General features: G+C 56.5%; 43 protein-coding genes (2 of these 43 running past the window's edge). 12 read left to right on the top strand and 31 right to left on the bottom strand.

Going from position 1 to position 57,671, the window contains the following annotated elements; all coding sequences use genetic code 11:
* Both tal and C3938_RS11785 read left to right on the top strand, forming a co-directional pair.
* Positions 1–243: the 3' end of a transaldolase gene (tal, locus tag C3938_RS11790; protein ID WP_105103497.1), read on the top strand. Its footprint begins 702 nt before the window's first position; 243 of the gene's 945 nt are visible here — the last part of the coding sequence; its start codon lies off the left edge, out of view; its stop codon occupies positions 241–243.
* A 51-nt stretch (positions 244–294) separates the two neighbouring features.
* A complete protein-coding gene (locus C3938_RS11785) occupies positions 295–756 on the top strand; it encodes a TerB family tellurite resistance protein (protein WP_105103496.1) in 462 nt (153 codons plus the stop codon).
* 18 nt (positions 757–774) lie between these two features.
* Here the strand turns inward: C3938_RS11785 and C3938_RS11780 are convergent, their stop codons facing one another.
* The 7 genes from C3938_RS11780 to hrpA all read right to left on the bottom strand — a co-directional run bounded on the left by C3938_RS11780 (position 775) and on the right by hrpA (position 10,295).
* Positions 775–1,281, bottom strand: coding sequence for an STAS domain-containing protein (locus C3938_RS11780; RefSeq protein ID WP_233998854.1), 507 nt, complete (start codon positions 1,279–1,281; stop codon positions 775–777).
* 384 nt (positions 1,282–1,665) lie between these two features.
* Positions 1,666–2,904 (bottom strand): PP2C family protein-serine/threonine phosphatase, encoded by a 1,239-nt coding sequence (locus tag C3938_RS11775; protein WP_233998853.1) that lies wholly within the window; start codon positions 2,902–2,904, stop codon positions 1,666–1,668.
* Complete coding sequence (locus C3938_RS11770) at positions 2,888–3,874, bottom strand: VacJ family lipoprotein (protein WP_233998852.1); 987 nt, start codon at positions 3,872–3,874, stop codon at positions 2,888–2,890. Before C3938_RS11770 ends, C3938_RS11775 begins: the two co-directional genes overlap by 17 nt.
* Before the next feature lie 186 nt (positions 3,875–4,060).
* Positions 4,061–4,864, bottom strand: coding sequence for a DNA-binding domain-containing protein (locus C3938_RS11765; RefSeq protein WP_233998851.1), 804 nt, complete (start codon positions 4,862–4,864; stop codon positions 4,061–4,063).
* A complete protein-coding gene (locus C3938_RS11760) occupies positions 4,854–5,726 on the bottom strand; it encodes a DUF692 domain-containing protein (RefSeq protein WP_105103492.1) in 873 nt (290 codons plus the stop codon). Before C3938_RS11760 ends, C3938_RS11765 begins: the two co-directional genes overlap by 11 nt.
* A 124-nt stretch (positions 5,727–5,850) precedes the next feature.
* The gene (locus C3938_RS11755; RefSeq protein WP_105103491.1) at positions 5,851–6,162 is read right to left on the bottom strand and encodes a hypothetical protein; all 312 of its coding nucleotides are present in this window, start codon (positions 6,160–6,162) and stop codon (positions 5,851–5,853) included.
* 218 nt (positions 6,163–6,380) lie between these two features.
* Positions 6,381–10,295 carry an ATP-dependent RNA helicase HrpA gene (gene hrpA / locus C3938_RS11750; protein ID WP_105103490.1) on the bottom strand — a complete coding sequence of 1,305 codons (3,915 nt, stop codon included), beginning with the start codon at positions 10,293–10,295 and terminating at the stop codon, positions 6,381–6,383.
* Between the two features lie 220 nt (positions 10,296–10,515).
* Here hrpA and C3938_RS11745 point away from each other — a divergent pair, with 220 nt between their 5' ends.
* On the top strand, positions 10,516–11,994 hold the full coding sequence (locus C3938_RS11745; protein ID WP_233998850.1) for a peptide MFS transporter: 1,479 nt from the start codon (positions 10,516–10,518) through the stop codon (positions 11,992–11,994).
* Between the two features lie 454 nt (positions 11,995–12,448).
* Here the strand turns inward: C3938_RS11745 and C3938_RS11740 are convergent, their stop codons facing one another.
* From C3938_RS11740 to dnaX, 15 genes are all read right to left on the bottom strand, one after another.
* A complete protein-coding gene (locus tag C3938_RS11740; protein WP_199775591.1) occupies positions 12,449–12,814 on the bottom strand; it encodes a hypothetical protein in 366 nt (121 codons plus the stop codon).
* 29 nt (positions 12,815–12,843) lie between these two features.
* Entirely contained in the window at positions 12,844–13,665 is an 822-nt protein-coding gene (locus C3938_RS18085) for a hypothetical protein (RefSeq protein ID WP_199775590.1), read from the bottom strand.
* A 270-nt stretch (positions 13,666–13,935) separates the two neighbouring features.
* Complete coding sequence (locus C3938_RS11730; RefSeq protein WP_105103488.1) at positions 13,936–14,466, bottom strand: hypothetical protein; 531 nt, start codon at positions 14,464–14,466, stop codon at positions 13,936–13,938.
* Positions 14,467–14,660: 194 nt separating this feature from the next.
* Positions 14,661–15,314, bottom strand: a complete 654-nt coding sequence (locus C3938_RS11725; RefSeq protein WP_105103487.1) for a hypothetical protein — start codon at positions 15,312–15,314, stop codon at positions 14,661–14,663.
* Complete coding sequence (locus C3938_RS11720) at positions 15,314–17,059, bottom strand: hypothetical protein (protein WP_105103486.1); 1,746 nt, start codon at positions 17,057–17,059, stop codon at positions 15,314–15,316. The genes C3938_RS11725 and C3938_RS11720 overlap by 1 nt, the downstream gene beginning before the upstream one ends.
* Before the next feature lie 559 nt (positions 17,060–17,618).
* Positions 17,619–18,800, bottom strand: coding sequence for a vWA domain-containing protein (locus C3938_RS11715; protein ID WP_105103485.1), 1,182 nt, complete (start codon positions 18,798–18,800; stop codon positions 17,619–17,621).
* Positions 18,801–18,899: 99 nt separating this feature from the next.
* A complete protein-coding gene (locus tag C3938_RS11710; protein ID WP_105103484.1) occupies positions 18,900–19,745 on the bottom strand; it encodes an AAA family ATPase in 846 nt (281 codons plus the stop codon).
* 196 nt (positions 19,746–19,941) lie between these two features.
* Positions 19,942–20,622: a YEATS-associated helix-containing protein gene (locus tag C3938_RS11705; protein WP_105103483.1), complete on the bottom strand. Its 681-nt coding sequence runs from the start codon at positions 20,620–20,622 to the stop codon at positions 19,942–19,944.
* A gap of 289 nt (positions 20,623–20,911) precedes the next feature.
* A complete protein-coding gene (locus C3938_RS11700; protein WP_105103482.1) occupies positions 20,912–21,277 on the bottom strand; it encodes a hypothetical protein in 366 nt (121 codons plus the stop codon).
* Positions 21,278–21,325: 48 nt separating this feature from the next.
* Complete coding sequence (locus C3938_RS11695) at positions 21,326–21,778, bottom strand: YcgN family cysteine cluster protein (protein WP_267893041.1); 453 nt, start codon at positions 21,776–21,778, stop codon at positions 21,326–21,328.
* Between the two features lie 16 nt (positions 21,779–21,794).
* Positions 21,795–22,085, bottom strand: a complete 291-nt coding sequence (locus C3938_RS11690) for a YcgL domain-containing protein (RefSeq protein WP_105103480.1) — start codon at positions 22,083–22,085, stop codon at positions 21,795–21,797.
* Complete coding sequence (rnd, locus tag C3938_RS11685) at positions 22,085–23,224, bottom strand: ribonuclease D (protein ID WP_105103479.1); 1,140 nt, start codon at positions 23,222–23,224, stop codon at positions 22,085–22,087. Before rnd ends, C3938_RS11690 begins: the two co-directional genes overlap by 1 nt.
* A gap of 12 nt (positions 23,225–23,236) precedes the next feature.
* Positions 23,237–23,839, bottom strand: coding sequence for a recombination mediator RecR (recR, locus tag C3938_RS11680; RefSeq protein ID WP_105103478.1), 603 nt, complete (start codon positions 23,837–23,839; stop codon positions 23,237–23,239).
* Positions 23,840–23,931: 92 nt separating this feature from the next.
* The gene (locus C3938_RS11675) at positions 23,932–24,279 is read right to left on the bottom strand and encodes a YbaB/EbfC family nucleoid-associated protein (RefSeq protein WP_199775649.1); all 348 of its coding nucleotides are present in this window, start codon (positions 24,277–24,279) and stop codon (positions 23,932–23,934) included.
* 47 nt (positions 24,280–24,326) lie between these two features.
* On the bottom strand, positions 24,327–26,387 hold the full coding sequence (gene dnaX, locus C3938_RS11670; RefSeq protein WP_105103476.1) for a DNA polymerase III subunit gamma/tau: 2,061 nt from the start codon (positions 26,385–26,387) through the stop codon (positions 24,327–24,329).
* Between the two features lie 312 nt (positions 26,388–26,699).
* On the opposite strand from dnaX, the gene C3938_RS11665 reads away from it, so the two are divergent.
* The 6 genes from C3938_RS11665 (at position 26,700) to C3938_RS11640 (ending at position 40,054) form a co-directional block, all read left to right on the top strand.
* The gene (locus C3938_RS11665; RefSeq protein WP_105103475.1) at positions 26,700–27,221 is read left to right on the top strand and encodes an RNA polymerase sigma factor; all 522 of its coding nucleotides are present in this window, start codon (positions 26,700–26,702) and stop codon (positions 27,219–27,221) included.
* A 434-nt stretch (positions 27,222–27,655) separates the two neighbouring features.
* Positions 27,656–28,729, top strand: coding sequence for a FecR family protein (locus C3938_RS11660; RefSeq protein WP_105103474.1), 1,074 nt, complete (start codon positions 27,656–27,658; stop codon positions 28,727–28,729).
* A gap of 133 nt (positions 28,730–28,862) precedes the next feature.
* Positions 28,863–31,757, top strand: coding sequence for a TonB-dependent receptor (locus C3938_RS11655; protein ID WP_233998849.1), 2,895 nt, complete (start codon positions 28,863–28,865; stop codon positions 31,755–31,757).
* Between the two features lie 391 nt (positions 31,758–32,148).
* Complete coding sequence (locus tag C3938_RS11650) at positions 32,149–34,929, top strand: TonB-dependent receptor plug domain-containing protein (protein ID WP_105103473.1); 2,781 nt, start codon at positions 32,149–32,151, stop codon at positions 34,927–34,929.
* Between the two features lie 273 nt (positions 34,930–35,202).
* Positions 35,203–38,109, top strand: a complete 2,907-nt coding sequence (locus C3938_RS11645; RefSeq protein ID WP_105103472.1) for a TonB-dependent receptor plug domain-containing protein — start codon at positions 35,203–35,205, stop codon at positions 38,107–38,109.
* A 136-nt stretch (positions 38,110–38,245) separates the two neighbouring features.
* Positions 38,246–40,054, top strand: coding sequence for a putative 2OG-Fe(II) oxygenase (locus tag C3938_RS11640; protein WP_158681662.1), 1,809 nt, complete (start codon positions 38,246–38,248; stop codon positions 40,052–40,054).
* Between the two features lie 162 nt (positions 40,055–40,216).
* Here C3938_RS11640 and C3938_RS11635 read toward each other — a convergent pair whose 3' ends face one another.
* On the bottom strand, positions 40,217–40,945 hold the full coding sequence (locus C3938_RS11635; RefSeq protein WP_105103470.1) for a 2OG-Fe(II) oxygenase: 729 nt from the start codon (positions 40,943–40,945) through the stop codon (positions 40,217–40,219).
* Positions 40,946–41,192: 247 nt separating this feature from the next.
* Here C3938_RS11635 and C3938_RS11630 point away from each other — a divergent pair, with 247 nt between their 5' ends.
* Positions 41,193–41,777, top strand: a complete 585-nt coding sequence (locus C3938_RS11630) for a MarC family protein (protein WP_105104488.1) — start codon at positions 41,193–41,195, stop codon at positions 41,775–41,777.
* 440 nt (positions 41,778–42,217) lie between these two features.
* Positions 42,218–44,908 (top strand): TonB-dependent receptor plug domain-containing protein, encoded by a 2,691-nt coding sequence (locus C3938_RS11625; protein WP_105103469.1) that lies wholly within the window; start codon positions 42,218–42,220, stop codon positions 44,906–44,908.
* Between the two features lie 51 nt (positions 44,909–44,959).
* Here the strand turns inward: C3938_RS11625 and C3938_RS11620 are convergent, their stop codons facing one another.
* Entirely contained in the window at positions 44,960–46,258 is a 1,299-nt protein-coding gene (locus C3938_RS11620; protein WP_233998848.1) for a transglutaminase-like domain-containing protein, read from the bottom strand.
* Between the two features lie 72 nt (positions 46,259–46,330).
* On the opposite strand from C3938_RS11620, the gene C3938_RS11615 reads away from it, so the two are divergent.
* Positions 46,331–48,115, top strand: coding sequence for a peptide MFS transporter (locus C3938_RS11615; protein WP_105103467.1), 1,785 nt, complete (start codon positions 46,331–46,333; stop codon positions 48,113–48,115).
* Positions 48,116–48,181: 66 nt separating this feature from the next.
* Here the strand turns inward: C3938_RS11615 and C3938_RS11610 are convergent, their stop codons facing one another.
* The 7 genes from C3938_RS11610 to nusA all read right to left on the bottom strand — a co-directional run.
* Positions 48,182–49,006 carry a sulfite exporter TauE/SafE family protein gene (locus C3938_RS11610; protein WP_105103466.1) on the bottom strand — a complete coding sequence of 275 codons (825 nt, stop codon included), beginning with the start codon at positions 49,004–49,006 and terminating at the stop codon, positions 48,182–48,184.
* Between the two features lie 103 nt (positions 49,007–49,109).
* Positions 49,110–51,218, bottom strand: coding sequence for a polyribonucleotide nucleotidyltransferase (pnp, locus tag C3938_RS11605; RefSeq protein WP_105103465.1), 2,109 nt, complete (start codon positions 51,216–51,218; stop codon positions 49,110–49,112).
* Between the two features lie 261 nt (positions 51,219–51,479).
* Positions 51,480–51,749 carry a 30S ribosomal protein S15 gene (gene rpsO / locus C3938_RS11600; protein WP_105103464.1) on the bottom strand — a complete coding sequence of 90 codons (270 nt, stop codon included), beginning with the start codon at positions 51,747–51,749 and terminating at the stop codon, positions 51,480–51,482.
* Between the two features lie 236 nt (positions 51,750–51,985).
* The gene (truB, locus tag C3938_RS11595; protein WP_105103463.1) at positions 51,986–52,921 is read right to left on the bottom strand and encodes a tRNA pseudouridine(55) synthase TruB; all 936 of its coding nucleotides are present in this window, start codon (positions 52,919–52,921) and stop codon (positions 51,986–51,988) included.
* Positions 52,921–53,370: a 30S ribosome-binding factor RbfA gene (gene rbfA, locus C3938_RS11590; protein ID WP_105103462.1), complete on the bottom strand. Its 450-nt coding sequence runs from the start codon at positions 53,368–53,370 to the stop codon at positions 52,921–52,923. The genes truB and rbfA overlap by 1 nt, the downstream gene beginning before the upstream one ends.
* A gap of 100 nt (positions 53,371–53,470) precedes the next feature.
* Positions 53,471–56,269, bottom strand: coding sequence for a translation initiation factor IF-2 (infB, locus tag C3938_RS11585; protein ID WP_105103461.1), 2,799 nt, complete (start codon positions 56,267–56,269; stop codon positions 53,471–53,473).
* A gap of 146 nt (positions 56,270–56,415) precedes the next feature.
* Positions 56,416–57,671, bottom strand: partial view of a transcription termination factor NusA gene (gene nusA / locus C3938_RS11580; RefSeq protein ID WP_105103460.1) — the 3' portion only. 241 nt of this gene lie beyond the right edge of the window; 1,256 of the gene's 1,497 nt are visible here — the last part of the coding sequence; the start codon falls outside the window, past its right edge; the stop codon is at positions 56,416–56,418.

Here is a 57,671-nt window from a genome sequence, read left to right as displayed (position 1 = left end):
TGTGACAAGCTCACCATCAGCCCGCAGCTGTTACAGGAGCTCCAGGACGACGAGAGCCCACTGGCCTCCGGACTCGACAGCAATATTGCCAGCCAGCCCCAGCCCGCAGCACCGCTCAGCGAGGCCGAATTCCGTTATCAGCTGAACGCGGACGCCATGGCGACGGAAAAGCTGGCGGAAGGCATCCGCAATTTCGTGGCGGACCAGCTGAGGCTGGAAAAATTATTGCGCGAAGCGCAATAAGACGCTCAAAACGACTCGCTTCGTCCATTCAGCCAAACAGGGGGCACAACCATGCTGCAGCAGATACGCAAGCTGTTCGAGCAGATCGGCCGCGGAGACAGCGTGGAAGTGCGCCCCGAAAAAGACGTGCGCATGATCAGTGCAGCGCTGATGGTGGAGATAGCCACCGCGGATCAGAAGGTGGATGCACGCGAAAGAAAAGCGCTGGTGCGCCTGCTAATGGAGCACTATCGACTGGACAGCGAAGCCGCCGAAAAACTGGTGGAGCGCGCGCTGGTGGAACGCAACGAAGCCACGTCTCTGTACGAATTTACCCAGACGGTTAACGACAATTTCAGTGAGCGGGACAAGTACCTGCTGGTAAAGCAGATGTGGCAGGTGGCTTTCGCGGATGGCGAGGTCGACGCCTTTGAGGAGCACCTGATACGGCGAGTGGCGGAGCTGATTTACCTGCCCCACGGACTGTTTACCCGCGCCCGCGCCGAGGCCAGAGACGGCGATGGCATCGGTTGAGTCGGCGTCAATATTTGTTCAGTGACTGACTACAGATTTGCGGTCGTGAGTGCCCTGCTCACTTTCCAGAACATTTACCAGATCGCGAAAGGTGTTTTCATTCTTTTCGTTGAGACTCATCAACACGCGATGGGCTTCCAGCACCATTTCCCGGGCACTGTGTTCATCAGGGGCATTGCACTTGAGGGGGGCGGGCTCGACCTGGTAGGCGTCATTCTCCGCATCGCTGGAAATGTCCATCAGATCGTCAAAACCCATGGAATCCAGCAGGTGCAGTAAACCGCGCTCTTCGCACAGAACCAGGGGTTTACCACCCTTGTGCTCGGCGCTGCGAATGGCGATTTTTGCCATCAGGCCCAGTGTGGTGCTGTCGACACCCTGGGTGTCGTGCATGTCGAACACCACGCCGCGAAAATCGTCGTGGGAAAACATCTTGCCGATATAGTTATCGAACGATGTACAAAGATTGAGGCGCACATCTCCCACCAGTTTGACGACATAAATGCCCTGGTGGTCACCAACCATTATCTGCCCGGACTGCATAGTAACCTCAAACGCGCCCCGCCCTGTTCCCGGGTCGGAGTACGAGATGGAGAATTTGCGGCTTCAACCGCGGCACAGTTCCTTGTGCAACTCAGGTCCGCGACGCGGATGAAAAACCGTACGCCGATTGACCATGAAGTGGGCGGAGCTTACTCCTGCCCACCAGCGCTGACAAGACCAGTGTGAACGGGTTAACAGGTTTGACTGGACAGTCCGGACTTTGTAGCCCCGATTCCTCCGGCGACACCCAAAAATCCCGCCTACCCTCCCAGTCTCAGACAGTTCCGATGAACCCACCGTGAACGACAGCTGGCAAACGCCGGGGAAAAAGACGCAAGAATCGGGCCGGGCAGCAGTCTGCCGGTCTCAGGGATTGTCCTGACGCAGGGTCAGGATCGTAATATCGTCGGGAAAGGATTCGGCGGTATCGACCTTGAGCGCCGCGCACAGGCTGTCGAGATCACCGCGACTGTGGTCGATCATCTGCAGCAGCTTCTCCTCTTTTCGCAACAGATCACCGGTAAGCAGTTCCAGTACCCCATCGGAACAGGCGACCAGGCGCCAGCTGGCGGGAAGGCTGCAGTGGCGCACTTCCCATTCACCGCACTGGAACAGCCCCAGCGGCCTTCCCTTACCCGTAAGCCATTGGGCGCCGTCGCTGGTGACCAGTGCGGGCATGGGTACCTGTCCCGCCACCGCGTAGTGCAACTGACGCGCCCGGCTGTCCACTACACCGACGAACATACTGGCGTGCTTGTCGAGCCCGGCGGAAATCAGCTCGCGGTTGATCATCTCCAGGACACTGGCGATGTCCTGATCGATGTTATTGAGCTGGCTGAACAGCGCGCGCTCCCGCAACAGGTGCATGATGCTGTGCTTGATCAGTGCCGTAACCAGTGCCGATGACACACCGTGACCGGAAACGTCCACCAGATAGAACGCCACGAAACGCTCACCGAACAATCCATAGTCGACAAAGTCGCCACTGAGGTACAACGAAGGCAGCAGACGGAATGCGGCCTCGATGCCGGCGGGATAGCGATAGGGGGTGCGAGGCAGCAGATGCTGCTGCAACTGGCGACCCGCCTCGTGGTCCCGTTGCAACAGCTCGATGTGTTCGTGCAGCTCGCGGTTGCGCGCCTCGAGCTGCTGGCGATATTCGCGGTTTTCCGCGGCCAGTTCCCGCGCCTCGGCGATCCGCGTCACCGCATGCTCAATTACGCCTTCGTCGGTAAGGGGTTTGAGCAGATAGTCACTGGCCCCCAGACGCAGGGCCTGTACCACATCGTTGACCTCGCTGTCGCAAGCCAGTACCACGACCGGCGTATCCGGCGACAGGCGCTTGATCTTGCGCAGCACTTCCAGCCCGCCCATATCAGGCAGGTGCAGGTCGGTGATAACGAGTTCATATTTATCGGGAGAGAAGTGGCCGATGGCATCGACACCGCTTTCTTCCTGGATCACGGTGTAGCCAAGTCGCGCGAGCGTGGTGCACATCAAGTCATAGGACGGCTGGCCCGGGTCACTCAATAGCAGGGTACGACGGCCGGTCTCCACCGCTGTGGAGGCCGGCTGCTCGGCGTGAGCATCAGAAATCGTATTCATCCAGATCGCCGCCGAAATCGTCTTCCTGTTCGCCATCGTTGATCAGGAACTCGCGGCGCTGCAGATAGGCATCGCGCAGCAGGACATACCGGTCGCCCTGAAGCAGTGACTCGGCCTGTAACAGGCTGGCACGGGTCTGAATGACATCGACCATTTTCAGGGTGTATTCAATGGAGTTCTTGTCCACATAGGTGAGCGGGTTGGTGTACCACTGCACCACTTCACCAGGAAAATCCCGCACAGTGGATGGCCCCAGCATCGGCAGCACCACGTAGGGACCAGAGGAAACGCCCCACACCGCCAGTGTCTGGCCGAAGTCTTCTCCATCGTTGGGCTCAAGCCCCATGTGCTGGGCCACGTCGAACAGGCCACCAATACCGACCGTACTGTTTACCAGAAAACGACCGGTATCATTGCCCGCCTGTCCCCATTTCCACTGCAACACGTCGTTCAGGACGTTGTTGATCTCGTGCAGATTGGAAAAGAAGTTGGATACCCCTGACTGCATAAAGATTGGGGTGATCTGTCGGTAGCTGATCGCCACAGGCTTCAGGAACCAGCGGTCGGCGGTATCGTTAAAGCGGAACATGGCGCGATTGAACCCCTCCCAGGGATCGCGATCTGCCGGCTCCTCCGCGCTGGAAAATTCATCCGCCGGGTCAAAGCCGTATTCGTCTTCCAGCTCGGAAGCGAAATCGTCGGTCGCGCCACCGGCCGCGGGGGTATCACCCTCGGCAAAAGGATCGCTTTCGGGTTGGGATTCCGCCGCGGGCACCGTGCTACCGCCAGCATCAGGACTGGCCTTGCCGGGGGTATTGGTTACCGCGGGAGTGGTGGCGGGTTTATCGTCCGGCAGTTCCGCAAATGGGTCTGACGCATCCTGCGCCATGGCCAGAGGCGCCGACAACAGTGCCGTTAGCGTCCAGGCAGCCCAGGACTGTGGAATGATAAGATGTGTGCGTTCAAGCAAATCCCTGCTCCTCGCAAGATGAATTCGATTGTTCAAACCAGGATCTTTGTTTCCGTTTGCACGCGATTCTAGCACTGGCCGTTATGGCAGCATAGCAGCTGACACTTTTCGTCAATGGGATTGAGCACTCCCCCACCATCGCAGAGAAGCGCCTGTCACGCCCCACGGTGGTTTCCGGCACCGGCGTCAGGCGGGCCGGAATCCGGCGATGATATCCAGGCGGTGCAGTTTCTCCAGCAGCTCTACACCAAAGCCCAGTAACTGTTCCGGTTCCGGGTGCTGCAGGTCCTGCGCCAGTTGCAACAGCAATTGGCGCCCCGTGTTTGGCCCACCCTCTGCCTGCGCCAGCCGCAACAGATGCGCCGTGGCGACATTGGCCTCCAGAAAGCCCACCCGATCGGCGCGATTGCGATACACCACCAGGAAAGTCGGAGACGGCGGCGGTTCACAGGGCCGGCAATCCGGCCCGAGGTGATGCACCGGAAACTGGTAACTGAGACTCCACGCCAAAGGAGAAACTACCGGTACCCTGTCGAGTATTTGCGCCCGCTCAGGTTCCGGCGGCAACCCCGTAGGAAATTCCTCGTTGCTCACATCCAGCGCCAGCTCCACCCACTCGTAGTGGGCAAGTTCGAGCATGAAGGGCGGGTCATCCGCGCTCGCCGGATGTTCAGCGCGCTCCCGCTGCAGGTAGTGCAGAAATTCCTCGCTGATTTGCAGGAAGTAAGGGCTCGCGGAAGTATGGCGGTGTACAAAATCGCGCACCATATTGTGCCAGTGGTTATCGGTGAGGATGCTGCGCAGAACCGGGAAGCCGCTGGCAATAAAAGATTCGATGTTGTTGTAGATCAGATCGCGATAGATACCTGTACGGCGATCTTCGATGGACGCGGGGGCCGGATGTTCAAGCGGATGGCGCAGGTGGGCAGTAAACTCGCGCTGCACGACACTGAATCCAAGGCGTGTACCGGATACAGAGCTATCGGCCACCAGATACCTCCGCAACTGCTGCATTGCTCCCGGACTGCGTTACCGCACATTGATAATCGCGAATACGCGCGACTTCCTGGCACAGCTCCGGTAAAGGCGGAATATTGAAATCCCGCTCCAGCAGCGTCGGGATGGGCCCGAAGTGTTCGTATGCGCGTTGCAATAATTGCCACACCGGGTCGATCACCGGGGCGCCGTGGGTATCCACTTTAAGATCCTCCGCCTCATCATAGTGCCCGGCCACATGGGCATAGCGGATACGCTCCGCAGGCAAAGCGTGGAGAAATTCCAGCGGGTCATACTGGTGATTGATGGCGTTCACATAGATATTGTTGACGTCGAGCAACAGGTCGCAGTCGGCCTCCGCGAGCACCGCATTCAGAAATTCCACTTCGCGCATTTCCTGGCCCGGTGCCGCATAGTAGGACACATTCTCCAGGGCGATGCGCCGTTCGAGAATGTCCTGCGCCCGTCGGATGCGCCCCGCCACATAGTGCGCGGCCTCTTCGGTAAAGGGGATAGGCAGCAGGTCGTAGAGATGACCGTGGTCCGAACAATAGCTGAGGTGCTCGCTGTAACAGCGGATATCGTGCTCGCGCATAAATGCCTTGATGGACAGCAGCAACGCTTCATCCAGTGGTGCCGGCGAGCCAATGGAGAGGGACAAACCGTGAATCACGAACGGGAAGCGCTCGGTGTACTCCCGTAGCCAGCGCCCATAGCGGCCACCGACACCAATCCAGTTCTCCGGCGCGACCTCGAGGAAATCCACCTGTGCAAGTGAAAGATCCTCTCCCATCATCGAGCGGCGCAGGCCAAGGCCCGCACCGTTTACCGGATACTCACGCGTACTATTCGGCATACGGCCTCTGAGAATTTATCGAGCGCGTGCGGAGGCGGCCTCGCAATGGAGGAATCGGGGAGCCAGCCGCGGCAACTCTCCAACGGGTTGGAGAATTGCCTGAGGCGTGGAAAATCAGGTGGCATCAGCCACCACATTTACCCTCACCGCACTTACCTTCTTTTTTCTTGCCTTCGTCCTTTTTCCCTTCCCCGCATTTGCCTTCGCCGCATTTACCCTCTTTTTTCTTACCTTCCCCGCACTTGCCCTCTTTGTCTGTCTTACCCTCACCACACTTTCCCTCTTGTGGCTTTTCGTCTTGCGCCACTTTCAGGTTGTAGCCGGCGGAGAGTTCGGTGGCGGTAAAGGGATTGGCTGAGGCGGAAACACTCAGTGTGGCGGAAGCAACGAATGCCGCGCCTACGGCAGCGGCCAGGGGCAGACTCTTCTTGTTCATGGCGATCTCCTGTTGACCTGTTGTTGAGGTCTGAGTGGGTTGGTCTGGATAAGCGACTCCAGAGCGGCGCGCAATCCGCCGCCCCCGGATTATAGTTTCCCGCAGACGAATCGGGTGTTCAGTCAGACCAATGGTTCACGCGCCGGGTTCAGTGGAGTCGGGATCTGATTCAAAAACTGTGAACCACTCCCCAAGATCGCGCAAGCGATCCCCAGGCGTTAGGCCACCTGCCGCTCGCCCCACAACTTGCGCAGGCGCTTGATGGAAACTGGCGTCAACGTTTTCAGAGTCTGCGCAAACAGTGACACACGAAATTCCTCCAACATCCAGCGGTACTGGACCAGCGCCGGATCACCCGCCAGTAGCAACGGGGCACTCTTGGCGGCTTCCGCCAGATAAGGCTCCTCCGCGTCCTGAAACTCGGCGCTAAGACGGCGATCGCGGTTGGCGTCGAGGGCCGCCTTTTCCAGGCGCAGTTCGATGCCCTTCAGGTAACGGCCGTACTGACGCAGCCATTCCAGCGGCGTGTGGAACAGGAAACCGCGGTAAAAAAGCCCTCCGAGCTGACGATGGATATCCGCAACAGCCATGGCTACCGCCAGGTTTTTCTGCTGCTTGATCTGCTTGCGCAGAGGCACCAGTTGTGCCAGAGCCTGTACCAGCAGTGCACCGATTTCCTGTGCTGTCGCCACCAGCTGTTCGCGTTTCTCCAGTGCGTTGAGGAAGTCCGCTTCGCTGCGCGGCCAGTGTTCATCTGGCCAGAAACACTCGCGCACCGCGGCCATCAGGATATCGTCCGCAACATCCTCGCGACGGCCGAGGTCTGCGGCGCTCAGGCCCAGTTCCTTGCCCTTCAACAACTCTTTGCGCAGGTATTTCACCGGCTCCGGCAGGTGTAGGATGGCGAGGCGGCAAATACCCGCGCGGGTTAGTCGCCGAGCCTCTTCCGGATTGTCCAGCAACTTGAGATCCACACTTTCTTTACCTGCAATCAGAGCCGGGTAGGCTCGCACTTTGAGTCCACCCTGGCTCAGCTGGCGGGTTTCCGGCAAGTCGCCAAAATCCCAACTGGTGATACCGGTGCGCTCGAAATCATCACCGGCACTGGCAATTTCCTGCTGCACCCGGTCGCGGTAGCGCAACTGCAGGGTTTCCAGATCTCGCGCCTGATCCAGTAACCGGCCCTTTTCATCCAGCACCTGGATGTTGAAACGGTAGAAATCCTCCAGCCCCTGTTCGGCGGCTTTCCACGCGTCTTCCGGGAGTTCCAGCGCCGTCTGGCGTTTGAGTTCGTGACCGAGTGCCTGCCACAGCGGCGTGTTCCCCGCCTGCATGCGCGGCAGTGCTTTGTCCACCGCCGCCGGGACCGGTACAAAATGTTTGCGATATTGCTTGGGCAGGTTTTTTACCAACGCAATACATTTGTCACGCAGGATACCCGGCACCACCCACTGCAGGCGCGCAGCGGGTACTTGGTGCAGCGCACCGACGGGCACACGGATACTCACACCGTCATCCACACTGCCCGGCTCAAAGTGATAGCCGAGCGGGTATTCAATACCGCCACTGGTGAGCGAATCCGGAAACTGGGCTTCACCCACATGGCCGGCGTCCTGTTGCATCATCAGTTCACGGGGAATAAACAGCAGCCGCGGATCGTTTTGCTCCGCCTGTTTGCGCCATTTATCGAACCCGGCGAGGTTGACGATATCGGCCGGCAGGCGCTCGTCGAAAAAGCGGAATACCACTTCGTCATCGACCACGATGTCGCGGCGACGGGATTTGGCTTCGAGATCCTCGAGCTCCGCCAGCAGATCCTTGTAGTGCTGGAAAAATTTACCCTTGCCGCGATAGCGCTGCTCCACCAACGCTTCGCGGATAAACACCTCACGCGCGGTAACCGGGTCGAGCTTGCCGTAGTGAATCCGCTGTTTGTCCACCAGCACCAGTCCGTACAGCGTCACCTTCTCAAACGCCATCACCGCACCGGAGCGCGGGTTGTAGTGCGGCTCGAAATAATTGCGCTTGACCAGATGCCCGGAACACCCCAGCACCCACTCGGGCTCAATTTTGGCGACCGTGTGCGCGAACAGACGACTGGTTTCCAGCAACTGTGCGGCCACCACCCAGTGGGGTGGTTTCTTGAACTGCCCCGAACCGGGGAAGATGTGGAAACGACGATTACGGCAGCCGAGAAATTCCCTGTTTTCGTCCTTAACGCCAATATTGCCGAGCAGTCCAGGCAGAATCGCTTTGTGTACGCTGGTGTAGTCCGCGGGCTCGCGGTTCATTTTCAGATCGAGGTCGCGAATGGCGAGGCGCAGCTGGTGGTGAATGTCTCGCCACTCCCGCAATCGCAGCCAGCTCAGATAATTTTTCTGACACCATTTGCGCAGCTGGCTCGCGCTCAGTTCCTGACGCTGGGTTTCGTAGCCATCCCACAGGTTCACCAGCGTGAGGAAGTCCGAATGCTCACGTTCCCACTGCTTGTGTTTTTCATCCGCAGCCTGGCGTTTCTCCACCGGGCGCTCACGCGGGTCCTGCACCGCCAGCGCGCTGACGATAATCAGCAGTTCGCGCAGGCTGCCGACAGAGCCTGATTCCACCAACATACGCGCGAGACGCGGGTCCAGCGGCAGACGCGACAGCGCACGTCCGAGTGTCGTGACCTGCCCCTTGCCATCCACCGCCTGCAGTTCCTGCAGCAGGCTGTAGCCGTCATTGATCAAGCGCTGGTCCGGCGGATCCACAAACGGGAAATCGCGGATATCGCCGATACGCAGTTGCAGCATCTGCAAAATCACGGCGGCGAGATTGGTGCGCAGAATTTCCGCGTCGGTAAATTCCGGGCGCTGCAGGTAATCGCTCTCCTCGTACAGGCGAATACACACACCGGCACTGACACGACCGCAGCGCCCCGCACGCTGGTTGGCGCTCGCCTGGGAAATGGGCTCCACCGGCAGGCGCTGAATCTTGCTGCGATAGCTGTAGCGGCTGATACGCGCGGTGCCCGGGTCGATTACATAGCGGATACCGGGCACGGTGATGGACGTTTCCGCGACATTGGTGGCCAGTACGATCCTGCGCCCTTTGTGGGGAGCGAACACGCGGCTCTGCTCCGCGAGACTGAGGCGCGCATACAGCGGCAATACGTCGATGTGCTGCAACTGTGCATCCCGCAACGCCTTGGCGCACTCACGGATTTCGCGCTCGCCACTCATGAATACCAGAATATCGCCACCGCGGCGCGGAGAGTTTTTCTCTTCCTGCAACAGCTCCTCCACCGCGGCGATCACCTGCTCGTTCAGATCCGCGTCGCTATCCGCCGGCGGGCGGTAGTGGATATCCACCGGATAGGTGCGGCCGGAAACTTCGATGATCGGCGCATCATCAAAATGTTTGGAGAACTTTTCCAGATCGATGGTGGCGGAGGTAATGATCAGTTTCAGATCCGGGCGCTTCGGCAGCAGGGTTTTCAGGTAGCCCAGCAGGAAGTCGATATTGAGGCTGCGCTCGTGGGCCTCGTCGATGATCAGCGTGTCGTAATTGCTGAGCAGCGGATCGCGCTGGATTTCCGCCAGCAGGATACCGTCGGTCATCAGCTTTACATGGGTGTGCTCGGTACTCTGATCAGTAAAGCGCACCTGGTAGCCAACAGAGTCGCCCAGTGGCTGGCCCAGTTCTTCGGCAATGCGGTTGGCGACAGTGCGCGCGGCGATCCGCCGCGGCTGCGTGTGGCCGATCTGACCGAAGATGCCACGGCCCAGTTGCAGACAGATTTTTGGCAGCTGGGTGGTCTTGCCGGAACCGGTTTCACCCGCCACCACGACCACCTGGTTCGCCGCAATCAGTTCGGCAATCTCATCCCGCCGCGCCACCACCGGCAAACCTTCCGGCCACTCCACGTTGGGCAGTTTCTGCCGGCGTGCTTCCGCCAAAGCAACCGATTTTGCAACCTCCTCTTCCAGCTGCCTCAACATCCGGTCCGCAGGTTTACCCTCGTTCAGGCGGCGACGTACATTCCCCAGGGTGCGCAGTAGACGAAAGCGATCGCGCCCCATGCATTGGGACAACAACTGCTCGATGGGCTGCAGGGCAGAGGGTGAGCGATGGCTGGCGGAATCTTGACTCATGAGTGACTGACAATCCGGGAAAATACTGCAAACCGGCGATTATACCCGCTGGGGAGTGTAGAAATCTGTTCCTAAACTTGCTGGCGTCATCGCTGACCTATACTCAGGTCATCGGCGCGCATTACAACCTATGCTTCATTACAGATGCGCGACAAATTTCCAATGCCTGAACCGTAGGCAGGCCAACGGCCGCCTGTATTCGCCAGTGCGAGGAACACCCATGCAAGATCTCAAACCAAGACCCCCAGCCGCCGCCGGCGACATGATGGGGCACCCCAAGGGGTTGTTCCTGCTGTTCGGAACCGAAATGTGGGAGCGCCTCAGCTTCTACGGCATGCGCGGGATCTTCGTGTTCTACCTCACCTCTGCAGCCACGGCGGCGGTGTTCGGCTGGGAGGCGCTATCCGACACCGAACTGCAATCCAAGGCTCTCAGCTACCTCGGTACTTACGCCATGCTGGTGTACCTGACGCCGATCATCGGCGGCTGGATGGCGGACAACGTATGGGGGCAGCGGCGCTGTATCATGTTCGGCGGTGTGCTGATGATGCTCGGGCAATTTGCCCTCGGCTTCCCGCACAGCTGGCTGCCAAACGGCTCCGAGATCTATATGCTGTGGCTGGGACTGGGGCTGATGATTATCGGCAATGGTTTCTTCAAGCCCAACATTTCCACCATGGTGGGCGATCTCTACGACGAGGGCGACCGGCGCCGGGATACGGCGTTTACGATTTTCTACATGGGGATCAACATCGGCTCGATCCTCGGCTACCTGGTGATCGGCTGGATTGGCGAGAAGGTCAACTATCAGCTGGCGTTTGTCGTAGCCGGCCTCGGCATGCTGCTGGGTCTGCTGCTGCAGATGGCCAAGTCGGAAAAGCTGTTGGGCGAAATCGGTAAACAGCCCTCCGCCAAGGTCGGTCTGAAGGCAAATCTCGCTGCCGACAAAAAACGCCCGCTCACCCCGGAAGAACGCGATCGTATCAAGGTGATTCTGATCCTCGGTGTATTTACGGTGATTTTCTGGGCGGGCTTCGAACAGGCCGCAGGTTCGATGAACCTGTTTGCGAAGCACAATACCGACCTGCATATTTTCGGCTTCGAGATTCCCGCCAGCTGGCTGCAGATGGTCAACCCGCTGTTCATCATCATCCTGGCGCCGATCATGGCGAGCATCTGGGTGGGGCTTGGTTCCCGCGAGCCGACTTCGCCGGCCAAGTTTTCCATGGGACTGATCTTCCTCGGTCTGGGTTTTGTATCCATGGTGGGTGCGGCACTGCAGATTGGCGACTCGGAGACGGTGAAGGCGAGCCCCTGGTGGCTGGTGGTGGCGTACATTTTCCACACCATTGGTGAGTTGTGTCTGTCGCCGATCGGGTTGTCGATGGTGACGAAACTCGCTCCGCTGCGCTTTCTGAGCTTAATGATGGGGTTGTGGTTTGCGTTTATCGGTATCGCGAACAAGGGCGCGGCGGAGATCGGCAAGTTGGTGGGCGAATCAGGTCCACTGGCCACCTTCGGCGGTGTGGCCATCGCCGCGATCCTTGCCGGGATCATTCTGTTCTTCCTGCGCGAGAAACTGGTGGACTGGATGCACGGTGCAGAGGAAGAGCACACCGTGATCAAGGACACCACCAAGGAAGAAATCGGCATCACTGCCGATCACGATGTGGCGCCGCAGCGGAAGTTCACAGAGTGAGTTTCTGGTTGAATTTTCAAGGTCGCAACTCACAATCTACGCAACAACGTCTACAAGGAAAACCAAAGCGAACGGGCCATGCGGTTAATTTGGTAACTTAACAGGCGTTCAAGCAATCCGTGCAAAGAGAAAAGGCGGAGGGCCCGCAAGGCTGATAGTTGAAGCTGGTGGACAGGCAATGGACGCCGTTGCCGCTGACTCCTCACATGGGCGCCCCCAGTATGCCCCATGCTCCGCTGTTGGTCAGGTGGCGGCTTCCATAGAGCGAACTGGGTGGCGTTCCTTCGAGATATCGCCTGTCTCGGCCAGGGGTTTCAGCCCACTTAGCAGGGCGGGGGCTTCCCAGATCACGTGGCGCGCAGGAACAGTTCCCTAGTGATCGCCTTGGGGTCAGTTCCAACCACCTGCGCGATTTTTCGTTTCGCTTCGCTATCGGTGCTTTGTTCCACTGGCGTTACAGCTCGCCACGGCGATACTTTTCCCCCAAGTCTTTGATCAGATCCAGCAAGCCGGCGTCGTAGAGGAAGTTATCGGCGAAGGTGATTTCCTGCGGGTGATAATCGTTCTTCCATAATTTGCCATGGTCGCTTCTCGAGCGATTGACGATTGCGTAGCCGCCCACACCGCGACCAGCATTCATAGAGCGTTGAATGCAGAGCATCTCGCCTTCCACGTCCTCGTCGGCGCTGGTCATGGCGCCGGCGTGCAGGCCGCCCTGTACCGGTGGCTTGCGGAACTCGGTGAGGGCATCGGCGAACCAAGGCAATACCCCGAGGGGGAAATCCGCTTGTGAACAACGGTAATAGGGGATCTTTCCCATCCTTAGCCTGCTAACAGCCCGCAACAGACTCAGGTGCCCCCCCTGCCGCACAAATAAAACTGTATCACCCTCATTCGGGTCGATTGTTCTCGCCAGCTCCACGGCGCCCTCCGGCAGCTGTTCATGGTGCTCGATTCTGGGCAGTTGCTCTTGTACCGGGTATTCCGGTTTTTGAAACCATTCCATTTAAAATCCCTTGGAGACATAGGCAATAGCGCCGGCCTCTTCCAGTTGTTGCAGATTGACCGGTTTCCGCTCAAAGTCAGTGTTTCCACGGCGCCGTAGTGGTTGCCGGACCCGGCGATCTTGTCCCGGGTCAGACCATTGCCCTCGTAGTACTGGTTGTTGCCCACCCTGTCCTGCATTTGCATGCGTTGTTTCAGTAATTTTTTCTCAGTTTCAGAAAGATCGGTGGTATCCAGATAGTCCTCAAAGTTGTCTATGTTTGTAGACCACTTGTTCGCCAGAAATTCCTTATCCACCGCCTCTTGATAGTGCCACCCATACTGATCCTGAAACTCGGGCGTCATAACCCTGTCGGTAAACTGCTTGGGAAATTCCTTCGGCAACTCCCGATTGGCAAACCCGCTGACCTTGTCAAAGGTGGCCGGCACGCTTTTCACACCGGTGAGAGGCGCGGCCTTTTCGGTGTCGATGACGATCAATGTGTACTCGGCGTCAGGATCGTAGTCGAGGCCAAGCTTGTCCGAAATCAGGCGCGCATTGGTGTCGGCATCCTCCAACTGATCGAAACTGGTGGACCAGTACTTGGCATCGTTGCCGCTGACACCTCGCGTGGGCGCACCCAACATGCCCGGTGCGCCGCTGTTGGTCAGGTGGCGGCTTTCCATAAAGCGGACTTGATAGCGTTCCCTCGAGATATCGCCGGCTTCGGCCAGGGCTTTCAGCTCGGCGTCTGTGTCCTTGGAGGGCAGGGGCTTCCCAGATCAGGTCGGTGAGTTCCGTGGCTCGGTAAAAAAGCATCTCGAAGTCGAATTACCTTCGCAAGTTGGCTGTTTCCATATCTGCGTCTTGAGGAGTAATCCAGGAATCTGGGCGTACACCCTCGAAGATGGCTTCCGCTATTGTTTCCGTCAGCCAATTTGCGCCTGCAATGTCGTCTAAAGTACTTTCATAAATACGGTAAACTTTTCGAAATTTGGGTAGTCAGGCAAGTAACTCATCAGCGGTGATTCAATACTGCAGGCGGCTAAACCCTGCTTGATTCCTAGGAGTTCGTCAGTCAGACCTCGCTCGTACTGATCGAGAGACCGCGTGGGATGCTGTAGCAGATCAAGTAGAGCCTCAATACAACGAATGGTATAAGGGTAGTAGGTTGGCTTAAGAAGAAGATTCCCTTTTACTGCTTTCAGCAAACGATAAAAATGAATGCCGATCTCCTCGTCATAACGATCAGGTGAACTCGCCAGATATTCCAGGAGCCTTTCTGCAGAAACGTGCTTGAGCGTATGGAGATAGTCGTTGACAGGAAATCTCAGCGTATTTGCAGCCACCTGCTCTTTGAGCCAGCGACATTGGTAAATCATCCTGCCAGCCGCAGTATCGTTGGTTCGAGTTTCATCCTTCAGGAAATTTAAAAGGATGTCACAATTATCATTTATGTCTTGGTAAATCTCTTGCTTGAAGCTCATTAGTGAGTTCTGGTTAAGCGCGTTACGGTAGATATGGCGTTGCTATCAAGCGTGATCTGCGATCCTCCGCCTGGCATGATCTTGCCCATCGGCCTATGGAGTAGTTACGTCTTCGAAAGCGACGTTGCTCCATGCTGCTTCGGCGTCGGGCACCGATGTGACCGAGGTTGCAGGAGTCACTCAGGCTGCACGATTTACCGCCATAGGTTGGTCGTTTCCTTGTCTGCCGCATCCGGAGTAACCCACGTATCTGGACGAATACCTTCAAAGAGTAGGTTAGCAACGATTTTCGTTAAAAACTCACCATTTGGTAAGTCGTCAATTGAGATTTTTGACATATTCACCTCCCTGAAATTTGGGTAATCAGGATAATAATGCATTAGTGGTGGTTCGATCATGCCTGAGGCTAATTCCTGCTTCAGATGAGTCAATTCTGCAATTGCTCTCTGTTCGAACAGCGACAGCGGACGAGTCGTATGTACTAGCACGCTAACAAGCTCTTCAATGCAGCGAAGAGCATAGCGATAGTACTCAGATTTAAGGAGGAGCTTCCCTTTTGTTAGTTTCAGCAAACGATATAAGTAAATACCAATCTCCTCCAGATAGAGATCAGGCGAGCTGGCGAGATGCTCCAGAAGCCTTTCAGCAGAAACATGCTTCAGCGTATGCACGTAATCATTTACAGGGAATGTCAATGCATCAGCAGCGACCTGCTGCTTGAGCCAACGACATTGGTAGATCATGCGACCCTCCGCAGTGTCGTTCGTGACGGGCTGGCCCTTCAAGAGATTAAGAACAACATCACAGTTCTCGTTGATGTCCCGGTAGATTTCTTGTTTAAACGTCATTACGGCGTTCCTGTGAGACGTGTTACGGTAGAAATGGCTTTGCTATCTGGGGTAATTTGTGATCCTCCGCCAGACATGATTTTACCTAACATGCCCGTAGAGTAGCTGCCCTCGGTATAACCGATCTGTTCTGTGGCGATGCCTATAGTGGATTCCACGGCAGTATGAGGTTGAGTCACAGTCGCGGTGTCGATCACGTCAGCGCGGTTGTAACAGGGTAAAGCCAGGTAGTTTTTGACGCCCTCTCTGTCCCAAACACCATCTTTATAGAACTTGCTTTTGACATCTTGATAGCCAGCCTCATCGGTCCAGTACATGGACTTCTGGTTCTTGGTACCATAAGGGTTGCTTTGACTGTCGAAACCATAGAGTTTGTCTCCCGGTTGGAGCTGCCTTGTCTTAAAGCTGTCACCGGAGCTCAGCAGCTGTTCGAAATCTTCGTCCGTTCGATCCTGCTTTGCGAGTGCATCTTTGGCAGCTTTTTCCTCTGCTGACAAATTATCCATATCCACTTCGCGGCGGGTTTTGAACTTCTGCACCTCGATGTCATCCCACGCCCGATTGTGCAGTCCCGGGGGCCGCTTTGGTACGCGGGACGCCGGCGGCTTGATGATGGGAATTTCCACCTCGCCGAGACGTTCAAAGTCCTCGAAGCCGGGTGCTTGTTTGGCCGCGGCATGGCGATCCCTGAGCATTCTGGCTTTTTTGGTCTGCTCTCCAAACTCCAGCAGCAACTGCCCCACTTTGCGGAACCTGGCAAAGTACCGGGTCAGGCTCGCGGCGCTGGCGGCGAGGCCGGCGCCGGCGGTAACCGCTGCGAGGAGTATGGTGAACAGGACTTCAAACGCCGCGGCACCGGAGAATTCTGTGATTTCAATGGCGTGCTGGGCTTTGACGTAATCTTTGACGAAGTGCCGGAGATCGGCTTGCAGGGCGGGATCGCCCCAGATCAGATCGGCGAGTTCCGTGGCGTGTTGGAACTGTTCGCGGGTAATGGCGGTGGGGTCGAAGCCGAGTACCTGCACGATTTCCCGCTTTTCTGCGGTGAGGATTTCATCGCGGTAGGCTTCCAGCAGGTTTTCGCCATTATCGCTGCGCTGCGATGCCCGGTAAGCGGCTTGTACGCCCCGCAGACTGCGTTGCAGTGGGCTCATTACATCGTTGACGTCTTTCAGCCACTGTGCAAAGCCCTCTCCCGCCTGCCACAGGCCAGTGAGGAAGGCGCCGGTATAAATCAGCCCGCGATTAATCGACGTTTCCTGCCGAAGTTGCCTGGTGTGTTGCGCGGCTTCGGCTCTTTCGGCCGCGACAATCGCAAGCAGTGCCTGGCGAATCTTCACCCGCAGAAGGTTGCGGGCGTCTTGCGGCTGTTCTTTTCCGGTTTTTTGCGCGCTGTCGGTCTGGATAAACCGGAGGTTTCCCCGATAAATGGCATCGAGAATCCGCGGCCACCGGCCGGGCAAAAAACCAATGCCGATATGAGGATGGTGCGCCTGACTACTGAAAATTCCCACGGAATCCACATCCTGCCAGCCTGGCCCCGGATGGCCGAAGAGGCTCCGCTCAATGTCTCCGCCACAAAAGTGGAACAACTGATCTTCCGCGGCTGATAACTGGAGGTAGTCAATACGACCGAGCGCTACTATCGCTGTGAAATAATCCGCTGTGGCCAGAGATGCTATCTGGTCGCCGGAGGTAAGTTGGTACGTATTTCCCAGATTATCCGTGAGGGTGCAGAACGACATATCCGTGTCATATTCCGTGTGGTGATCATTTTAAGCGCCGGAAATTAACACATTTGGATTTAGAGAAAAACATCAGCGTCTACTCGACATCTGTGTACTTGGGCTCGTAGTCGTTGTGAGCAATCTCGTCAGCCGTGGTGTTAAGGCGGGTGACGGCATCCTCAAGTGACGCGGGTGGGATATCTTTGCTTTGGCTGAAATCGACTTTTTCACGAGGCTTCGGTTTCATCCGGATATCGGGGTGACATCGGTGAGCCTGAGATTCGATTCGGTCGCCGGGATTGAGGTAGTACGCACTTCCCAAATTATCCACGCGAGTGCAGAACGGCAGAACTGTGTCATATTCCGTGAAGCGATCAATGTGAATACTGGAACTTATTAACCAGATATAGCAATGTGCTGCATTAACCCGTTCACGTAAAGCGTTGCCGGGTTAATAACACATTTGAATTTGCAGAGAGGGTTGTAACCGGTCGTGCGTCAGCGCCCTGCACCGCCGGATTGCCTACCTGAAGACCCAGACAAGCATTAGGTGCGTTGCCACCACTGTCGCCTTTGTTCAGCGCCCCTTCACCAGATAAGCAATGGCCCGATCTAGTCCCTCAATTGTCATCGGGTACATGTGTCCGTTAACGAGTCGCTGGGTCAGGCCAATACTGCCGGTATACTGCCAGTACTCTTCAGCGGTGGGGTTCAGCCAGACGAGTTTTTCATAGGTATTGGTCACCCGCTGCATCCAGGCCGCACCAGGTTCTTCATTCATGTGTTCGACACTGCCGTAACGGCTGGTGATTTCGTAAGGGGCCATGGCCGCGTCGCCGACGAAAATCACCTTGTAATCCTTTCCGTAGGTGCGAAGGACCTCTACTAATGGAGTGGATTCGCTGTAGCGGCGTACGTTGTCTTTCCACACGTGTTCGTAAATGAAGTTGTGGAAATAAAAATATTCCAGGTGCTTGAATTCACTGCGACACGCCGAGAAAAGTTCTTCGCACTGCTTTACGTAGGGATCCATGGACCCCCCCACGTCGAAAAAGATCAGCACCTTCACCGCATTGTGCCGCTCCGGCACCATTTTTATATCCAACAGACCCGCGTTGCGGGCAGTGGAGCGGATGGTGTCGTTGAGGTCCAGCTCTTCCGCCGCGCCGGTGCGGGCGAACTTGCGCAGCTTGCGCAGGGCCACCTGGATATTGCGGGTGCCGAGACTGATACTGTCGTCCAGATTACGGAACTGGCGCTTTTCCCACACCTTGGATGCGGACTTGTTGCGGCTCTCGCCACCGACGCGAATACCACCAGGATGGTAGCCGCTGTTGCCAAACGGACTGGTACCGCCAGTACCAATCCACTTATTGCCGCCGCTGTGTCGCTCTTTCTGCTCTTCAAGACGCTTCTTGAATTCCTCCAGCATTTTTTCCAGCCCACCCATGGACTCGATCTTTGCCTTCTCTTCGTCAGATAGCTGCTTCAGGAACTCCGCCCGCAGCCAGTCCTCCGGAATCATTTGCTCAAGAATATCGTCGAGGGTTTCCAGGTCTTTGAAATAGGCGGCGAAGGCGCGGTCGAACTTGTCGAAGTGCTTTTCGTCTTTGATCAGGCAGGTACGGGCGAGGAAGTAAAACTCGTCCAGGTTCGCGTAAACCAACCGCTGCTGTATGGCCTCGAGCAACGACAGCAACTCGGTGATAGAAACCGGGAGCTGATAGCGACGGAGGTTCAGGAAAAAGCCGATGAGCATTGGGTTTCCCCGCGGGTGTTAGCGATACCTGTAGGAGCCTGCTTGCAGGCGAACATCCGCAAAGGGTTCGCCTGCAAGCAGGCTCCTACATGTGAAGAATTAGCGACCGTCTCTACGTGCCATGAACGCCAGACGCTCCAACATATGCACGTCCTGTTCGTTCTTGAGCAGCGCACCGTAAAGCGGAGGAATCGCCGATTTGGCGTCGCGATTTTTCAGCACTTCCTCGGGGATATCGTCCGCCAGCAACAGCTTCAGCCAGTCGATCAGCTCCGACGTGGAAGGTTTTTTCTTCAGGCCCGGTACCTCGCGGATCTGGAAGAAAATATCCATCGCCTCAGCCACCAGCTGTTGCTTGATATCCGGGTAGTGCACATCCACGATCTTCTGCATCGTCGCGCGATCCGGGAAACTGATGTAGTGGAAAAAGCAGCGGCGCAGGAAGGCATCCGGCAGTTCTTTTTCATTGTTGGAAGTAATAATCACGATCGGACGGTGTTTCGCGGTGATGGTTTCACCGGTTTCGTACACAAAAAACTGCATCCGGTCGATTTCCACCAGCAAGTCGTTGGGGAATTCAATATCCGCCTTATCAATCTCATCAATCAGTAGCACCACCCGCTCGTCGGCCGCAAAGGCCTCCCACAGTTTGCCCTTCTTGATGTAATTGCCGATATCGTGAACCCGGTCCACTCCCAACTGGGAATCCCGCAGGCGCGACACCGCATCGTATTCGTACAGCCCCTGCTGGGCCTTGGTGGTGGACTTGATGTGCCACTGGATCAGTTTGAGGCCAAGGCTGCGCGCCACCTCCTCTGCCAGCAGGGTTTTACCCGTGCCCGGTTCGCCCTTGATCAGCAGCGGGCGCTGCAGGGTAACCGCCGCGTCCACCGCCATCTGCAGGTCGTCAGTGGCGACATAACTGTCGGTTCCGGTGAATTTCATGGCTGCTCCGAATTCCCATGGGTCGAAAAACACCCATGGTAAAGGAACCCCGGAAACGGGCCAAAGGCGGAATCGGTCAGATTGAATGACGGCAGTGGCCGCACCCGCACCGGATGCGACCACATGGGGAAATTGAGTCAGAAATGACGGTGACAGAGGGGGTGGGCGGCTTACACGCCCTATTTAAGCGACCTGGTTAAGCGACCTGGGCGCGGCGGCGGCGGACTACCTGGCGCCCCTTGTCGGTGATATACCAGCGGATGCCCAGGTGGCTGTGGATTTTGCCCACCATTTCCAGAACCAGCAGGCTGTTCAGGGCGCGGGCCACGGAATTCGTTTCCATGTCGCCCTCCTGCACCATACCGGCCAGCGAGCGGAATACACAGTCGCCGTTGTTCAACAGGCTAAGTACATGCAGGGCGTTGTCGTCGAGCTTGCGGATCTGGTTAAAGTCCAGCGTCGGCCCCTGATCCGGATCACCTTCGATCTCGTGTTCGAGCAGCGGCATCATTTCCAGCTGCATGGCACGGATCTCCTGCTCCAGGTTTTCCACCCGTGCGCGCGCGATACTCGCGTCCCGTAACTGGCGGCGAGCGGCATTGAATACAAACATGCGTGAAGCAATGGCTGCGAGCAGGCAGTAGCCGGTGAAAATCAGCAAGCGTGAAGGATCACCCTGAATTTCAATCAGCAGGTCACTCTGGGTGAACTTGAGAAAAATCGGCACCATCAGTGCCCCGCACAGGCCCATGATCAGACAACGGGCGAGACCGGCAGGGTCTTCTTCGGTGAACAGCATCTGATAGTAGTTGACCAGGCCGCCGAGAATACCGGAGACCAGCATGACCGCGGTCAGAATTAGCAAGTGGTCGAGCATCCCTGTCCCTTCATTCCATGCACAGAAAACGCCACTGAAGGCACTTTGTGTTTGTCCGTTGTTCTTGCGGGCTTTGAGTCCGACTTTTGAAATGTGCCTGCTGGACATACCAGCGTGCCATTCGGCGCCGCACTGCCAAAACTCCCGACCATGGGAGGGATTGCTGCGGGCTCTAATAGATATAGCAGTATCCTGGGAACTCAGCGGCTGGAGGAGCGGTCCGCGTGAGGGGAATGGCGCCAGTTACCGCATGAGTCGACAACTGGCGTAGTGACAGGGAACGAAATACTCAGTACTGGTCGCTTTCAGTCATTGGGCGATCTTTGCGACGGCCAAGCATCAGGGTGATGATGCCGATGATCACCATTACCGCAAAGGCGCCACCGGCAGCGAACACCAGACTTGCCGCTACCTCCGCTGACACGCCTTTTTCCTCAAACACCGTCTGGTACATGAACAGTGGCAGGAGGGGTGTCAGCGGTGCATCCGGTATGGTACCCCGGGCCGGTACCAGTAACACGATGGCCGCTTCCAGCAGAATCAACTGGCGCAGCCACGACCAGCGCCAGTTGCGCATAAACCACCAGCCCGCGACCAGCAGTACCACGACACCACCGGCATACACTGCCCAGGCCATTTTGAATTCTTCTGCCATTGTTTTTCGCTTATTGATCGTTCGTTTGTGTTGCCAAATGGATATCGCTCAGTTGTCGCCGATCCAGACGACGATATGATCTTCATAGTCGTCCGGGTGTACCAGCTCCTCGCTGATCACCTGATCCCGCACAGAAATGCCCGCGTGGTGCACCGATTCCGGATCGCCGGAAACCAGTGGGTGCCACTCCGGCAACTGATCGCCCCGGGCCAGTATGCGATAGGCACAGGTGGCGGGGAGCCAATCAAAGCTGGTGGCATCTTCCGGGGTCAGCTGGATACAGTCTGGCACCTTCTGCTTGCGCCGCGAGTAATCGCTGCAGCGACAGCTATGGGTATCCAGCAGCTTGCAGGCCACACGGGTGGTATAGACCTCGCCGGTATCCTCATCCTCGAGGCGATGCAGGCAGCAGCGACCGCAGCCGTCACAGATGGATTCCCATTCCGCCGCGGTCATTTCCGCGAGGGACTTGCGCTGCCAGAACGGTCGTTGGCTTACCACGTTTGCGACTCCGGTGTCAGCCGCGAGGCAGTTTACTGTTCTGCGCGGCAATTGCCCGCATTTCGTCATCCTGCGCCGGCGGCATCTGCAGATAGTAGCCTTGATCCTGCAGCGCGTTCATGACCTTCTGCACATCTGCGCGCGCCAGTGTACGCTCGGGTGTGATCAGCATGGTGGTGACATGTGCCGGTGTTCCGAACAGTTGCCGCAGATGTTCCGGCACTTTGGACAAGCCGTCCTGCTTCTGCACGTACAGATACATTTCATCCTTGCGCGGGCTGCGGTAAATATCGCAAAGAAATTTCATCAGGCGTTTCTCAATTTGTTCAATTCTGCCAGTAGCGGTTCACCAACGACCGCGCGGCGCCACCCCAGGAGACGTCCCTCCAGCATGGGTTTTTGCGCCTGCACCAGATTCTCCAGCTCTTTTTTGCGCACCAGAATTTCCGGCGGCAGGCCCGCCGCTTCGGCGAGCTCGGTGACCTTCTGCCGCAGGAGTTTGAGCTCTTCACCCTGCTCTCGGTTCAGCGGCATGGGCATGCGCGGTGGCAGATCGGTTCGCTCGCTGGCGCGAGCGATAATTTGCAGCAGAATCTCACCGTATTTGCGTATGGTTTTACCCTCGAGCCCGGGTTGCCCCAAAGTGGCGAGATGTTTCGGCATCGACTGCGCAAGACCAAGACAGACATTTTCTTTCAGCAAGTGATTGCGCGGTATATCCCGCTCGCGCGCTTCGCGCTCGCGCCAGGCACACAGATCCTGTAGTACCGCGAGCTGCTTCTGGCGCAGGCGCCAGGCGCCTTTGACCTTGAGATAGTAGAGTTCCGGCGCTTCCACCTGGCGCGCGGAACGGACGATCGCGGCACAGTCTTCCCGCAACCAGCCCAGGCGCTCCTGCTCGCGCAGTTTTTTCAGCAACATGCCATAAATCAGTGGCAGCCAGGCAACGTCGAGCGCGGCGTAGTTTTTCTGGGAATCGCTGAGTGGCCGCTGCAGCCAGTCGGAGCGAGTCTCGCTTTTCGGCAGTTCAATCTGCAGCAGCTGCTGCACGGTGGCGGCGTAGCCGAGGCCCGCCCCCATGCCGCTCACGGCAGCGGCTACCTGGGTGTCGAAAATCGGATCAGGGACGGCACCGAGCAGTCGGTCCAAGGTTTCCAGGTCCTCGCTGCAGGAGTGCATAACCTTGACCACTCGGGTGTCCAGCAGCAGTTCTTTCAGCGGCTCGAGATTGTCGATAGCGAGATTGTCAATCAGATAGCAGTGTTTTCCATCCCCCACCTGTACCAGTGCCGGCAGCGGATAGAAGGTGCGGCTGCGCATGAATTCGGTATCCAGCGCGACGGCACCCTGGGTACGCCAGCGGGCACAGAGTTCCGCCAGATGCTCTGTGCTGTCCACCCAGATAGGCGTGGTATCGACCAGTTGCTTGTTGGTTTGTTCAGGCATCAGAACACCAGATTAAAGTGCGGTGCGGCTATTGAAGGCGTGCGCCAGAGTGCCGCCGTCGATGTATTCCAGTTCACCCCCGATGGGTACGCCGTGGGCGATACGACTGACCTGGACCCCTTTGGCGCGGGCGCGCTCGGCGATGAACTGAGCAGTGGCTTCGCCTTCCACGGTGGGGTTGGTCGCGATGATCAGCTCGGTAATACGCCCCTCGTGCTGCTCACTCAGGCGCTCTCCCAGCAGATCCAGCCCAAGGTCCGCAGGCCCCACGCCATCAATGGGAGAAAGATGGCCATGCAATACAAAATACACACCGTGGTAGTTACCCGCCTGTTCGATAGCCAGCACATCTGCCGGGGTTTCCACCACACACAGCAGTGCGTGATCCCGCCGAGGGTTGTTGCACAGGGCGCATACCGGCTGCTCGGTGAGTGTGCGACAGCGACCGCAGCGGCCCACTTTGTCCACCGCCTGCTGCAACGAGTACGCGAGCAGGCCGGCCGCATCGCGGTCTTTTTCCAGCAGGTACATGGCCATACGCTGGGCGGACTTGGGGCCTACACCAGGCAGGCAGCGCAGCGCACGAATCAGGTCTTCAATCAAAGGGCTAAACATTTATCAGGCACGCCGGTTCAATCACAAAGGAGTCACTAACAAAAAGGGCCCGATCGGGGCCCGGTATGCGGAGAGGACGCTCGGTAAACAGGTCAACCGAAGGGAAATTTGAAACCTTCCGGCAGGTTCATTCCCGCTGCGAGACCGCCCATCTGATCTTTCTGGACCTTCTGCGCAGCCTCTTCCACCCGGCGCACTGTGTCGTTCACCGCGGCGGCCAATAGATCCTCGAGCATTTCCTTGTCTTCGCCGAGCAGACTCTGATCGATGTTGACATCCACCACATCATGACGACCATTCATGGTGACCTTCACCATACCCGCGCCGGATTCACCGGTCACCCGCAGGTCACTCAGCTCCTTTTGGATTTTTTCCATGCGTTCTTGCATGTCGGCCTGCATCTTCTGGGCCTGCTGCATTAAATCGCCGAAACCTTTCATCATGGGAATCCCCCCTTCATCCATTCGTTCAACATGCGCGGGCTGATTCAGCCCAGGTATTCCACCGACTCTGGCACCAAGCGCGCGCCGAGTTCCGCCTGCAGGTCCTGTACCAGAGGGTCCCTGTTGAGCGCATCGCGGGCGGAGAGCAGTTGTGCCTCGCGGGTAGCCGCAACCAATCGAGCCGGCGTACCACCGTGGATTTCCCCCACCTGAATGTGAACGCTTACCGGCTGACCGAAAAAATCTCCAAGCACATCCGCGAGCCGCCGCTGATGACCGTCGTCGTAGAGACTGCTGAAAGACTGATCCAGGGTAAAGGAGAGTATATTGTCCTGCCGCCCCTGCAACTCCAGGTGCGAGGCGATGGAGTGAAGGATGCCAGTCACGCCGATCTGTGGGTACATGGCGGGCCAACTGCCAGGGGAGAGCGCATCCAGTCGCGCCGGCGGCACAGCCGGTGCGGGTGCTCTAGACGGGGGCGGCGCTGGGGGCGGTGCGGGTGCCGGCACCGCCTGCACCTCCGCTACCTGCTGCCGCAGCCGATCGCGCAGTGCTGCGCGGTCATCGGCCGCCGCCTCAGTAGAGATAGCCTTCCCTTCTGCGGCCGTGGCGGATACAGGCGCGGCCAGTACCGCCGCAGGGGGCTGCGGGGCGACTTCAGTTGCGGGCTTTTTTTCGCTGTCGCCCCGATCCGTCGAGCTGTTGCCCTCAAACGCGTGCGGTACGTTTTCAAGACGCTGCGGCGCCTCACGCTCTACAGACTCATACCCGGGTTCTTCATCCCACGGCGGAGTATCGTCCTGCGGCGGCGCGGACTGGGATATTGACCGGACCGTTTCTTCACCCCCGGACGCGCTGGCGGGCACCGCCACATCTGCCGGTGCCCGAACAGAGGGTTCGCGCGCTACGGGTGCTGGCGACGGTTCCGTTGCCGGCTGTGGCGCTGTAACTTTTGGCGCAGGCTCGCTCTCAGCTGACTGACCGGCACCCGCGAGGCGGGCAGTTGGAATATTGGCGACCCCCTGCGGTTTGAACGCCAACATCCGCAGCAGTGCCATTTCAAAGCCCCCGCGGGGGTCCGGTGCCAGCGGCAGGTCCCGCCGAGCAAGCAGTGCCATCTGATAGAAAAGCTGCACGTTTTCACTGGCGATGTTGGCCGCGTGGCGCTGCAGCTGTTCGGCATCTCCCAGCGCGTTGTCGATCGCCTCGGGCAACACCTGAGCGATGGCGATACGGTGCAGGATGGACGCGAGTTCCGCCAGAGCGGCACTGTAATCCGGCGCATGTTCGGAAAGATCGTTCACCGCGGCAAACAGCGCCGTCGGATTTTCGTCCGCCAGCGCCTGCACCAGTTTCCAGACGAGCGCGCTGTCCAGGGTACCGAGCATGGCCCGCACTTCCGCCTCGCTGATCTTGCCACCGCCAAAGGCGATGGCCTGATCAGTGAGACTCATGGCATCGCGCATACTGCCATCGGCGGCGCGTCCGAGCAGCCACAGGGCGGCCTCTTCGAACGGCACCAGCTCTTTTTCCAGCACAAAGCGCAGGTGCTCAACCACGCGCTCCGGGCTCATATTCTTCAGGTTGAACTGGAGACAACGGGAAAGCACGGTCACCGGCAGTTTCTGCGGGTCGGTGGTAGCAAGCAGGAATTTGACGTGGGGGGGTGGCTCTTCCAGCGTCTTCAGCAGGGCATTGAAGGAGCTGTTGGACAGCATGTGCACTTCGTCGATCAGGTACACTTTGTAGCGTCCCCGGGTCGGCGCGTACTGCACATTCTCCAGCAACTCGCGGGTATCCTCGACTTTGGTGCGGGACGCCGCATCCACCTCTATCAGGTCAACGAACCGACCTTCGGCAATCTCGGTGCACACCGAGCACTGACCACAAGGTTCAGAACTGACTCCGGTTTCACAATTGAGGCACTTGGCGAGAATCCGCGCAATGGTAGTCTTGCCCACCCCCCGCGTACCGGCAAACAGGTAGGCGTGGTGCAGGCGGTTGTTGTCCAGGGCATTGATCAGCGCCTGAAGCACATGCTCCTGGCCAACCATCTCCCGGAACAGCCGCGGTCGCCACTTGCGCGCCAGTACTTGATAACTCATTCGTTCTCCGCACCCTCTGGTGCCCTGATTGGACGTAAATGCCGACCTCGGCACTCGGGAAGTCGGCCATTATACCGGCATCGCGGCACAGGAATAGACACCCGCCAGAAGACCTTCTCGCACCGCCTCGATTCCACATCCACACCAAACGCGGGGCGGCGGCCGGATGCTTACCTCACTTCATCGTGTCAAAACGACCACTCGTCGATTGCTGTTCGCCTGTGTTATAACTTGCCGGGCCCGACTCAAAGCAACGACAACAACCACAAAAAAACAATCACAAAGAGCGCTGTACGGGGATTCCTCTGACTAATGAATAAAACCCGGAAGACACTTCTGGAGAAGCTGTTTGCCGAACACGGCCAGGCACTGGTGCGTTTTGTCACACGCATCGTGCGCAGCCCCGAAGACGCCGAAGACATCGCCCAGTACGCCTATCTGCGCCTGCAGAACCTCACGGAGGAGAAGGATCTGGAGAACCCTCGCGCCTACCTGTTCCAGATTGCAAACAATCTTGCGCTGGACCAACTGCGCCGAGGGAAATTGCATATCGACTATGTCAGCCAACAGCTACCCGTCGACAGCACCGGCGAAGACGATCAGGCTGATCACCACTCGCCTGAGCGGGTGCTCGCTGCCCGCCAGCAACTCCAGGCCATCCACGAGGCCATGGACAGCCTGCCACTTAAATGCCGCCAGGCATTCCTGCTACACCGCAATCGCGGACTCTCCTACACGGAAATTGCGGAAGATATGAACATATCCGTCAGTAGTGTGGAGAAGTACATATTGCAGGCACTGAAGGTCTGCCGGCAGAAGACCGGAAACTTCTGAGTTCACAGCGACTCTCACAATCATCAACCTCATTCTCCTCAGGCTCGGCCGCCCGGATAGCGACGGCAAATGGGGCCATAATCCGCCAGTGTCCGCCTCACTGAACCAGACTGGCGCACGCTGGCGCATGAACGCACTGCGGTGCAGCAATAATCGGAAAAATTATTTGAGGGATAGCAGCGGCGGCTCGTCTTATCTATATGCAGCGGTATCCGCAGAAGAAAAAACGGACTCCGTCAGAATTTTGTGCTAAATTTTTTGGCGATTTATCGCAAAAATTGCACAGGACGCTCACAGTTGTTGATTTGAACGCTATCTGGAAGCACCATATTGGTGCAATCAGGCGGCTGAGGCTAGCGAAAAGGCACCTACCTCCCAAATGACAGCTCTGACAGGCAGATCAACAGGTTATCGGAAAACAAGGTATCAGTGCGGTGAACCCTCAGGAAGTACAAGACGTACCAACGGAAGACAGGCAGGATCAGGCGTGCGCCTGGATCGCGCGCCTGCGTTCCGACGCGCTCAGTGATGCTGACCGCCGCGCGTTTGCCCGCTGGATAGCCGAATCTCCGAGCAACCGTACAGCCTTCGATGAAATGGCTGAACTCTGGGGTGATCTGGGTGTGCTTTCGCGTCTGCCACTGGACGAACTTTACCCGGAAAGCGTGCCTACCGCCCGCCACCGCCCCTCTACCCCTGCAATTCGCCATAGGCACTCCACCCCCACTGCTGCCGTGGAATCTGCCAGTGATGGCTGGAATCTACCCCAGTGGCTGATGGGCGGCAGCGCCGTCGCGGCCTGTCTTGGAATTGCCCTGTGGATCGGCAATCAGTGGCTGCAACAGGCGCCAACGCAACAGCAGATGTACACCACGGCAGTCGGTGAAATCCGCACCGTCGACCTGCCTGACGGCTCCCGTGTAAAACTGAATACCAACTCCGAGCTGATCGTCAATTTCAGCCGGGAAGAGCGTCGCACTAAATTGCTGCGAGGCGAGGCCTACTTCGACGTGGCCCGCCAAACCTCGCGCCCCTTCACGGTAAGTGCCGGCAGCGCCAATATTCGCGTGCTCGGCACTCAGTTCAACGTGGAACGCAATCCCGACAATACCCGTGTTTCTGTTACCGGTGGCACCGTGGCAGTCAGTGAGGCCCGCACTGCCAGTGGCCTGCAGCCCGAGTCGGTCAAACTTACACGAAACCAGAAGGTCAGTGTTTCTGGCAGCGGGCTGTCGGATGTCGGTCGCACCTCCGAAGAGGAAGCCCTCGACTGGACACAGGGCCAACTGGTATTTGACGAAACACCGCTCAATGAAGCGCTGGAAGAGCTGAACCGCTATCTAAAGGTACCGGCAGCCGCGGCGCCCGCCGTGGGCGACCGCACCCTCTCCGGCACCTTCGAACTGACGGACCCGGAAAGCACACTCTCCGCCATCGCCGCGGCGCTTGGACTCGACCAGGATCACAGCGACCCTCACCTGACTCTCTTGTCACCCAAGCGGAACTAAGATATAAACCTCGCCTTGGGTGATCGTACTTTTTTTAGCCAAAAGCTTGCGTTCACCCTCACCACATAATCAATCAGAATGAACGCAGATTCGGCCGCTGATCGCGCCGACTGTACGGGGTGGGACGAGAGCATTGGATTTCCGGCACTGGGTAGCACTGTCGTTGGCAGGTTTGCTGGCACTCTCTGAGAGTGCACTCTCTGCCTGCCCGGAATCCGGTGTCCAACTCCCTGCGGGCCCTCTTTCTCGCGCACTGATTTCTCTCGGCAAGCAATGCCGCGTATCTCTGGTGACGCAGGCCAACAATGTCTCCAGCATCCTGATTCGCGAGCAACATCTGGAAACCCCGGATGGCAGCATCGCCCCGGCTCTCCAGCAGCTGCTGAACAATACAGCCCTCACATTTACTCACACCGGCACCAATGCGGTAGCCATCGTCGCCCGTCCGCAGCAACCTGCTGGCGAGTCCTCGGCAGCACCTACCCTGCCCGCGGAAGAGATCACGGTAACCGGCCAAAGCCTGACAGGCAGCCACCTGCGCCACCTGAAGCTCGACAGCTACGCCCCTATCGACGTGCTCGCACAGCCGGAACTGGAAATCACCGGCGCACAGACCATTGCCGAGCTGCTGAAGTTTTTGCCGGCTGTCTCCGGTAACTCCACCAGCACCGCTGTTACGAACGGTGGCAATGGCACCGCTACGGTTACCCTGCGCGGTCTTCCCGCCAGTAATACGCTGGTACTTATTAACGGCCGACGTATCGTCAGCAATGGCTTTGGCGGTGAAGCGGCAGACCTGAATACGATTCCGCTGTCAGCGGTGGACCGTATCGAAGTACTGAAAGACGGCGCCTCGGCAGTGTACGGGTCCGACGCCATTGCCGGTGTCGTCAACATCATTCTGAGGCGGGATTTTGACGGTCTGGATGTGAGCAGTTACTACGGACAGGCGGGGCGGGGCGACCAACAAACCCACTCCTACAGCATTACCTGGGGCGGTGGCAATGAGACCAATCACCTGATGTTCAGCCTTGCGCACTATCGCCAGGGAGAAATACTGAGCAGAGACCGAGACCTCTCCGCATCCGCGGACAATCGCCATCGCGGCGGCACCGATTTGCGCTCGTCAGCGTCCCCGACGGGTTACATTTCCCTTGCCAGCGGTGTGGTAACCAACAACGGGGGAGAGTTTACCCCGTGGAGCCAGGATTATCTTTACGACTTCCGCGAGTATACGTCTGCCCTCGTTCCCTCCGAACGACAATCGGTGTATATGGCCGGCAGCCACAGTCTGACGGACTCACTGGATGCCTATGTGGAAACCATGGTCATTCGCACTCGTTCAGAATCTACACTGGCACCGACCCCGGTATTTACCCGTTTTGACAATGGTGACCTGAGTATCGCCAGCGACCAGATCTTTAATCCGTTCGGTGAAGAGATTACCGACGTGCGCAAACGGGTATTGGAACTGGGCCCCAGAATCCAGACGAACGGCACCGATACCTGGCGCCTGAACACAGGCATGAAAGGGCAGATCGACGAGTGGCGATGGGAGCTTACCGCAGCTACCCACTACACCCGCGCCAACGAGACGCTCAACAATCTGATTGATCCGAACCACCTTTCTCTCAGCCTTAAAGGACCGGATACCTGTATTACGGAAACTGGCTGCGTCGCCGTCAACCTGCTCGGCGCCCCCGGTAGTATCGATGATGCGCAGCTGGACTATATCCGCGCTGAAAACCGCGTAAATGGCGCCAGCCGCATGCACTCCGTAACCTACGTTGCTGATGGGCCACTGGGCAGAAATTCGGCCGGAGATATTCTCGCTGCGGCCGGTATCGAAATCCGCCGCGAAGCCATAGATTTCACCTCCACAGACTCCGACGGTCTTTCACTGATTGGAGGCGTGGCATCCGGCGCTGCACAAGGACAGCGGCTGATCGGCGAGGCTTTCGCGGAGATCTCCTTGCCTCTGCGGGCGGAAAGTCTGTGGCTCGACGGCGCTGTGCGCTATTCCGAATACAGCGACTTTGGTAACACTGCAAACCCCAAACTGGCTCTGCGCTGGCGACCCTGGCCGTCCCTGTTGATACGTGCCAGCTATGCCACCGGCTTTAAAGCCCCCACGCTGGTGGATATGAACCAGACCGGCCATCAGAGCCAGGAGTTTCTGTTCGATCCCTGCACCAACAGTAACGCCGACCAGCTTCCCGGGTGTAACGGCCGCGCCGATCAGGACCGCATCCAATATCTGACCGAGTTCGGAGGCAACCCGGAATTACAGCCGGAAACCTCGGACAACCGATCCCTCGGCCTTGTCTGGACGCCCGGCGACTTTACCGGGTTTCACGCGAGCCTCGACCTGTTTGAAATTCGCCAGAACGACGTTATCGATACCAGCCCGCAATACCTGATTACGAAAAACGCGTACAACGGCCTGTTTACAGACCGAGTCCTGCGCGACGGTGAGGGCGATATCACCCGCGTGGTGGCTACCCGCCTCAATATCGGCGCACGCGAAGTGCGCGGCATTGATGCCTCCATGCGCTATCAGTATCAATCAAGAGAACTCGGCCTGATCCGCTGGTCCATGAACAGCAGCCATATGTCGAGTTATCTCAATCAGCTGGCCCCCGGAAGCCCCATAGAAAACCTCTCCGGCACCTTTGCCGACGCCGCCAGCGGCGGAGCGGGCTCACTGCCCGAGTGGAAAGCCAACACCGGCATCTACTGGCAGAGAGGGCGTTGGGAAGGTGGCTACACCATTCACTATGTAAGTGAACTTAAGGAAAGCTTTACCCTGAACGATCAGGCCGTCACCCGCTCTATCGACAGCTGGTCCACTCACGATCTGCAACTGGCGTATGGCGTACCCAGCGGTTTCCGCTTTGCGGTGGGTATCGACAATCTGCTGGATCAGGCCCCTCCATTTGCCGCTTCAGCGTTCAACGACAACTTCGACGCGCGCACCTACGACCTCTCAGGTCGCTACTGGTACACCACGTTCAGCTTCAGCATGTGATGCAGAGGGTGCCAACCGGTTTTTCCCTTTTGAAAATCCGCTCTACGCTATCTTCAGGAATGTGATATCGCGGCATACGGAAACGGACTGCCCCCTCCCGCTTGCATTGAGCGATCATCCACAGACAACCTCATCTTGATCCACGCCCTGCAATGTCGCCGCTTACCCGGCACCAGCAGAAACTGACGCACATACCGTTCGCTTTTTTCCCCACTTCTGACGCCGCAATTGGCACTTGCGAACCAAAGGCGCAATTTCATTCACCAAATCCCTTGAAGAAAGAAAAATTGTTCTAGGGTTGTTAGCAAGCCTCTGTTGATAGAAGTAAGCAGTTGTCAGGGAGGGCGCAGCCAAATTCGGCGAACATTACCGGTATCAGGAGAGGTATACCATGGACAAAACCCGTCTTTCTCGGGCAATCAAGGGCGCAATCGCGGCTGCCGCGGTTTCAACCAGCTTTTCCTCCATTTCTTTTGCCCAAGATACTCAGGCAGAGGTCGAGGAAATTGTTGTAACCGGTTCTCGCATTCAACGTGCGACAGATACCAACAGCGCCACCCCTATCAGCGTATTTGACGCCGCTCAACTGGAGCAGTCAGGCCAGACAACACTGGAAGACTTCCTTCAACAAATTCCGTCCATGACCGGCGGTCAGTTGGGTTCTTCAGTGAACAATGGTAGTGATGGTCTGGCGACAGCATCACTGCGCGGTCTCGGTTCAAGCCGGACACTGATCCTGATGAACGGTCGCAGATTGAGTTCTTCTGGCGGCGCAACCGGCGTAGTCGACCTGAACACCATCCCCACTTCGATTATTGAACGCGTCGAAATTCTACGCGATGGTGCATCCACCATCTATGGTTCCGATGCCATTGCCGGGGTTATTAACATCATCACCAAAAAAGGGTTTGAGGGCGCGGAGCTAACTGCGGACTACGGCTCATCTACCCACGGCGACGGTGATGAGTATCTGGCGGCAGTAACCTTCGGTACCGGAAACGACAAAGGGCATGTAATGCTGAACGCGCAGTACACCAAGCGCGACGATATCTGGCAGGGGGATCGCCGTTTTTCAGAATGTCCTTTGGGCGAGTCTGGTGGTGACGTACTTTGTATCGGGAGTCCGACCACTATTCCGGCTCGCTTCTCTCCGATTTCAAACAACAATCAGTATATTGTTGACCCCAACACGGGCGAAGTAGAAGCCTTCGACCTTGCCGCTTACGGTTACAACTTTGCTCAGGCTAGCTATCTTTCTACCCCGCAGGAAGTGGCCTCGATCTATGGTTATGGCTCTTATGAGCTGTACGACTGGAAGGATGTCACCACCGTCAGAGCATTCTCAGAGCTATCCTTCGTAAACCGCCGCTCCGATCAGCTGATGGCCGCAGAAGGCACATTTTGGGCTCCGGAAGTACCACTAACGAATCCCGGTTTTCCCGCTGGTTTCAGCGAGCCGGTGACCATCGGCCGCCGCCTGGCAGAAACTGGTGGACGTTTGTTTACTCAGGATCTTAATACCTGGAGAGGTGTTGTCGGCCTGGAGGGGGAATTCTGTAACGAGTGGACCTGGGATCTTTCCTACAATTATTCCCGCTGGATCGACTCCCAGATTGACCGTGGCCGCGGCAATACCGTTCGATTTGAAAACCTTCTCGATCCCGCTGCCTGCGCTGCCGATCCGGATTGCGCCGCGGCGGTTGCCGAAACCGGCGAAATCGCCTGGAACCCCTTTGTTGAGGACAGCCTGACCCCTGCCATGCAGCAGTATGCTCTGGTAACAAATTCACCTGTAAACCGCGCCAGACTGCGCAGCTTCCAGGCGAACCTTGTAGGTGACTTTGGCGAATGGGCGCTGACCGGAGAAGCGCCCGCCTGGGCCATCGGCTATGAGAACCGTTCAGAAACCACCGAAATCATTCCTGACGGTGCCGCGGAAATTGGTCAGATCTACTTTGTAAACGGCGATGCCTGGGGTGGCAGCTACACCGTGGATGAATTCTATGGCGAGGTTCGTGTTCCCGTTCTGGAAGGACGCCCTTGGGCCGAGATCCTGGCATTCGAAGCATCTTTCCGCTACTCCGATTACGACACCATCGGTGATGACACAACTTTTGGCGGAGTCATAGAGTATGCGCCAATAGATGAGCTTCGTTTCCGCGCAACATACTCTCAGGGCTTCCGCGCCCCCGGTCTGGACGACCTGTTCCTGACATCAACCGTGTCCGCGGAGACCTACACTGACCCCTGTAACGGCTACAAGACCAGCGACCCGGCCAATATCGTCGCCAACTGTATGGCGGATGGTATTGCGCCCGGAACTAAGATCGGGACTCAGGCGACAGGACTATTTGGCGGTAACCCTGACCTGGAAGCTGAAACTTCTGAGAGCTATACCCTCGGTATTGTTTGGACCCCCAGCTTCACTGATGACATGGGATTCACTCTGGACTACTTCAATATCAACATTGACGATGCCATTGGTACCCTGACGACCAACACCATTGTCAACGGTTGTTATGAAAGTGCGAACTTCAGCTCACCGCTGTGTGATCTGATTACCGGCGCACCGGCTGTGGGCACCAGCCCCTCCGCAGATGCTCCAGAACGCCGCGCATCTGACCTGACTATTGCCGGCCAACTGCTGAATAGCCAGAACGTCTCTACCTTCGAAACCTCGGGCGTCGACCTGGGCTTCGATTACAGCATCGAGGCAGGCCCAGGCATCCTCTCCGTTAACGCCACAGCAACCTATCTGCATGAGTGGAAATATCGCGCCAGCGTCGATGATCCCACCATCGATCTGGCTGGGTACTACGGTGCAGATCCGGTAACCACCGCTATCGTAGCCTTCCCTGAGTGGAAGCTGTACACCACATTTGGCTATGAATACGACTGCTGGAGCGCGTTTACCACCGTACGGATGCTGGGCGAAGTAGATGACTTCGACCCGCAACCCGGAGACCTGGCGACTCACATTGACACCACCTGGTACCAGGACGTGAACTTCAACTACTTCCGCTGGGAAAATGTCAAAATTACCGGCGGCATCCGCAACATCTGGAACCAGCAACCCCCCTATGTCACCAACTACGATGACATGAACACTCTGATGAGAAGTTATGACACTGTTGGACGCTTCTTTTATGGAAGTGTGACTCTGCAGTTCTAAAGATTCTTCTAGCCCTCCTTCCGGCCCCGCCTTCTATAGGCGGGGCCTTTTTGTGCTTTCACCAAAGACCGAGTGTGCATTTTTTGCGCAAAACTTACACCTAGGTTACCAATGGAATTTTTTTGAATATTTTTCCCTCTACGTATTGAGGGGACCATCTTCTCATCCGTTAATTGGTCGTTGGGAAGGAAATGACCACGTGGGGGTAGTCATTTTCAGCATCGCCTGTACAGGCAACACACTATAAGTCCAACGATCAAGAGAGGATTTACAATGAAAAAGAACCTTCTATCCGCAGCTGTGATGGCTGCGATTGCGGTTCCCGCTTTCCCTGTTCTCGCACAAGAAGAGGCAACGTTAGTAGAAGAAGTCGTAGTCACCGGCTCACGTATTGTTCGCCAGGATTTTGACTCTGCCAGCCCGATCGCCACCATCGATCAGGATATTTTTAAATCTCAGAATGCCATGACTGTTGAAAGCGTTCTGAACTCCATGCCTCAGTTCGTGCCTTCTGTGACCAGCACGTCCAACAACCCATCCAACGGTGGCCAAGCCAACGTTGAACTGCGTGGTCTCGGCACCACTCGTACCCTGGTACTGGTAGACGGTAAGCGTGTCGTTCCGTCCAATGCCACTGGCGTTGTAGACCTTAACCTGCTGCCTGCCGCTCTGATTGGCAGCACAGAGATCATTACTGGTGGTGCTTCTGCCGCATACGGGTCTGATGCGATTGCCGGTGTAGTCAACTTTAAGCTCCGCGAGCTTGACGGTGTTGAAATCGATACCAGCTGGGGAGAAACTGCGCAAAGCGACGGTGCCCAGACTACAGTCAACATTTCTGCTGGTATGCCGTTCGCTGAAGGTCGCGGCCACGTGATGGGCAGCATCGGCTTCGCAGACCGTGAGGCTGTATTCGCTGGCGATCGTGACTTTGCCAATGTAGCACTCGGTTACTCAGGTGGTGAATTTGTCCCGCTGGGCTCCGGAACCATTCGCGAAGGCTTTACTTCCGCTAACACCAGCAACCTGGCAAGCCAAGCTGCCATTGATGCGATTTTTGCTCAGTACGGCGTTGCAGCGGGCAAAGTTACCCCCGGTAACACCCTTGCGTACAACACTGATGGCACCCTGTTCACTTGGATTACACCAGAAAATGGGGCTCCAGAACTTATTAACTTCCGCGGCGACGTTAATGACCCGCTGCAGCCTGCTGTTGCACCGTATTCTTATAACTTTGCACCGGTTAACATGCTGGTGATGCCACTGGAGCGCACCAGTTTCTTCGGCCGCGCCTCGTTCGAGCTAACCGAAGATACCGAAATATACGCTCAGGCCATTTACGGAAACTACACCGCTTCCCAGGCGCTGGCACCAACCCCTCTTTCTGCAGTTACCGTTTCTGCGGACAACCCGTTTATTTCTGACGACCTGAAAGCCATTCTTGATTCTCGCGCCAATCCGGATGCGCCAATTTCTTTCGGCAAGCGTATGATCGAAGCAGGTAGCCGTATTGCCGAGAGCGAATACGATACTTTCCAGCTTATCAGCGGAATCACCGGCAGCGTATTCAATGACTGGACATACGATGCCTACGCTTCTTTCGGCCAGGTAGATATCACCGAGTCTCAATTCGGTAACATCTCACGTGGAAAATTTGAAGAGCTGACTTACGCAGCGGATGGCGGCGCGTCAATTTGTGAAGGCGGCCTGAACCCATTTGGTCTGGGCTCCATGACTCAGTCTTGCGTGGACTACATCACCGTCGACTCCCAGAACAACACCACCGTTGATCAAACCATTGTAGAAGCCACTTTCAGCGGCCCGGTATTTACCATGCCGGCTGGTGATGTGTACGCTGCATTCGGTGCGTTCTACAAGAAAGACGAGTACAACTACACGCCAGATTCCACTCTGTCGGCTTCCCTGCCGGATGGTCGCCCAGATATCGCCGGCTTCAATGCACAGCAAGCGGTAGTGGGTGAAACCGATTCCCAGGAAGTCTACGCCGAAGTGGCAATCCCTCTGCTGGCTAATGTGCCGGGTATCTACTCTCTCGATCTGGATCTTGGTTATCGCTATGCGGATTACTCTACTGCAGGCGGAGTAAATTCCTACAAGAGTGAGCTCAAGTTCCGTCCAGTTGAGTCACTGATGCTGCGCGGCACCATGCAGCGTGCTGTTCGTGCTCCCAATATTTCCGAGCTGTATACTCCTCAGCAAACCAACTTCCCCAGTATTCAGGGCTTGGGTGATCCTTGCTCCGTCAACAATGCGGCATTCCGTGGTGACAAAGCCCCGAACGTAGCCGGTGTTGAACAGCTCTGTACTGCGCAGGGGATTCCTGCTGCGGCAATGGATGTATTCACATACACCAATTCCCAGGTCCAGGGCCTGAACGGTGGTAACCCAGATCTTCAGGAAGAAACTGCAGATACCTTCTCTCTGGGATTGGTATTCACATCGCCGCTTGACGGAATCTATTCCGACATGCAGCTTTCTATCGACCTGTTCAATATTGAAATCGAAGATGCGATTTCTCAAATCTCTGCATCTACTTCGATCGAACGTTGCTTCTCTGCGGAATACAACCCCACCTTCAGCAATGACAACTTCTTCTGTAGCCAATTCTCCCGTAACTCTTCCGGAGAAATTGTTAATGCACAGGAAGTTTCGCAGAACCTGGGTGGTATCGCGACTCGCGGTATTGATGTTCAGTATGACTGGACTGTAGATGCAGGCCCAGGCAGCCTGAACCTGAACTGGATGGCGACTTACACGCACTCCTATAAAGTGCAGGAACTGCCAGGCGACGCCTTCGTTGAATATGCAGGTACTGCTGGCTATACCATCGCATCCAGCTTCCCCGAGTGGAAATGGAACATGGGACTCCGCTACGACATCAACGATATCTCCGTTGGTGCCCGCTGGCGTTTTGTTGATGCCATGCAGGACTTCGGTGTTGAGGACTTCAGAATCCCGGACATGCACTACTATGACCTGAATGCGTCTTATGCCTTCAGTAATGGCGCAATGGAAGGTCTGTCGCTGCGTGCCGGCATTTTGAACCTGACCGATGAAACACCTCACATCTACCCGTCTTACGTACAGTCCAACACTGATCCATCTCAGTACGATGTACTGGGTCGCCAGTACTTTGTGGCTCTTAACTACCAGTTCTGATAATTATCGGATACAGGTAATCAAAAGGCGGTGGGCGCGAGCCCATCGCCTTTTTTATAAAAATCAAATTCCTATAGACTAGCGAGCAATCACTTAAATAAAACGCTCTACACGCCCCATATACTTACAAATGTCGATGCCAGATAGAAAAGCCCAGTTAGATTTATATCACTGCCATACCATGTGGAAAAATGGCGAGCTTGCGCAGGCAGAGTCTTGCTGCCGACGCATCGTTAGTGCCACTCCAGACTTTGCAGAGGCAAACCATCTTCTCGGATTGATATTGAAGCAATCAAAAAATATATCAGATGCAGAGAAATTCCTGAAACTCAGTATCGAACAATCCCAAGATAATGCCGAATTTCGAACAAACCTCGCTAATTTTTATCGATCGCAGAGTCGATTTGAAGAGTCACTGCAACTGTACCTAAGCGCACTCCAATGCAACCCCCATTTTCGCCCAGCCAAAATCGCACTATTACGTCTACTCAATATTATCGACCCCAAAAGATCTGCCGACCTCGCCCGGCAATTTTTAGCCCAGGCTACAGCTGACGCAGAACTCTGGGGCATTCTCGGTCAGGCGCTGAAATCCACAGGGGATCTTTCGAACGCAGAAAAGTCATACCGAAAATCTATCGAGTTAAATCCTAAAAATGCGATAACACATCACAACCTTGGAGCACTACTATCTCAGGTTAACCGGGCAGAAGAGGCGCTTGATGAGTTACGGAAAGCAGAAGACTTCGGTCTAAAAACCAGCGAACTTGAGTATAACCGCGCCAGCGCACTGTTAGCACTCAACTGTGAAATGGAAGCGGAACTTGCTCTGCACAGATCCTTGGAATTAAATCCGCATTCTGCAGACTCTCACATGATGCTTGCAAATCTCCGATTTATGCGAGGAGACAATAACTATCTGGACACTCTGGAAGCAAACATCAAAAAAAATCCGGAACAATCGCGGCTTTGGGCAGTTTATGGAAATCTATTGCGCGACTCACAAAATATTAAAGCATCAGTTGAGGTACTCAAAGAGGGAATTCGAGTCTGCGGCCAAAAAACAGAAATTTCTCTCGCCCTGACAACTACATTATTGGAGGACGGACAATATCAAGAAGCACTGATCTATGCGAAGGATGCTGCCGGAGAGAATCCGAACGACTTAAATATAAAAAGCACTCTCGCTTCTTCACTTCTAAGCAATTCCCGACCGCAAGAAGCCAAGACTCTTATCACACAACTCCGTGAAGCAGCGCCACTCAACCAAGAGTACATTGCTCTGGAGGCGGTTGCAGCGCGCCTCCTCCAAGACCCCTTTTATCACGAACTGTATAACTTCAACGCATTTGTACAAACCTTCGATATCGAACCGCCCGCGGGATGGCAGTCGATTACCGACTTCCATCGAGATCTTATACCAGAGCTCGAATCACGCCACCGCTTCTCTGCACATCCACTCAATCAGAGTCTGAGATCCGGCACTCAAACAGCACAAAGTTTGCTTGCAGATCGTAGCCCAATCATCCGCGCTTTTCTTCAATCACTTTCAACACCACTTGAAGAATACAGAAACTCTATCGGATTTACCCCAGACCACCCATTCCGCTCGAGGAGCAAGGGGAAAATCAGTATATCTGGATGCTGGTCCGTACGGCTTGGCGCGAACGGGTTTCATGTAAATCATATTCATCCGCAAGGGTGGGTCAGCTCGGTATATTACGTTGAAGTTCCAGAGGAGATATCAAACCATAGTAAGAAGTGTGGCTGGCTAAAGCTTGGCGAACCCAGATTTCATGTTCCAAATGCAGGGCCAGAATGGTTTGTCGAGCCAACTCCAGGAAAACTTGTGCTCTTTCCATCCTATATGTGGCATGGAACTATCCCGTTCATAAGTAAAAAGTCACGCCTGACCATAGCATTTGATGCGGTGACCGACACATGATTTTATAGCTACCCCACACCATGCATCCAATTCAAAACTGAAGTTTTCCAGCTTCCACACAATTCCGTTCCCAAAGATGAATCACTGAACCAAGTTCAACTAAAGGAGCGCTTGGTAGCGTGACGTCGCAACAACATCGATAGCGCAGCATTACGGAAGCACCTACACATATTCAGGATCTTTGCCGCTCCTAAGCCATCCCGTAATAGAAACCCTGCTTTTAAGGGAAAATGGAGTAACCATGGAGACTGAATGCAACTGCGGGACCTTAAACAGATTAATTGCATTAAACACAGGAAAATATCCATCAAATCCAGGGCCTTCTTTCGAAGAAAACTGCAGAGCGCCACCCCAATCTGAAAGCCATTCGGATGTTAAATTAATAACGTACGCAATCCGCCTGTTCTTCCCCGCGACATAATCATCGTGAGACGTTAAAAAATGCCCTGGCTCAAACGAAGTCGCCTGAACATCCCCAAATGTAATTGTGTGCTGCCCTGTTATCTCTGCAATAATTCCGAGAAATTCATCTCCATTGATAAATTCAAATACGCTTGCAATAAATTCATCTTCTACATCAGCTTTATGATAAATATCATAAACCGGTATGTTTTTAAAAAAATACTGGAACTCGCTACCAGCTTGGGAATATATTGCCTCACGGAGCTCCGTTTTGCTCTTTTCAGGTAACGTCATATAGTGCGCATAGCTAATATCATAGTGCTTACCTTGGCTGTTAAAAACTAAACTCCAATCTCTTCTACTGGCCAGCTCACTAGCCAAAAAAATGGCGGAGTCCGGCTCAAGAAATCCGGGAATATGCAATTTTCCAGAATCTGAGAATGCCTTCCTTAATTCGTTTACCTTTAGCTTCTTGGAGATTTTAATCACAAATAGCCCCTACTCTTCGCCATAGACTCCATAATGGACATCCCAGAATAATGTTTCATTGCACTGAGCACGATTTCACCTTATTCGAAATTCGGCTCCGATTACTGATTTGAATGCTAGTTTAATTTGCGAGCAAAAACTCCTCAATGAGCAATAAGGGAACTGAGCTTTCAAAATCCGATAGCCACTCTCCATCCTAGGTCCTGAATTCCCCTATAATATGTTCGCCCAAAATGGAGAACAAAACTTGGACACGCTAACCGCCTTCCTCACCCTCCTCTTCGTCATGGACCCACTGGGCAACATCCCGGTATTCCTGGCCGCCCTCAAGAACGTACCTCCTCGACGACAGCTCTATGTGATCATGCGTGAGTTGATCTTCGCACTGATTGTGCTGCTGGTGTTCCTGTACGGGGGGCGCTTTGTGCTTGCCTGGCTTGGGCTTTCACAGGAGGCGATAAGGATTGCCGGGGCGATAATTCTGTTCCTGATCGCTATTCGCATGGTATTTCCCATGGAAGGGGGAATCATGGGAGAGAGGTTGGAGGGCGAACCCTTTTTCGTACCGCTGGCGGTACCTTTGGTGGCCGGGCCCTCTACCATGGCGATTCTGATGCTGATGACCAACAGCGAAGGAGAGCAGTTATGGAACTGGACCCTGGCTCTACTCGGCGCCTGGGCTGTTTCCGCCGTGATTCTGCTGGCCTCCTCACCACTTGCTCGACTTTTAGGCAACCGCGGGTTGATTGCGGTCGAGCGCCTGATGGGAATGGTTCTGGTGATGCTGGCCGTGCAACTTTTCCTCGACGGGATAAAGCAAAGCCTGGGCTGAGCGTCCCTATCAAATGTCGCCCGGCAAGAGCATCTGGGAACGCAGACGTTTTCAGAGCTTTTGTCGGGCCACCTTCTCCCTTCCGGTGATTTACTTCAAGAAAATCATCCAGCCTGCAAACATGATCATTTATTCGCCTATCCGGGTTGCTTTGGGCTATCAACCCGCGGGTGAGATTTTTTGATTTTAGTTACAGGCATCCTAAATAAATCAGAAATAAAAGATAATTTAATAAAATTAAAGAAATGTAACGGACATTTACGCTCTATCGAGAACAAAAAATAACCGCAAAGAACAATTGCTGAACAAATTTCACGTTATTTTTGAGATAACCAAATGTCAGGTTAGTTCCACAAATAAAAATGATCCTTTAAAGTCAGCCCGCACTAAAAATACAACAAACCAATAAAAGTGCCTCTAACGACATAAAGGATGCATTTATGATCAAGACCAAGTTGAGTATCGCTATTGCTGCGTTCAGTACCCTGGCCACTGCTGTAGTATCCGCACAGGAAACTGCTACAGGCCCGATCGTTGAAGAAGTAATTGTTACCGGTTCACGTATTGCTCGTGATCCTCTGTCCACCACTGGCCCTATCACCGTTCTGGATTCCGAAGCGATCAAGCGCTCAGGCGTTGGTACCGTAGACGAACTGCTGAACCAGTTGCCGTCCATGGGTACCACAGGCATTAACGCCAACGACAACAATGGTGGTGCGGGCCTGTCCTTTGTTGACCTGCGCAACCTCGGTTCCGAGCGTACTCTGGTTCTGGTGAACGGACGTCGCTTCGTTTCCTCCTCTTCCGGTGTAGGTTCCGCCGTCGACATGAACAACATTCCTGTCGACATGATTGAGCGTATCGAAGTTTTGACCGACGGTGCTTCCGCGGTTTACGGCTCTGACGCGGTCGCCGGTGTTATCAACGTGGTCCTGAAAAAGGCAGTTGACGGCCCGATGGTAAGCGTTCGTGGCGGCGCCACCAAAGACGGCGGCGGCGAGAACGGCGACTTCTCGCTGACTTTCGGCAACCAGGGCGAACGCGGCAGCTTCATTGCCAACGTCAGCCACAGCCAGCGCGATGAAATTACCTACAAGGATCGCGAGTGGGCGAGCCTCTACAGCTCCATTACACCCAACGGCAACGTATACACCGATTACGGAAGCTTCACCGTAAAAGAAGATGGCTCAGGTCTGACTGCCGGCGCTACTCCGCACGAAATCGGTCAGTACATGTGGCTGTCTGGTGCGATGGAGCGCTCTTCCGCGACCGTCAACGGCACTTTCTCTGTAACCGACGCCACCGAGCTGTATGGCGAAGCCAGCTTCACCACCAAAACCACCAACCAGCAGCTGGCGGCACAGCCGATGTACGGCGCCAACGGCATGAACATGACGGTTGACCATCTGACCCCCGCCATGCAGCAACAACTGATGGCCGCGTGGGACAAAGCTGAACAGGCTTACCAGATTGATCTGGCTGCCTACGAAGCTGCACTGGCAGAGTGGGAAGCCCAAGGCTCTCCCGAAGGTATGAAGCCGGCGGAGCCGAAAGCAAGCCACGGCGAGAGCTGGGATGCCAACCCGATCGACGTTCGTCTGCGTCCGGTGGGCGGTGGCACTCGTGAATACGAGCAGACCACCGACACCTACCGTGTAATCTTTGGAGCGCGCGGAGACTTCGCCAACAGCTGGAGCTGGGATACTTTCTACAGCTATGGCAAAAACGAAGGCGAAAACGTTACTCGCAATTCTTACAACAAGCGTCTACTGGCACAGGTGCTGGACGGCACTTCCCCTATCGAGAACCCGAAGTTTTTCGGCGGTATCGGTGCTGACGTTCTCGATTACATCAGTTACGACGATCGCGAAGACAACGAGTACGAACTGGTTAATGCGGGTGCAAGCCTGACCGGCGATATCGAAGCGATTCAGTTCCAGGGCGGCTCTCTGGGTTTTGCCGCTGGTATTGAATACCGTGAGGAATCCGGCGAATTCAACCCATCTTTTGAAACGCAGACTGGCGACACCTTCGGCAACCAGCAGGACGCAACTGCCGGTGAATTCAGCGCAACCGAAGTGTTCGCGGAATTCAATCTGCCGATTCTGGCCGGTATGAAGTACGCGGAAGAATTGACGGCCGACCTGGCAGTACGCTACTCCGACTTCGATACCTTTGGTGGCGAAAGCACCGGTAAGTTGGGCCTGGTATATGCGCCGAACGAAGAAGTACGCTTCCGCACCAGCTACTCCACCTCCTTCCGCGCACCGGGTATCTATGAGCTGTTCAGCGGTTCCGCACAGAGCTACGAGTATCTGGATGATCCTTGCTTCTCAGGCGCTACCGGCGGCACCGGAGCACACTGCGACAAGATCATTGCGGTATTCGATGGCCAGGTTCCAACCAATATCGGTGGTAACTCCGAGCTGACGCCGGAAGAGGCAACTACCTTCACCGCTGGTGTTGTGTGGACTCCGAGCTTCTTCAACGACTTCTCCATCACCCTGGATTACTTCGATATCGAAATCGAAGATGCAATTACCTCCCCGGATCTGCAGTTGATTCTGGACAATTGCTACCGCGACGGTATCACCGCTGCTTGTGAGCGTGTGACCCGCAACGATGCAGGCCAGATCACCGCACTGGAAGGCGCACTGATGAACCTGGGGAAAATCAATACCAAAGGTATTGATATCGACATGACCCAGAACTTCGACTTCGACGCAGGCCAACTGGCACTGCGTGCTCAGGCTACCCGTCTGCTCGAATTCGAAGAGTTCAACTCCCAGACTGGTCAGACTACTGACTACAAAGGCTACATTGGCACTTCTTCCGGTATGTACGTGAAATGGCGTGCGCTGACCAGTGCTACCTGGTACGGCAACGACTGGAACGTTGGCGTTGATGCCCAGTACATCGATAACGGCCACAGCCCATACCTCGATGTACCTTCCGCCACCTACATCAACCTGAAGGCTGGCTGGGACGTAACCGAGGCAATGAGCCTGAGTGCCGGTGTTGACAATGTCGCTGACCGCGAGCCGTTCGACGGTTCCGGCGGCGGTGACTGGAACAGCACCTACGACTACCAGGGCCGCTACTTCTGGGCTGGTGCTACCTACCAGTTCTAAGTTGTTGACCTGAGTCGATACAAAAAGGGGGATGCAAATGCATCCCCTTTTTTATTGCAAATGATTTTTCAGATATTCCAGTTTGCGGTTATACGCCTGTTGTGTGCCTGGATTGTCAGCCAGTGAAAAGGCCGCAGTGAAGTGCTCACGGGAGTCATCAAGCTCTCCCATTTTGAAACTTGTCAGTCCCATTAAAAAGTGAAAACGGTGATCGTCTTTATATTGCCAGATCGCTCGCTTTAGCTGTTTTTTCGCACTTTTATAATCCCCGTGTTCATAGGCATTGCGCGCCTGGTAATAAAGGTAATAGGGATTGTGTTGGCGATGATATTGAGCTTTTGCCGCGTAGTAATCCGCCAGATCCATCCGCTGTTGCCGGCGATACAAGCGCTCAAGGTTACTGGTGGCGAGGGCATGCCCGCTGTTTAGCTGCAGTGCCTGCAAGTAACTTTGCTCCGCCGCGTCAAGGCGTTGGTTACGACTGTAGAAGGCTCCGAGGTTTGCCCACAAGTCGCTACTTTTAGGTCTCAGCGCCAGCGCTTTGCTCAGATACCGAAACGCCTTGCTCATTTCCCCCTGCCGCATCCATTCCAGCCCGCGATTGCTGTAGAACTGGGCAAAAGCCTCCATATCGGAAATTCGATACTGGTCGTATACCGGATCGTACGCCGCAAGATTGAAGTCCACGACGCGGCGACCCCGCGAACTTTCGCTGACCATATTGATATGGCGGTACACCACAAAGGTCTGCTCTTGTTCCTGCTCCTCCCAGACCGGTGGCACCTCCACTTGATTGAAGTACGCCTCCACGCCCAGTTCCCGGGCCATGGCCACCATCATCACGGTGAACGCCATGCAGTTACCGACCTGCTGGTTATAGGTTTCCGACGCTGTCAGCGTTCGATCTGCGTGATACTCGACAATGAAGTCGCGGTTTTCAAATGCCTTCAGTAGTGCGGTGAGACGCTGTTGTGGGCTGGCCTGTGGCGCAATCTGGGCGAGGTAGCTTTTTATCTCAGGCTGCAGACCGAGAATGTCATCTTCCGGCAGCGGCTCCATTTCGAGAGGTTCACCGAATATCGCAACACCGGACAGCAGCCATTGAGTATCCACGGCAACCGGCGGACGCGGTGTGCTGGAACAGCCCGACAGGAGCACCGCGAGCATACCGACTCCACCCAAAAGCCAAAAAATACGCCTATGTGACCGTTTTTCTATCGCCAGTCCAGAATTTTCCGGGGTTTTCATCGCTATTCTCCCCACATCGTGTTTTGAATCCCTGATTTTCCACGATTCCTGTCGCGAAGGAATACCTTTTGCAGGCTCATTTCCTGTTTCACCTGTAACCATTCGCCAGCTGGTATGACCACTGTTAAACTCGAACGGTTTAAATTAAAAGCTATAACAACCGGGATTGCAGATATGACATCAAATGTCGCAGACGTCTCAACGGCGTCCCCCCGCTCTGGTTCGGGCGAATTGCTCGGCCATCCGAAAGGTCTCTACATCTGTTTTGCTACCGAACTCTGGGAGCGATTCTCTTTCTACGGCATGAAGTACCTGCTTCTGCTGTATTTGACCAAATACCACCTGTTCACCGACAGCGCCGGCTACGACGTACTCGGTGCCTATGCCGGCCTGGTTTACGCCCTTCCACTGATCGGTGGACTGCTGGCCGACCGCTATCTGGGCATGCGCAAGGCTGTACTGTTTGGCGGTATCCTGCTCTGCCTGGGCCACTTGCTGATGGCCGTCGAAGGACATCAGGCCATCTCCTACGCCGCTGGCACGGTACTCAGCGAAGCGATCACTCTGAACGACGGCACGGTCATTGCCGCCGGCACCACACTGGCCAGTGATGTGATCATCCAGGACGTGGTGGCGCTGAAGGTATTCTTCATGGCACTGGCGCTGATCACGGTGGGTGTGGGCTTCCTCAAGCCGAATATTTCCACCATCGTCGGCCAGCTCTATGCCAAGAACGATCCCCGCCGCGATGCCGGCTTCACCATCTTCTACATGGGCATTAACGTGGGCTCTTTCATCGCCACCCTGCTGTGTGGCTGGCTGGGTGAAACCTACGGCTGGGGCTATGGCTTCGGTGTGGCGGGTATCGGCATGGTACTGGGGCTGATCACCTTTACCTGGGGCCAGAAGTTCCTGGACGGATTGGCCGAGCCAAGCCGCCCGGAAGTTCTCAAAGAGAAGGCGCTCGGCCCGATCAACAAAGAATGGGCGGTTTACCTCGGCGGTATCGCCTCCCTGGCACTGGTGTGGTTCCTGGTTCAAAGCGAGCCGGTGGTGCACCTGGCGCAGAACAGCCTGCTGATCGTCGCCATCGTGGGGCTGATCCTGTTCTCCATGCTGCACAAAGACAGCAAGGGTAAGGATATGATCGCTCTCGCCATGGCCGTGGCGACCGCAGCACTCGGCCTGATCTGGGCGTTCACCGATGTGGACGTGTGGCTGGGCTGCATGCTGTTGGGTCTGGTTGCCTTTATTGGCTACGGCTTCGTCCGCCACTACAGTGAGGAGTTCTCCCGCACCGTGGTGCTGATGGTATTGATCACCTCTACTATCGTGTTCTGGGCGCTGTTCGAGCAGTCCGCCGGCTCCATGACCCTGTACGCGGACCGTGTACTGGACCGCGCCGTGGGGGACGGTGAAATCCGGGCCTCCATGTTTGGCTCCCTAAATGCCGGCTTTATCATGCTGCTGGCGATTCCCTTCGCAGCCCTGTGGGTTTGGCTGGGCAAGCGCGGCTGGGAACCGAGCACCCCGGTCAAGTTCGGCCTCGGTATTATTCAGGCCGGTCTCGGCTTCGGCGCCCTGGTACTCGGCGCCGCCTTCCCGACAGAAGCGGGTAAAGTGGCCATGATCTGGCTGGTGCTGGCCTACCTGCTGCACACCACCGGCGAGCTGTGCCTGTCTCCGGTTGGACTGTCTGCGGTGACCAAACTCTCCATCGGCAAGGTGGTGAGTGTGAGCATGGGCACCTGGTTCCTGGCTACTGCGTTGTCCGAAACCGTGGCGACGCGCATCGGCAAGATGGCGGCCATGCCTCAGGACAGCGGCACCGATGTGGCGTCCACCCTGGCGACCTACACCAATCTGTACGAGTACCTGATGTGGTGGGGTCTTGGCGTTGGTGCGCTGATGATTGTCATCTCTCCGCTGCTGAAGAAAGGCATGTGCGGTATTCGCTGATCGCACATTCCAATTGCAAAAAAAGCCGCTGTGGGAAACCCAGCGGCTTTTTTTGTTCATGTGAACTCAGCCGAATACCACCGCGTAATTCAGCCAGATGAATCGTGCCCCGATCACAAGCAGCAATCCAGCAAAGCAGTTTTTCAGGATCTGCGGCGACAACCTGTGGGCCAGTTTGGCACCAAGACGAGCGAACCAGGTACTGGTAAGGACGATGCCGAAAAACGCCGGCCAGTAAATATAACCGCTGCTCCACGCCGGCAGTTGTGGGTCACTCCAGCCCTGTACGGCAAAACTCAGGGCACCTGCAATGGCAATGGGAAGGCCACAGGCGGCGGAGGTGGCGACCGCGCGCTGCATAACGACATGGCAACGAGACAGGAACGGCACGGTCAATGAACCCCCGCCAATACCAAAGATGGCTGACGCCCAGCCGATCACCGCACCTGCCAGTGTCAGCCCAGCCTTGCCTGGCACGCGGCCACCATCGGCTGGCAGTTCGGCCTTGCGCAAGCCGTCAATCCACATTTTCATGCCGATAACCACGGCGAAAATCCCGATCAGTAATTGCAGCCAGGCACCGGACAGCCAGTCCGCGGTCATGCCTCCCAACCAGGAGCCAATCAGTATGCCTGGCGCCATTGTGGCGAAAATTTTCCAGTCCACCGCGCGCTTGCCATGATGGGTGCGGATGGAGCTTACCGAGGTGATGATGATGGTCGCGAGTGAAGTACCGACCGCCATATGGGTAAGGATTTCCGGTGCAACGCCTTGAGCAGTAAACATCAGGACCAGTGCGGGTACGATGATCAATCCGCCGCCGACCCCAAACAGCCCCGCGATGGTACCCGCCCCCATCCCAACCAGCAGATAAAGCAATAAAACTTCCACTAATTTCCTCCAGATCCCCGCCCCTAAAATTCCATAAAAAAACGGTGGCATATAGCCACCGTTTCCGTCAGCCCACAATCAGGCTGGCTCCGTCCAGAGAGGATTACTCCTCGCCGGTCGCCTCTTCTGCCTGCTCCGCGGTGGCTTCCTTGATGGACAGCTTGATGCGGCCGCGCTGGTCTACGTCCAGCACCTTGACCTTCACCATCTGACCTTCGCTCAGGTAGTCGGTCACCGCATTGACGCGCTCTTCCGCGATCTGGGAGATGTGTACCAGACCGTCTTTGCCCGGCAGGAAGTTCACGAATGCGCCGAAGTCGACGATGCGTACCACCTTGCCTTCGTAGATCGCACCGATCTCCGCTTCCGCGGTGATTTCCTCGATGCGGGTAACCGCCGCTTCCAGGCTTTGGCCGTCTTCACCGAAGACTTTGACGGTGCCGTCGTCTTCGATGTCGATGGAAGCACCGGTTTCTTCGGTGATGGAGCGGATGGTCGCACCGCCCTTGCCGATCACGTCGCGGATCTTGTCCGGATGGATCTTCAGGGTCGCGTAGCGCGGAGCATTCTCGTTCACCACTTCACGGGACGCACCAATCACTTTGTTCATTTCCGCGAGAATGTGCAGGCGAGCCTGCAGGGCCTGCTCGAGGGCAGTCTCCATGATCTCTTCGGTAATGCCTTCGATCTTGATGTCCATCTGCAGCGCGGTCACACCAGAAGCGGTACCGGCTACCTTGAAGTCCATATCGCCCAGATGATCTTCGTCACCCAGGATGTCGGTCAGAACCGCAAAACCGTCTTCTTCCTTCACCAGACCCATTGCGATACCGGCCACCGGTGCTTTCAGCGGTACGCCCGCATCCATCAGCGCCAGGCTGGAACCACACACGGACGCCATAGAGCTGGAGCCGTTGGATTCGGTGATCTCGGAAACCACACGCAGGGTGTAGGGGAAGCTTTCCGGGTTCGGCAGTACTGCAGCGATACCGCGGCGGGCCAGACGGCCATGGCCGATTTCGCGGCGACCGGTAGCGCCTACACGACCCGCTTCACCTACGGAGTAGGGAGGGAAGTTGTAGTGCAGCATGAAGTAGTCTTTGCGCTCGCCTTCCAGAGCGTCGATGATCTGCGCATCGCGGGTAGCACCGAGGGTGGCCACAACCAGAGCCTGGGTTTCACCGCGGGTGAACAGTGCAGAGCCGTGGCCTTTCGGCAGCACGCCCACTTCCACGCTGATCGGGCGCACGGTTTTGGTGTCGCGACCATCGATACGGGGTTCGCCGCGCACCACGGCACCGCGTACGATTTTCTTCTCGAGCTTGCCGAAGTAGGTTTTTACGGTGCCTTCGTCCACCTCTTCCGTGGCCAGCGCCGCTGCCGCAGCGCTGCGCAGTTCGCCCAGACGGGTGGTGCGCTGCTGCTTGTCGGTGATGCGGTAGGCTTCCTTCACCTGCTCGCCAAACTGGGATTCCAGTGCAGACTTAAGCTCTTCGTTGGCGGCTTCCGGCTGCCAGTCCCAGGTGGGCTTGCCAGCTTCGGCTTTCAGTTCTTCACAGACTTTGACAACCGCCTGCATTTCCTGGTGCGCGTACAGCACCGCGCCCAGCATGATGTCTTCCGGCAGCTCGGCCGCTTCAGACTCCACCATCAATACGGCATCTTTGGTACCCGCAACCACCATGTCCAGCTCGGACTCTTTCAGTGCTTTGTAGCCCGGGTTCAGGATATAGCCGTCTTTTTCGGTGTAACCCACACGCGCGGCGCCGATCGGACCACTGAACGGGATACCGGACACAGCGAGTGCCGCGGAGGTGCCGATCATGGCAGCGATATCCGGATCCACGTCCTTTTCCGCGGACAGAACGGTACACATTACCTGTACTTCGTTCATGAAACCTTTCGGGAACAGCGGACGGATCGGACGGTCGATCAGGCGGGAGGTCAGGGTTTCTTTCTCGGACGGACGGCCTTCACGCTTGAAGAAGCCACCGGGAATCTTGCCGGCCGCATAGGCCTTTTCCTGGTAGTGCACGGACAGCGGGAAAAAGTCCTGGCCAGGCTTGGCGTCTTTGGCACCGACAACGGTACACAGCACAACGGTTTCGCCCATGGTGACAAGCGCCGCACCGGTAGCCTGGCGCGCGATGCGGCCGGTTTCGATGGTGACCTGGTCTTTTCCGTACTGGAATGTTTTGGTTACTGGATTCACTAGTATCTTTCCTGTTTCCTTACGGCTGCTGGCCCATTCCAACAGCCCCTACTTTTGTTCGCCTGTTTTCAGGCGAATCTTTGTGGGCCGTACGGCCCGCTTGCGGAGCTGGAACCGGCAGCGGGCGATATAAACAGCCCTCAGCGGTTCCAAAAGCAACTCCGCGCTCCCGGGGGGAAGTCACTTCTTTACCCCCGAAATTCGTCAATTCCTGCCACTAAAAAGAAGAATGCCCGCCAAGGGGCGGGCATTCTCAGGGTCTTAGCGACGCAGGCCGAGCTTGGCGATCAGCTGTGCGTAACGGTTCAGATCCTTGCGCTTCAGGTAATCCAGCAGCTTACGACGCTGGTTTACCATGCGGATCAGACCACGACGGGAGTGGTGGTCTTGCTTGTGAGAAGCAAAGTGACCCTGAAGCTTGTTGATGTTGGCGGTCAGCAGAGCCACCTGGACTTCCGGAGAACCGGTGTCACCTGCAGCTTGGCCGTGCTCTTTCAGGATGGCTGCTTTTTCAGATGCAGACAGTGCCATAACGAATTACCTCGTTCGTAACATGCTTTGAAAATTCGGCTGACCCGTGCATGTTTACAGATCAGCTAATCGACGTTTTACCTACTGATGACAAAAAGCCGTCCTGGTTTCCTGTCATCGTCGCCGGGCTTCAGCGGCGCAGATACGCGGATCTGCCTGCTTCCACCCGACTCGCGCCGGCCGAGCCGACGGGCGGCACATCCCTTGTGCCGCACAGCTGTTCGATCAGTCAGAGTTTATTTCACCAACCGGCGGGGAGCGACCCGCCCGTCATCAGTAATCTCTCCAACGCCCAGAAAATCACCACTTTCTGAGAAGAGGCGCACCATATCACCTTCATCGCCCAAGCGATAGACCTGAAGATCCATCACCGGCTGGCCCTGGCGTAGATAGTAGCTCGAATCCTCCGTGAGGATCATTTTGGGCAAACCGGAGGCGGGAGAATCTGCCGGTAGCAGGTGATGGTCCAGCAGTTCCGCCTGCCCCTCACCGCGCTCTGCGGTCAGTTCATCCAGGGTGACCGCGTCATCCTCGTGATAGGGACCAGCAGCGCTGCGGTGCAGCTTTTCCACAAAGGCCCCTACGCCCAGTGCCTTGCCCAGATCCTCGGCGAGGCTGCGCACATAGGTCCCCTTGGAACAGTGCACCTTGATTTCAGCCCGGGGGTTAGTACCGGGTATAAATTTCAGCAGCTCGTAGGAATAAATTTCCACTTCGCGCGCTTCCCGCTCCACTTCGATGCCCTGGCGCGCCAGCTTGTACAGCGGCTGGCCGTTGTGTTTGAGCGCCGAATACATGGACGGCACCTGGCGGATGGTGCCGCGAAAGGCTTCCATGGCCTTCCGCACCTGCGCTTCGGTGACGCCACTGGCATCGCTGGTGGAAACCACGTTGCCGTCGGCATCGCCTGTCTCAGTGGTCATACCGAGGCAGAAGGTACTGCGATAGCGCTTGTCCGCATCCAGCAGATACTGGGAAAACTTGGTCGCCTCGCCAAAGCAGATCGGCAGTACGCCGGTCGCCAGCGGGTCGAGCGCACCGGTATGGCCGGCGCGGTTGGCGAAGAAGAGACGTTTGGCTTTCTGCAGGGCGTCATTGGCGGTAATACCGGCGGGCTTGTTCAGCAACAGCACGCCATCCACCTGCCGCCCCCATTTTGGTCTGCGGCCCATCAGTCGTTACTTTCTTCCCCGCCTTCTCGGCGGTCTTGATCGTCCCTGCGGTCGTCGCCGACCTGATCGCCGTCGTCATCCGCATGTTTCTGATCCGACTTCACCGCTTTGTCGATCAACGCCGAGAGGTGCTGGCCGCGCACGGAGGTCTCGTCATAGCGGAAATACAGACGGGGAATAGTACGAATCTGGATCTCTTTGGCCAGCTGGCTGCGCAGGAAGCCGGCCGCCTTGTTGAGCGCCGCCATGGAAATTTCGATCTTGCTCGGATCGTCTTCCCCCACCAGGGTCACGTAGACCTTGGCAGTGGTGAGATCGCGACTCACTTCCACATCGTTGACATTGACCATGCCTACACGCGGGTCGCGCACTTCGTGCTGGATCAGCTGGGCCAGTTCGCGACGCATGGCGTCGGCGACCCGGTCGGCGCGGTGGAATTCTTTGGCCATCAGTTACCTATTCAAAATGGCGGCCCGTCTGACACGTTTTTGCAGGAGCAAAAACGTGTCAGACGGGCGGGCCCCCGGCATGCACCGGGGTGATAGATGATTACAGCTCGCGGGCTACTTTGGTGATGTCGTAGACCTCGATCTGGTCGCCGGGCTTGACGTCATTGTAGTCTTTAACGCCAATACCACACTCCATGCCGTTGCGGACTTCGGACACGTCGTCCTTGAAGCGACGCAGGGACTCCAGTTCGCCCTGGTAGATCACCACGTTGTCGCGCAGTACACGGATCGGCTTGTTGCGGTACACCGAACCCTCGGTGACCATACAACCGGCAATGGCGCCAAACTTGGGTGAGCGGAACACATCGCGCACCTCGGCGATACCCACGATCTCCTCGCGAACCTCCGGATCCAGCATGCCGGACAGTGCCTGCTTTACTTCGTCCAGGAGGTTATAGATCACGCTGTAGTAGCGGATCTCCACACTCTCGGTTTCCGCCAGTTTGCGCGCGGCCACGTCGGCACGGGTGTTGAAGCCGAGGATGATGGCACCGGAGGTCAACGCCAGGTTGACGTCGTTCTCGGCAATGCCGCCGACGCCACTGGATACCACGGTCACGGAAACTTCTTCGTTGCCGATGTCCATCAGCGCAGACTGAATGGCTTCCAGAGAACCACGCACGTCGGTCTTGAGCACCACCGGCAGGACTTTCTTCTCGCCGGCTTCCATGTTCGCGAACATGTTCTCGAGCTTGGCCGCCTGCTGGCGCTGCATACGCTCGGAACGCTCTTTCTCGGCGCGCTGCTCCGCCACTTCGCGGGCCTTGCGCTCGTCGGCTACCACCAGGAACTCGTCACCGGCGTTCGGCGTGCTATCGAGGCCGAGCAGTTCTACCGGGGTGGACGGGCCCGCGTCTTTCACGGACTTGCCCAGTTCGTTGGTCATGGCGCGCACGCGGCCGAAGCTCTGACCGGCCAGTACGATATCGCCGCGCTTCAGTTCGCCGTTCTGCACCAGCAGGGTGGCAACCACACCGCGGCCTTTTTCAAGACGCGCTTCGATTACTACACCGGTGGCGGGCACACCCACCTTGGCTTTCAGTTCCAGCATTTCCGCCTGCAGGGAAACCGCTTCCAGCAGCTCGTCGATGCCCTGACCGGTGTGTGCAGACACCTGTACGAACTGGGTGTCGCCACCCCAGTCTTCCGGGATCACGTCTTTGGCCGCCAGTTCGTTCTTCACACGGTCGGGATCGGCCGCTTCCTTGTCACATTTGTTGATCGCGACTACCAGCGGTACGCCCGCTGCCTTGGCGTGGGCGATGGCTTCCTCGGTCTGCGGCATCACGCCGTCGTCCGCCGCGACCACCAGGATCACCACGTCGGTCGCCTGGGCGCCGCGGGCACGCATGGCGGTAAACGCGGCGTGACCGGGAGTATCCAGGAAGGCGATCTCGCCGTGGCTGGTCGGCACCCGGTAGGCACCGATGTGCTGGGTAATGCCACCGGCCTCACCAGATACCACTTTGGTGTTGCGGATGTAGTCCAGCAGCGAGGTTTTGCCGTGGTCGACGTGGCCCATAACGGTAACCACCGGCGCACGGGATACTTCCTCACCGTCCACCTGCTGGGACTGGGCAACCAATTGCTCTTCCAGCTCGTTCTCGGAACGCAACACCACTTTGTGGCCCAGTTCTTCCACGATCAGGGTCGCGGTATCGCGATCCAGGCTCTGATTAATGGTGGCCATTTCGCCCATTTTCATCAGGCGTTTGATCAGTTCGCCGGCCTTGATATTCAACTGCTTGGCGAGATCGCCGACGGTGATCGTCTCGCCCAGTTGCACTTCGTACACTTGCTTTCCTGTCGGCTTTTTGAAGCCGTGCGTATTCTTGATTTTCAGCGTCGGGCGAGAAAGGGAACGCGTGCTGCGCTTTTCCTCTTCGTCACTGTCGAAGACCTCCAATGCCGCATCGAAAAGAGAAGTCCGGCTGGATTTTTTCGGACCCGTCTTGCTGCGGCGGCCACCACGGCGTTTGCGCGGCTCGTCATCGTCTTCGTCGCGGCTGACGACATCAACAGCCTCGTGCTTACGACGGGGGGCAGCGGCCTTCTCGGCTTCGGCGGCATCTTTGCGCTTAACGTTCTCAGCGCGTTCTTTCTGTTCCTGCTCAACACGTGCGCGCTCGGCTTCCACACGTGCTTTTTTCTCTTCAAGCTCGGCCGCTTCGCGCTCATCTTCTTTCTTACGACGCTCGATGGCCGCCAGACGCATGGCTTCAATATCGTCGACATAACTGGAGCGGACAGCCGGGGTTTCGGGCTCGGGCTTGACTTCGGCCTGGGCCTCGACCTTTTCTTCCGCAGGTTTGGCAGCATCCTGTGCGGCTTTGGCTTCCGCTTCTGCCTGGGCCTTTGCAGCTTCTTCCTCTTCCTGGCGGGCCTTGGCTTCCGCTTCGGCACGCGCCTTGGCCTCGGCTTCAGCAGCCTCCTGCTCGGCGCGCGCGCGCTCGGCGGCGGCTTTCTCGGCAGCGGCCAGCTCTTCCTCAGCCTTCAGCAATGCAGAGGTATCCACTTCCGGCTGCTCGGCTTCATCCGCGTCGGCACGTTTGACGTAGGTGCGTTTCTTGCGCACTTCCACGTTCACGGTTTTACGGCCGGCGCCAGATCCGGTTTTCAGTGTCGTGGTGGTTTTGCGCTTGAGGGTGATTTTACGAGGTGAAGCGCTCTGCTCCCCGTGACTGCTTTTCAGGAAGTTGAGCAGGACCTGTTTTTCTTCCGCCGATACCTTCGCATCCGCTGAAGTGTGGGGCAAACCCGCTTCCTGCATCTGCTTGAGCAGACGCTCTTCGGTGGCACCAACCGATTTGGCGAGTTCGCTAACTGTTACTTCGGCCATTCTCTCTCCTAAAAAGTCACTTGGTGGCAGAGCAGCTTCAATGCATTTTGCTGCTCCACCCTTGACCTGCATCGCAGGCAATTCGTGGCGCGCACCCGACATCGGTGCGCGTGGCCGGGCTTGCGCCCGGCACTGGGGTATCCAGCTTATTGATCACTGTCGTCGGCGAACCAGGGTTCGCGGGCTTTCATGATCAGCGCAGCAGCGCGCTCTTCGTCCATACCTTCAATATCCAGCAGGTCGTCGACCGCCTGCTCCGCCAGGTCTTCCATGGAGGCCACACCGCGGCTCGCCAGCTGGAACGCCAACTGACGATCCATGCCTTCCATGTTCAGAAGATCTTCCTGGGGTTCACCGGCATCCAGCTGTTCTTCGGAAGCCAGCGCCTGAGTCAGCAGGGCGTCCTTGGCACGGGCGCGCAGTTCTTCTGCAATTTCTTCATCAAAACCTTCGATGGACAGCATCTCTTCCATCGGTACGTAGGCCACTTCCTCCAGGCTGGTGAAACCTTCATCCACCAGAACGCCGGCCACGTCTTCGTCGATATCCAGGCGTTCCATGAACACTTCGATGATGCTGCCGGATTCAGCTTCCTGCTTGGCCTGCCAGGCATCAACGCTCATCACGTTGATCTGCCACTCGGTCAACTCGGACGCCAGGCGCACGTTCTGGCCGCTGCGGCCGATGGCCATCGCCAGATTTTCTTCCGCAACCGCCACGTCCATGGAACCTGCGTCCTCATCCACAACGATGGATTCGATTTCCGCCGGGGCCATGGCGTTGATCACGAACTGGGCGGGATTGTCGTCCCACAGCACGATATCCACACGCTCGCCGGACAGCTCGTTGGAAACGGCCTGTACACGCGCACCGCGCATGCCCACGCAGGCGCCCACCGGGTCGATACGGCCATCGTTGGTTTTCACCGCGATCTTGGCGCGCAGGCCCGGATCGCGCGCGGCGCCCTTGATCTCGATCACCTGTTCGGAGATCTCCGGCACCTCAATGCGGAACAGCTCGATCAGCATTTCCGGACAGGAACGGCTCAGCATCAGCTGCGGGCCGCGGGCTTCCGGCAGGATTTCCTTCAGGATGGCGCGCACACGATCGCCGAGACGGAAAATCTCACGGCCAACCAGCTGGTCGCGCGGCAGGCGCGCTTCGGCGTTATTACCCAAGTCCACAGCGATAAAATCGCGGGTCACTTTTTTCACGGTGCCACTGATCAGGTCGCCGACGCGATCGCGATACTCGTCGACGATCTTGGCGCGCTCGGCTTCACGCACTTTCTGCACAATCACCTGTTTGGCGGTTTGCGCAGCAATGCGGCCGAACTCGACGTTTTCCACCTGTTCACGGTACACATCACCGGCTTTCAGTTCGGGATCTTTCTCGTGCGCTT

Origin of the sequence: Microbulbifer pacificus (assembly GCF_002959965.1) — a bacterium.
GTDB lineage: Bacteria > Pseudomonadota > Gammaproteobacteria > Pseudomonadales > Cellvibrionaceae > Microbulbifer > Microbulbifer pacificus_A.
The sequence above is the reverse complement of the archived record's forward strand: the minus strand, read 5'-3'. Positions and strand labels throughout refer to the sequence as shown.

Bases quoted from the DNA above. Each gene is read 5' to 3' on its own strand.
- C3938_RS11785 (WP_105103496.1), top strand. From the start codon at position 295: ATGCTGCAGCAGATACGCAAGCTGTTCGAGCAGATCGGCCGCGGAGAC.
- C3938_RS11755 (WP_105103491.1), bottom strand. From the start codon at position 6,162: ATGAACAAGAAGAGTCTGCCCCTGGCCGCTGCCGTAGGCGCGGCATTC.
- rpsO (WP_105103464.1), bottom strand. From the start codon at position 51,749: ATGGCACTGTCTGCATCTGAAAAAGCAGCCATCCTGAAAGAGCACGGC.
- C3938_RS11650 (WP_105103473.1), top strand. From the start codon at position 32,149: ATGGACAAAACCCGTCTTTCTCGGGCAATCAAGGGCGCAATCGCGGCT.
- C3938_RS11725 (WP_105103487.1), bottom strand. From the start codon at position 15,314: ATGACGTTTAAACAAGAAATCTACCGGGACATCAACGAGAACTGTGAT.
- C3938_RS18085 (WP_199775590.1), bottom strand. From the start codon at position 13,665: ATGGAAAGCCGCCACCTGACCAACAGCGGCGCACCGGGCATGTTGGGT.
- rnd (WP_105103479.1), bottom strand. From the start codon at position 23,224: ATGCCTGAACAAACCAACAAGCAACTGGTCGATACCACGCCTATCTGG.
- C3938_RS11780 (WP_233998854.1), bottom strand. From the start codon at position 1,281: ATGGTTGGTGACCACCAGGGCATTTATGTCGTCAAACTGGTGGGAGAT.
- C3938_RS11690 (WP_105103480.1), bottom strand. From the start codon at position 22,085: ATGAAATTTCTTTGCGATATTTACCGCAGCCCGCGCAAGGATGAAATG.
- C3938_RS11640 (WP_158681662.1), top strand. From the start codon at position 38,246: ATGCCAGATAGAAAAGCCCAGTTAGATTTATATCACTGCCATACCATG.
- C3938_RS11665 (WP_105103475.1), top strand. From the start codon at position 26,700: ATGAATAAAACCCGGAAGACACTTCTGGAGAAGCTGTTTGCCGAACAC.
- C3938_RS11760 (WP_105103492.1), bottom strand. From the start codon at position 5,726: ATGCCGAATAGTACGCGTGAGTATCCGGTAAACGGTGCGGGCCTTGGC.
- infB (WP_105103461.1), bottom strand. From the start codon at position 56,269: ATGGCCGAAGTAACAGTTAGCGAACTCGCCAAATCGGTTGGTGCCACC.
- C3938_RS11675 (WP_199775649.1), bottom strand. From the start codon at position 24,279: ATGAAAGGTTTCGGCGATTTAATGCAGCAGGCCCAGAAGATGCAGGCC.
- hrpA (WP_105103490.1), bottom strand. From the start codon at position 10,295: ATGAGTCAAGATTCCGCCAGCCATCGCTCACCCTCTGCCCTGCAGCCC.
- C3938_RS11615 (WP_105103467.1), top strand. From the start codon at position 46,331: ATGACATCAAATGTCGCAGACGTCTCAACGGCGTCCCCCCGCTCTGGT.
- C3938_RS11710 (WP_105103484.1), bottom strand. From the start codon at position 19,745: ATGAAATTCACCGGAACCGACAGTTATGTCGCCACTGACGACCTGCAG.
- C3938_RS11745 (WP_233998850.1), top strand. From the start codon at position 10,516: ATGCAAGATCTCAAACCAAGACCCCCAGCCGCCGCCGGCGACATGATG.
- C3938_RS11740 (WP_199775591.1), bottom strand. From the start codon at position 12,814: ATGGGAAAGATCCCCTATTACCGTTGTTCACAAGCGGATTTCCCCCTC.
- rbfA (WP_105103462.1), bottom strand. From the start codon at position 53,370: ATGGCCAAAGAATTCCACCGCGCCGACCGGGTCGCCGACGCCATGCGT.
- C3938_RS11620 (WP_233998848.1), bottom strand. From the start codon at position 46,258: ATGGTTACAGGTGAAACAGGAAATGAGCCTGCAAAAGGTATTCCTTCG.
- C3938_RS11625 (WP_105103469.1), top strand. From the start codon at position 42,218: ATGATCAAGACCAAGTTGAGTATCGCTATTGCTGCGTTCAGTACCCTG.
- C3938_RS11700 (WP_105103482.1), bottom strand. From the start codon at position 21,277: ATGGCAGAAGAATTCAAAATGGCCTGGGCAGTGTATGCCGGTGGTGTC.
- dnaX (WP_105103476.1), bottom strand. From the start codon at position 26,387: ATGAGTTATCAAGTACTGGCGCGCAAGTGGCGACCGCGGCTGTTCCGG.
- C3938_RS11705 (WP_105103483.1), bottom strand. From the start codon at position 20,622: ATGCTCGACCACTTGCTAATTCTGACCGCGGTCATGCTGGTCTCCGGT.
- C3938_RS11645 (WP_105103472.1), top strand. From the start codon at position 35,203: ATGAAAAAGAACCTTCTATCCGCAGCTGTGATGGCTGCGATTGCGGTT.
- C3938_RS11720 (WP_105103486.1), bottom strand. From the start codon at position 17,059: ATGTCGTTCTGCACCCTCACGGATAATCTGGGAAATACGTACCAACTT.
- C3938_RS11730 (WP_105103488.1), bottom strand. From the start codon at position 14,466: ATGAGCTTCAAGCAAGAGATTTACCAAGACATAAATGATAATTGTGAC.
- C3938_RS11775 (WP_233998853.1), bottom strand. From the start codon at position 2,904: ATGAATACGATTTCTGATGCTCACGCCGAGCAGCCGGCCTCCACAGCG.
- C3938_RS11715 (WP_105103485.1), bottom strand. From the start codon at position 18,800: ATGCTCATCGGCTTTTTCCTGAACCTCCGTCGCTATCAGCTCCCGGTT.
- recR (WP_105103478.1), bottom strand. From the start codon at position 23,839: ATGTTTAGCCCTTTGATTGAAGACCTGATTCGTGCGCTGCGCTGCCTG.
- truB (WP_105103463.1), bottom strand. From the start codon at position 52,921: ATGGGCCGCAGACCAAAATGGGGGCGGCAGGTGGATGGCGTGCTGTTG.